The organism is Massilia sp. AB1 (assembly GCF_018119385.1).
Classification (GTDB): domain Bacteria; phylum Pseudomonadota; class Gammaproteobacteria; order Burkholderiales; family Burkholderiaceae_D; genus Telluria.
The window spans coordinates 1-49,622 of record NZ_JAGKSG010000035.1; the positions used below are offsets into that span (position 1 = coordinate 1).

The 49,622-nt window shown below is 68.1% G+C and carries 39 protein-coding genes and 2 pseudogenes; 25 read left to right on the top strand and 16 right to left on the bottom strand.

Annotation, left to right across the window (positions count from 1 at the left end; genetic code table 11):
• Positions 1–674 (top strand): annotated as a pseudogene (locus J8847_RS17940) (protein kinase); the annotation flags it as partial.
• Between the two features lie 16 nt (positions 675–690).
• Here the strand turns inward: J8847_RS17940 and J8847_RS17945 are convergent.
• A complete protein-coding gene (locus J8847_RS17945) occupies positions 691–1,764 on the bottom strand; it encodes a formylglycine-generating enzyme family protein (protein ID WP_373888824.1) in 1,074 nt (357 codons plus the stop codon).
• Between the two features lie 173 nt (positions 1,765–1,937).
• Here J8847_RS17945 and J8847_RS17950 point away from each other — a divergent pair, with 173 nt between their 5' ends.
• The 7 genes from J8847_RS17950 to J8847_RS17980 all read left to right on the top strand — a co-directional run bounded on the left by J8847_RS17950 (position 1,938) and on the right by J8847_RS17980 (position 10,757).
• On the top strand, positions 1,938–2,375 hold the full coding sequence (locus J8847_RS17950; protein ID WP_211526077.1) for a DUF4399 domain-containing protein: 438 nt from the start codon (positions 1,938–1,940) through the stop codon (positions 2,373–2,375).
• A gap of 61 nt (positions 2,376–2,436) precedes the next feature.
• Complete coding sequence (locus J8847_RS17955; RefSeq protein WP_211526078.1) at positions 2,437–2,883, top strand: DUF4399 domain-containing protein; 447 nt, start codon at positions 2,437–2,439, stop codon at positions 2,881–2,883.
• 32 nt (positions 2,884–2,915) lie between these two features.
• Entirely contained in the window at positions 2,916–4,871 is a 1,956-nt protein-coding gene (locus J8847_RS17960) for an HD domain-containing phosphohydrolase (RefSeq protein ID WP_229429879.1), read from the top strand.
• 9 nt (positions 4,872–4,880) lie between these two features.
• On the top strand, positions 4,881–6,299 hold the full coding sequence (locus J8847_RS17965) for an efflux transporter outer membrane subunit (protein WP_211526079.1): 1,419 nt from the start codon (positions 4,881–4,883) through the stop codon (positions 6,297–6,299).
• 27 nt (positions 6,300–6,326) lie between these two features.
• Positions 6,327–7,886: an FHA domain-containing protein gene (locus J8847_RS17970; protein ID WP_211526080.1), complete on the top strand. Its 1,560-nt coding sequence runs from the start codon at positions 6,327–6,329 to the stop codon at positions 7,884–7,886.
• Entirely contained in the window at positions 7,883–9,253 is a 1,371-nt protein-coding gene (locus tag J8847_RS17975) for an HlyD family efflux transporter periplasmic adaptor subunit (RefSeq protein ID WP_211526081.1), read from the top strand. The genes J8847_RS17970 and J8847_RS17975 overlap by 4 nt, the downstream gene beginning before the upstream one ends.
• Before the next feature lie 187 nt (positions 9,254–9,440).
• Positions 9,441–10,757: an MFS transporter gene (locus J8847_RS17980; protein ID WP_211526082.1), complete on the top strand. Its 1,317-nt coding sequence runs from the start codon at positions 9,441–9,443 to the stop codon at positions 10,755–10,757.
• Between the two features lie 3 nt (positions 10,758–10,760).
• On the opposite strand, the gene J8847_RS17985 is transcribed toward J8847_RS17980, so the two are convergent.
• Complete coding sequence (locus J8847_RS17985; RefSeq protein WP_211526083.1) at positions 10,761–12,440, bottom strand: AMP-binding protein; 1,680 nt, start codon at positions 12,438–12,440, stop codon at positions 10,761–10,763.
• Between the two features lie 108 nt (positions 12,441–12,548).
• Between J8847_RS17985 and J8847_RS17990 the strand changes: the two genes are divergently transcribed.
• From J8847_RS17990 to J8847_RS18000, 3 genes are all read left to right on the top strand, one after another.
• The gene (locus tag J8847_RS17990) at positions 12,549–13,001 is read left to right on the top strand and encodes a DoxX family protein (protein WP_211526084.1); all 453 of its coding nucleotides are present in this window, start codon (positions 12,549–12,551) and stop codon (positions 12,999–13,001) included.
• A gap of 86 nt (positions 13,002–13,087) precedes the next feature.
• Positions 13,088–15,649 carry an EAL domain-containing protein gene (locus tag J8847_RS17995; protein ID WP_211526085.1) on the top strand — a complete coding sequence of 854 codons (2,562 nt, stop codon included), beginning with the start codon at positions 13,088–13,090 and terminating at the stop codon, positions 15,647–15,649.
• A 124-nt stretch (positions 15,650–15,773) separates the two neighbouring features.
• The gene (locus J8847_RS18000) at positions 15,774–17,420 is read left to right on the top strand and encodes a sensor domain-containing diguanylate cyclase (protein WP_211526086.1); all 1,647 of its coding nucleotides are present in this window, start codon (positions 15,774–15,776) and stop codon (positions 17,418–17,420) included.
• Here J8847_RS18000 and J8847_RS18005 read toward each other — a convergent pair.
• The 4 genes from J8847_RS18005 to J8847_RS18020 all read right to left on the bottom strand — a co-directional run bounded on the left by J8847_RS18005 (position 17,417) and on the right by J8847_RS18020 (position 21,624).
• Entirely contained in the window at positions 17,417–18,067 is a 651-nt protein-coding gene (locus tag J8847_RS18005) for a trimeric intracellular cation channel family protein (RefSeq protein WP_229429878.1), read from the bottom strand. The genes J8847_RS18000 and J8847_RS18005 overlap by 4 nt on opposite strands.
• 155 nt (positions 18,068–18,222) lie before the next feature.
• On the bottom strand, positions 18,223–18,807 hold the full coding sequence (locus J8847_RS18010) for a cyclopropane-fatty-acyl-phospholipid synthase family protein (RefSeq protein WP_211526087.1): 585 nt from the start codon (positions 18,805–18,807) through the stop codon (positions 18,223–18,225).
• A gap of 21 nt (positions 18,808–18,828) precedes the next feature.
• Entirely contained in the window at positions 18,829–20,175 is a 1,347-nt protein-coding gene (locus tag J8847_RS18015; RefSeq protein ID WP_229512987.1) for an APC family permease, read from the bottom strand.
• Between the two features lie 348 nt (positions 20,176–20,523).
• Positions 20,524–21,624: an alpha/beta fold hydrolase gene (locus J8847_RS18020; RefSeq protein WP_229512989.1), complete on the bottom strand. Its 1,101-nt coding sequence runs from the start codon at positions 21,622–21,624 to the stop codon at positions 20,524–20,526.
• A gap of 164 nt (positions 21,625–21,788) precedes the next feature.
• Here J8847_RS18020 and J8847_RS18025 point away from each other — a divergent pair, with 164 nt between their 5' ends.
• Positions 21,789–22,154, top strand: a complete 366-nt coding sequence (locus J8847_RS18025; protein ID WP_211526089.1) for a DUF2784 domain-containing protein — start codon at positions 21,789–21,791, stop codon at positions 22,152–22,154.
• A gap of 3 nt (positions 22,155–22,157) precedes the next feature.
• Here J8847_RS18025 and J8847_RS18030 read toward each other — a convergent pair whose 3' ends face one another.
• From J8847_RS18030 to J8847_RS18040, 3 genes are read right to left on the bottom strand one after another with little or no spacing between them, the layout of a single operon-like run.
• On the bottom strand, positions 22,158–24,566 hold the full coding sequence (locus tag J8847_RS18030; protein WP_211526090.1) for an ABC transporter permease: 2,409 nt from the start codon (positions 24,564–24,566) through the stop codon (positions 22,158–22,160).
• 10 nt (positions 24,567–24,576) lie between these two features.
• Positions 24,577–25,257, bottom strand: coding sequence for an ABC transporter ATP-binding protein (locus J8847_RS18035; RefSeq protein ID WP_211526091.1), 681 nt, complete (start codon positions 25,255–25,257; stop codon positions 24,577–24,579).
• A gap of 26 nt (positions 25,258–25,283) precedes the next feature.
• Positions 25,284–26,567 (bottom strand): efflux RND transporter periplasmic adaptor subunit, encoded by a 1,284-nt coding sequence (locus J8847_RS18040; RefSeq protein WP_229512991.1) that lies wholly within the window; start codon positions 26,565–26,567, stop codon positions 25,284–25,286.
• A gap of 199 nt (positions 26,568–26,766) precedes the next feature.
• Between J8847_RS18040 and J8847_RS18045 the strand changes: the two genes are divergently transcribed.
• Both J8847_RS18045 and J8847_RS18050 read left to right on the top strand, forming a co-directional pair.
• Complete coding sequence (locus tag J8847_RS18045; protein ID WP_211526092.1) at positions 26,767–28,104, top strand: sigma-54 dependent transcriptional regulator; 1,338 nt, start codon at positions 26,767–26,769, stop codon at positions 28,102–28,104.
• Positions 28,094–29,323, top strand: a complete 1,230-nt coding sequence (locus J8847_RS18050) for a PAS domain-containing sensor histidine kinase (protein ID WP_211526093.1) — start codon at positions 28,094–28,096, stop codon at positions 29,321–29,323. Before J8847_RS18045 ends, J8847_RS18050 begins: the two co-directional genes overlap by 11 nt.
• A 14-nt stretch (positions 29,324–29,337) precedes the next feature.
• On the opposite strand, the gene zwf is transcribed toward J8847_RS18050, so the two are convergent.
• Complete coding sequence (gene zwf / locus J8847_RS18055) at positions 29,338–30,804, bottom strand: glucose-6-phosphate dehydrogenase (RefSeq protein WP_211526094.1); 1,467 nt, start codon at positions 30,802–30,804, stop codon at positions 29,338–29,340.
• A 437-nt stretch (positions 30,805–31,241) separates the two neighbouring features.
• On the opposite strand from zwf, the gene J8847_RS18060 reads away from it, so the two are divergent.
• Entirely contained in the window at positions 31,242–31,862 is a 621-nt protein-coding gene (locus J8847_RS18060; RefSeq protein WP_211526095.1) for a PEP-CTERM sorting domain-containing protein, read from the top strand.
• 313 nt (positions 31,863–32,175) lie between these two features.
• Here J8847_RS18060 and glf read toward each other — a convergent pair whose 3' ends face one another.
• Positions 32,176–33,330 (bottom strand): UDP-galactopyranose mutase, encoded by a 1,155-nt coding sequence (glf, locus tag J8847_RS18065; RefSeq protein ID WP_211526096.1) that lies wholly within the window; start codon positions 33,328–33,330, stop codon positions 32,176–32,178.
• 189 nt (positions 33,331–33,519) lie between these two features.
• Here glf and J8847_RS18070 point away from each other — a divergent pair, with 189 nt between their 5' ends.
• Complete coding sequence (locus tag J8847_RS18070; RefSeq protein WP_211526097.1) at positions 33,520–34,203, top strand: SOS response-associated peptidase; 684 nt, start codon at positions 33,520–33,522, stop codon at positions 34,201–34,203.
• Positions 34,204–34,207: 4 nt separating this feature from the next.
• Here the strand turns inward: J8847_RS18070 and J8847_RS18075 are convergent, their stop codons facing one another.
• Positions 34,208–35,212, bottom strand: a complete 1,005-nt coding sequence (locus J8847_RS18075; RefSeq protein WP_211526098.1) for a DUF4380 domain-containing protein — start codon at positions 35,210–35,212, stop codon at positions 34,208–34,210.
• Positions 35,213–35,368: 156 nt separating this feature from the next.
• Here J8847_RS18075 and J8847_RS18080 point away from each other — a divergent pair, with 156 nt between their 5' ends.
• Together J8847_RS18080 and J8847_RS18085 are read left to right on the top strand one after the other, a co-directional pair.
• Entirely contained in the window at positions 35,369–36,016 is a 648-nt protein-coding gene (locus J8847_RS18080; RefSeq protein ID WP_211526099.1) for a zinc ribbon domain-containing protein, read from the top strand.
• A 42-nt stretch (positions 36,017–36,058) separates the two neighbouring features.
• Entirely contained in the window at positions 36,059–36,496 is a 438-nt protein-coding gene (locus J8847_RS18085; protein WP_229429966.1) for a nuclear transport factor 2 family protein, read from the top strand.
• On the opposite strand, the gene J8847_RS18090 is transcribed toward J8847_RS18085, so the two are convergent.
• A complete protein-coding gene (locus tag J8847_RS18090) occupies positions 36,493–37,191 on the bottom strand; it encodes an MOSC domain-containing protein (RefSeq protein WP_211526101.1) in 699 nt (232 codons plus the stop codon). The two genes, J8847_RS18085 and J8847_RS18090, sit on opposite strands and share 4 nt — an antisense overlap.
• Before the next feature lie 20 nt (positions 37,192–37,211).
• Entirely contained in the window at positions 37,212–38,648 is a 1,437-nt protein-coding gene (locus J8847_RS18095) for a M28 family metallopeptidase (RefSeq protein ID WP_211526102.1), read from the bottom strand.
• A 216-nt stretch (positions 38,649–38,864) separates the two neighbouring features.
• Here J8847_RS18095 and J8847_RS18100 point away from each other — a divergent pair, with 216 nt between their 5' ends.
• Complete coding sequence (locus tag J8847_RS18100; RefSeq protein ID WP_229512993.1) at positions 38,865–39,974, top strand: sensor histidine kinase; 1,110 nt, start codon at positions 38,865–38,867, stop codon at positions 39,972–39,974.
• Complete coding sequence (locus J8847_RS18105; RefSeq protein WP_211526103.1) at positions 39,971–40,762, top strand: LytTR family DNA-binding domain-containing protein; 792 nt, start codon at positions 39,971–39,973, stop codon at positions 40,760–40,762. The genes J8847_RS18100 and J8847_RS18105 overlap by 4 nt, the downstream gene beginning before the upstream one ends.
• 7 nt (positions 40,763–40,769) lie before the next feature.
• Here the strand turns inward: J8847_RS18105 and J8847_RS18110 are convergent, their stop codons facing one another.
• Entirely contained in the window at positions 40,770–42,857 is a 2,088-nt protein-coding gene (locus J8847_RS18110) for a GGDEF and EAL domain-containing protein (protein ID WP_229512995.1), read from the bottom strand.
• 132 nt (positions 42,858–42,989) lie between these two features.
• Complete coding sequence (locus J8847_RS18115; RefSeq protein WP_211526105.1) at positions 42,990–43,709, bottom strand: hypothetical protein; 720 nt, start codon at positions 43,707–43,709, stop codon at positions 42,990–42,992.
• Between the two features lie 250 nt (positions 43,710–43,959).
• On the opposite strand from J8847_RS18115, the gene J8847_RS18120 reads away from it, so the two are divergent.
• The 5 genes and pseudogenes from J8847_RS18120 to J8847_RS18140 form a co-directional block, all read left to right on the top strand.
• Entirely contained in the window at positions 43,960–44,760 is an 801-nt protein-coding gene (locus J8847_RS18120) for a ferritin-like domain-containing protein (protein ID WP_211526106.1), read from the top strand.
• Complete coding sequence (locus J8847_RS18125) at positions 44,760–47,138, top strand: DNA polymerase II (protein WP_211526107.1); 2,379 nt, start codon at positions 44,760–44,762, stop codon at positions 47,136–47,138. The genes J8847_RS18120 and J8847_RS18125 overlap by 1 nt, the downstream gene beginning before the upstream one ends.
• A gap of 191 nt (positions 47,139–47,329) precedes the next feature.
• A complete protein-coding gene (locus tag J8847_RS18130) occupies positions 47,330–48,289 on the top strand; it encodes a chemotaxis protein (RefSeq protein ID WP_211526108.1) in 960 nt (319 codons plus the stop codon).
• A 71-nt stretch (positions 48,290–48,360) separates the two neighbouring features.
• Positions 48,361–49,314, top strand: a complete 954-nt coding sequence (locus tag J8847_RS18135; RefSeq protein ID WP_229512997.1) for a LysR family transcriptional regulator — start codon at positions 48,361–48,363, stop codon at positions 49,312–49,314.
• Between the two features lie 115 nt (positions 49,315–49,429).
• A pseudogene (locus J8847_RS18140) lies at positions 49,430–49,622 on the top strand (hypothetical protein); the annotation flags it as partial.

A 49,622-nucleotide genomic window follows, 5' to 3' on the forward strand; every position in this document is an offset into this window, starting at 1 on the left:
CCCTGGCGGCCGCGCTGGCGCGCATACCCTGCTCGGCGCTGAGCGGCGCCGTCAGCGGCGAAACGGTGGAGGTCCGGGGTTTCCTGTCCAGGTCGGTTGGAGAGCAGGGCGTGAAGAACGCGCTGCTGGCCCTGCCAGGTGTCGCCTCGGTCAAGCTCGACGCGCAACAGGTGGATGCCGACAAGTGCCAGATCGTCTCGACCTTCGCACCCTACTGGGTGGCGCACCGCCAGGCCGGCGGCGGCGCCGCCATGCGCCTTGCCGGCGCCGCGCCGGGTGATAAGGCCGAATTGACCGAGGGCGATTCTCTCATGATCGACGTCACCACGCCCGGCGCCGAGTCCTTCATTACCCTCGATTACTATTCGCTGCTGGCCAACGTCACCCACCTGCTGCCCAACCCGCGGGCGCGCGACAGCCGGGCGCCGGCGAATTACACCGCCACCATCGGCAGCCTGGGCGAGTGGGGCATCGGCGCGCCTTTCGGAACCGAACTGGTGGTGCTGGTGACGACGCCCGTCGCGCTGTTCGACACGCCGCGTCCCGTCTCCGAGCCGAGCGCCGCCTATCTGTCGGACGTGGCGAAGCGGCTGGCGCAGATCCAGGCGCAGAGCGGCCCCGGCAGGATCGGTGTCGAGTTCCTGCAGATCAGCACCAGGGCGCGCCGGCGCTAGCCCCGGCCAGCCAGGCTTATTTCAGGCTGCGCGCCACCCGGAAGCCATTCTGGAACTGGCGCACGCTGGCGTCGTAGCGGAAGCGCGTCGACGCGACCATGTAGGGCGCCCCCTCGCGCCAGGAGCCGCCGCGAATGACGCGCACGCGGCAGTTGGGCTCGTCCCAGCTGCGGCTGTCCGTGGGCGCATCCTTGAAGCTGTTGTGCCAGCAGTCGCTGACCCATTCCCACACGCTGCCGCTGGTGTCGTGCAGGCCGAAGGCATTGGCGGCGGAGCTGCCCGCCCTGGCCGGCCCCTCGTTGGCCCAGGGCTGGCCGCATTCCTTGCAATTGGCCTTGCCGGTCGCCATCTGTTCGCCCCACCAGTAGCGCGTGGACGTGCCGCCCCTGGCCGCGTACTCCCACTCGGCCTCGGTCGGCAGGCGGTAGGGTTTGCCGGTGGTGCTGGCCAGCCATTTCACGTACTGCTGGGCATCGTCCCAGCTGACGTCGCGGATCGGCGCGTCAGGAGGGGTGTTGGCGGCCTGGGTGGTCTTCTGGCAGCCGCCGGCGTTCACGCAGGCGTTCCACTGCTGCACGGTGACTTCGAATTTGCCGATCGCGAACGGTGCAGTGATGGCCACGCGGTGCGCAGGCTTCTCGCTGGGATCGCTGTTGTTGCTGCCCATCGTGAAGCTGCCTGCGGGCAGGGCGATCAGCGGCGGGCAGGCGGGACAATCCTTGATCACCGAACCGGCGGTGGGCCTGGCCGCCGACGCTGCCGGAGCGGCGCTTGCCGGCGCGGGCGCGGGCTGGGCGGGCCGGGAAGGGGGCGGTTTGGCGGCGGTGGCTGGCGCGGTGACAGCCGGTGCGGTCTTTGCCGGCGGCGGCGCCGTTCCCTGGGCCTGGGCCGCGCGCAGGCGGGCGATCCTGGCTTGGGCGAGGGCCGCGAAGCGGCCTTTCGGGTAAGCCTTCAGGTAGGCTTCGTAATCGCTGACGTGTTGGCTGTCCTTGATCGATTCCCAGAACGCCAGCTCGAATTGCTCGGCGCTATTCTTGGGAACGACCCCCGCAAGCTGAAGGTCGGCGCTGCGATGCTGGGCCTTTGCCACAGACGCAAAAAGCGGGCCCGCCAGTACGCAAACTATCAAAAGTGTGTGCCACATGAGCGGCTCCTTTTTCATGCTGCGTTTGAGAGGAATTACCTTGCGATCTGACTGAGAGTGTGCCAGATTTAAGAGTATCGATGCACACCTCAGTCCATCTTCGGCGGGAGGTTTCAATCATGCGCCACATCCGGGTTCTTCCTGTGCTGTTTGCGGCATGCCTGCATTGCGGCGCGGCCATTGGCCAGCCGGCCGGCGCACCCGCGGCTGCCCCCGCCAACGCCCAGGTCTACTTCATCTGGCCCCATGACGGCACGGTCATCAACGGCGGCAAGTTCTGGGTCCGGATGGGGCTGCGCAATATGGGCGTCGCGCCCAAGGGAACCAATATGCCCCACACCGGTCATCATCACCTGCTGATCGATACCGAGCTGCCGTCGATGACGGAACCGATCCCCAACGACCGCAACCACCTGCACTTCGGCGCCGGCGAAACCGAAGCCCGCGTCGAGCTGCCGCCCGGCACCCACACCCTGCAGCTGCTGCTGGGAGACAAGGACCACGTGCCGCACAAGCCGCCGATCCAGTCCAGGAAGATCACCATCACGGTGCGCTAGGCTGCGGCGCGGCCCTTGCCGGCGCGCGCTGTCGGAGACCGCAAAGAACAAGGAGAAGACCATGCGCAAACTGTTCGCCGTCGCTGCCCTGACGGGGAGCCTCGCCGCTGTTGCAACGATTGCCGGCATGGCCGTCATGCCGGTGCATGCGGCCGACGCGCCTGCCAACGCCTATTGCTATATCGGCTGGCCGCGCGACGGCGAGGTGATCGCCTCCGGCAAGCCTTTCCGGGTCTGGTTCGGCCTGCGCCATATGGGCGTGGCGCCCAAGGGCGTGAACTTCAGCAATACCGGTCACCATCATTTGCTGATCGATACCGAACTTCCGCCGGCCGGACAGGTCATTCCATCGGATCGCAACCACCTCCATTTCGGCGCCGGAGAAACGGAAACCATGATCGAGCTGCCACCCGGGAAGCACACGCTGCAGTTGCTGATGGGCGACGCGGACCACGTGCCCCATACGCCGCCCGTGAAGTCTAAAAAGATCACGATCACCGTGAGGTGAGCGGATGTCCGGGCGCGCAGGGGAGTCAACCCATGGAACCGAATGCAACATTCTCCGCCGCCGCCGGACCCGTCAGCGCCTACATCGAATGGCTGGGGACGGAATCGGGCAAGCCGGCCGTGTTTCCGCTGCATGACGAAGCGGTGATCGGCCGCGGCCCGCAGGACGCGCTGGCGAACGACAAGAATATCTGCATTCCGGAGCAAACCATCAGCCGCCGCCATGCCCGCATCCGGCGCCGCGGCGCGAATTATTTCATCGAGGACCTGCACTCGCGCAATGGCACCTTCGTGTCGGGCGAGCGCCTCCCGCCGGGCAACTGGCATGCGCTGCGCGACGGCGAAGAGCTGGCGCTGGCCTCGGCCCAGCTGGTGTTCCATTCGCTGATGCTGCCCGAACGCGGCAGCGCGCCGACCGTCATCACCCGGTCGGTCGACGCCACCCGCTTCGCGCCCGTGGTGGACACCCGCAATGCCGGGCGCAGCGAACTGGAGAACACCGTGCACCGCCTGCACGCGATGGCCCAGGTGAGCATCGCGCTCGGCGCCGTCACCGACCAGGAAACCCTGATCGACAAGATCATGAACCTGATCTTCGACCTGTTCCCGCTGGCCGAGCGCGCCTTCATCATGCTGCGTGGAACAGAGCGCGATCCGCCGCGCCCCGTTGCCGCAAGGCGCCGCGGCGGCACGGTGGAAGACCCCGCCCAGCTGCGGATCTCCCACACCATCGTCGACGAAGTCCTGGTGCGCAAGCGCGCCATCCTGTCGGTCGATACGCTGGCCGACCGCCACTTCGGTTCCCACGAGTCGATCGTGGCCCAGGCGATCCTGAGCGTCATGTGCGTCCCGCTGATCATCGGCGACGAGGTGCTGGGCCTGCTGCAGGTCGACACCTCGTCCGACCCCTACGCTTTCCAGGAGGCCGACCTCGAGATCCTGAGCGGCGTGTGCGCCGAAACGGCCGTGGCGCTGAAGAATTTCCAGTTGTATTCGGACATCAAGGGCTTGCTCGACGGCTTCGTATGCGCGTCGGTGCAGGCGATCGAGGAGCGCGATCCCGTCACCGCAGGCCACTCCTTCCGCGTGGCGGGCTACGCCGAAGCGCTGGCGCTGGCGATGGAGCATGCCGGCGACGCCAGCCTGCGCGCCGCCGCCTTCACGCCGGCCCAGCTGCGCGAGATCCGCTACGCAGCGCTGCTGCACGATTTCGGCAAGGTCGGCGTGCGCGAGCACGTGCTGCGCAAGGAAAAGAAGCTGCACCATGCCGACATGCGCCTGCTGGAGGAACGCTTCCGCTACGCGCGCGCCTGCCTCGAGCGCCATGCCTGGCGCAGCCTGGCGGAACGCCACCTGCATGGCGAGCTCAGCATGACGGAGTTCCGCCGCGAGCGCGAGCGCATCGAGGCCGAGCTGCTGGCCGAGGGCGCGCGCCTGGACGGCTTCCTGGAGCTGATCGTGCGCGCCAACGAGCCCTCGGTCTCGCACACCGAGCCGCCCGCCGAACTCGACGCGATCCGCTGCCACGCCTGCACCGGCGCCGACGATCCAGGGTTCCGGCTGCTGAACGACGAGGAATTCAGCGCCCTCAACATCGGCAAGGGCTGCCTGACGCCGGACGAACGCCGCCAGATCGAGGCCCACGTGGCCGATTCGTATTCTTTCCTGATCCTGATTCCCTGGACCCGCGAGCTGGCCGGGGTACCCGCGATCGCCCACGGCCACCACGAAAAGCTGGACGGCTCCGGCTATCCGATGGGCTTGCGGGACGGGCAGATCAGCCTGCAGACCCGCATCCTCACCATCAGCGACATCTACGACGCGCTGACCGCGCGCGACCGTCCCTACAAGCAGGCGGTGCCGCCCGAACGGGCGCTCGACCTGATCGCCGAGGAGTGCCGCGCCGGCCACCTGGACGAACGGCTGTTCAGGGTGTTCGTCGATTCGAAGGCTTGGGAAAAAGGCGGCGAGCTGCGCGCCAACACATGAGGGGGCTCCATGAGACCGACATCGAGCAGGTTCAAGAGACAGGCCCTGGCCGGCGCCATGCTGGCGCTGCTGTGCGGCTGCGCCGATGTCAGCATGAAGCCTTACCAGCGGCCCGAGACCCCGGCCAAGACGGCCTGGTCGAGCCAGCAGGGCTTGCCGGTCGCGCCCAGCGAGATGATCGCGCCGGACTGGTGGCGGCAATTCCGCGATCCCTACCTGGACCAGCTGGTCGAGCGCGCCCTGGGCGCCAACTTCGACCTCAAGATCCTGGCTGCCCGCATCCGGGTGGCGGGCGCGGAAATCGACGAGGCGCGCGCCGGAGCCTTGCCGACCCTGGATGCCGGCGCGGGCGCCAGCTTCGAGAAGAGCACCGGCCAGAAATTCACCAAGCAGTTCAATCTCGGCACCCAGGTCAACTGGGAAATCGACGTCTGGGGCAAGGTGGCCAAGGGCGTGGAAGCCCAGACCGCCGAATTCAAGGCTACCGAGGCCGACTGGCGCGCCGGTTACCTGAGCCTGGTGTCGGACGTGTCGACCACGTACTTCCAGATCATGCAGTTCGACGAGATGGTCGCCCAGCAGGACAAGACCCTGCAAAAGAACCGGGATATCCTGGCCGCCTACGAGGCAATGATGCAGCAGGGCCTGGTGCCGCAGACCCGGGTGATGCAGCAGCGCGCCGAAATCAACCGCATGAGCAAGGACTTGATCGAACTGCAGCGCTTGCGGGCGCTGGCCGCGAATGCGCTCGCGACCCTGCTCGGCACGCCGGCCGGCGACCTCCAGGTGCCGCCCGGTTCCCTCCAGCAGCGCGTGCAGCTGCCCACGGTGCCGGAAGGGCTGCCCTCCGAGCTCCTCAAGCGCAGGCCGGACGTGGTCGCCGCGGAGTACCGGGTGCTGGTGGCCTACGACCTGGTGGGGCAGTCCAAGCTGGCCCAGCTGCCGTCGATCAGCCTGACGGGACGCGGCGGGACCTCCAGCTTCGCGCTCGGCTCCCTGCTCAAGTCTTTCACCTTCGGCCTGCTCCCGAGTATCAACTTCCCGATCTTCGACCCGAGCGTGAAGGCGCGCATCAAGACCAGCGAAGCGCGCACCGAGGTGGCCGAGCAGCAGTACCGGCGCGTGGTGATGGGCGCGTTCGAGGAAGTCGAGAACGCGCTGGTCAACCTGGACGCCCACCGCCGCCAGCGGGTCGAGCTGCAGGCGCAGTCCGAGCAGCTGGCCACGGTCGCCACCCAGGTGGAGGCCCAGCTCAAGGAGGGCATGGTGTCGCAGCTGGAAGTGTTCGAGGCCCAGCGCAGCCTGCTGTCCGCGCAGCTGGCGCTGCTGGCCAACCACCAGCAGATCCTGTCCGACACCGTGATCTTGTACAAGGCCCTGGGCGGGGGCTGGCCGGCCGTGGAGGTGCGCAATGCCGCGCGCAATTGAGGGCGGAGCCCTGGGGAGCGCCGTATCATGGCTGCCGAAATGATGGCGGCGCCTCCGCGCACCGGGCCGGACAGCGCGGCCGGCACGGCGTCGATGATCGTGCTCGAGCCGGTCTCGCATCCCGAACTGGAACCGATCCGCATCCCCGACAGCCTGTTCGCCATCGGCCGCACCGAAGCGCCTTTCGACAACTATCCCGCCGGGCTCGCCGGCGACCTGTCGCGCCGCCATGCGCGCATCTTCTGCGAGCACGGCGCCGTGTACCTGGCGGACCTGGGCAGCAAGAACGGCACGACGGTCAACGGCGTCGCCGTCAAGCAGGCGATCGCGCCCCTGCACAACGGCGACCTGGTGGGCTTCGGCAAGACGCTCAGCTACCGGGTGCGCCTGGAACAGGCCGCGCGGCCGGCCGGGCTGTCGCGCCCGTCCAGCCTGACGCTGTGGCCGGAGAACGCCGGCGCGGACGTCCAGCCGATCGTCGTCACCGAGTTTCCCTTCCTGATCAGCAAGGCCGACGACAGCTTCGCGCGCTACCGCGACAGCAGCCCGGCCCAGCTCAACTACCTGTCGCGGCGCCATGCGCACGTGTTCCTCAAGGGCGGGGAGCTCTACCTCGAAGACCTGGGCAGCACCAATGGCAGCTTCGTCAACGGCGTGCGGCTGCAGGAGCATGCGGTCGCGCTGCATGACGGCGACGTGCTGGCCTTCGGCGGCCGGCATTTCGTCTACCGGGTGGAGGTGCAAAGGGCCGAGCCCGATCCCACCCTGACCCGCGTTGGCGCGCTGGCCGGAACGCCTGCTGCCGCGGGCGATGCCGACAAGACCACCTTCGTCGCGGCCGCCGATTCCTTCCTGGAGATCTTCTGCGTCGATGCTGGGCCTGGACAGGACGACACACCGCAGGCGTCCGCGCCGCCGGCGCAGGTGGAGGACGAGCCGGGGCCGGGCAGCAAGTTCGCGCTCATGGTGACGGGTCTGTACAAGGCCTTCGGCGGCAAGCGCAAGCTCGACCTGTACCGGGTACGGACCTGGAGCCTGGCTGCGGCCGCGATGATCATGGTGCTGGGCTGGGCGCTGTTCGCGCTCAAGGGGCCGGAGGGCGAGGTCGAGGGCTTGCTGGCCGACGGCGCCTATGCGCAGGCGGCGGCGGTCGCCAGCCAGGCCCTGGCCCGCGACCGCGGCAACGCCCGGCTCGCGGCCCTCGGCACGGAAGCCGTGCTCAAGGCGGGACTGCCGGACTGGATGGCGTCGCTGCGCGCGGGACAGTACCGGCGCGCGGCCGGCCAGGTCGACGCGATGCGGCGCCAGGCCCGCGATAATCCCGAGCTCGCAAGCTTGCTGGCCGAGCTGGACTGGATCGTGCAGCTGAAGTCCTTCGTTGCCGCCAGGGGCGGCGCCCAGGCGCCGGTGCGCGATGCGGGCGACCGCGCCGGGGTCGAGCGGGTGCTCAAGCAATGGGAAGAGCAGAACGAGGCCCACCAGCGGGCCTTCGCGACCATTTCCGCCCACGTGCCCGCCTACCGCGACGCCTACGCCGATGCGCTCAGCGAGCTGCGCAGGCTGGCCCTGGTGAGAGGCCAGTCATGAAAGCGCAAACCCTGACCCCGCTGACCGAGGCGCTCGAGGACCACAGCGCCGAGGGGATCTCCATCCTGACCGCCGATCCCTGGCGCTACAGCCAGGCCCTGGTCTACACCTTGGTCGGGCTGGTGCTGGCGGCGCTGCTGTGGTCCTTCTTCGGCCATGCCGACGTCCTGGTGACGGCGAACGGGACGCTGGTGCCGGCTTCGGAGGTGCGGCGCCTGTATGCGCCCATCGACGGCGAGCTGAGCAACATCTACATCGCCGAGGGCCAGCCGGTGAACAAGGGCGACGTGGTGGCGCGCATCTATGCCCGCGGCGCGATCGAGGCGGCCAGAAATGCGCTCGAGGCGCGCCTGAAGCTCGAGGATGCGGAACGCGAATGGCAGGAGTTCCCCGAGAAGAAGGCGCTGATGGAAAGGCGCGCCGCAGCGCTCAAGGAGGCGGTCGGGGTCGAAGCGCGCCAGCTCGAGCGCCGCACTGGCGAGGGCAGCAGCAGCCTGTCGCAAAGCCAGCAGGCGCAGCTGCAGGAAGCCCGCACCAACTTCGAGGACGCCCGCCGCGCCCGCGACGCGGCAAAGGACGAGGCCGACAAGTACGCGCGCCTGTTCGCCTTGCCCGGCGGGGGCGGCGTGTCGCAACTGCAGGTCGAAAGCAAGAAGAACGCGCAGCTGGCGGCCGAGAACGCCATGCGCGTGGCCCAGGCGCGCATCGCGGAGCTCAGCGCACGCCAGCGCCTGGAATCGAGCCAGGCCAGGTCGGAACTCGAGACCGGCGAGCAGGAGCTGACCCGGCTGCGCCTGCAGTCCGAGGCGGCCGACCGGGAAGTCGCCAACGCCGAGGACAAGCTGCGCCTGCAGGTCCAGACGGCGCGCCTGGTGGCCGAGGCCGCGGCGCGCATCAAGTTCGAGAACATCGACAAGGAAAACTTCCTGCGCATCGTCGCACCGGTCGACGGCGTGATCACCGAAGTGACCTCGACCCAGCCCGGCGACAAGATCCAGGCCAACGCGCCGCTGGGCGGCATCGCGCCCAAGGATGCGAAGCCGGTGCTCAAGATCGAGATCGCCGAGCACGACCGGGCTTTCGTGCGCGAAGGCCAGGCGGTGCAGCTGAAGTTCAATGCCTTTCCCTACCAGCGCTATGGCCTGGTCCAGGGCACGCTGCAGTCCATCTCGCCGGCGACGCGGCCTTCGCCGCAGAGCAAGCAGCCGGTGTACGAAGGGCGCGTGACCCTGTCCCAGGACCACTACAAGGTCGGCGAGACCAGCTATCCGCTGCGCTACGGGATGACGGCGGTGGCGGAGATCGTGGTGCGCGAGCGCAGGCTGATCGACCTGGCGCTCGATCCGTTCAGGAATGTCGGGGGTTGAAGGGCCGGTCGCGGCTGGATCAGATGCCACCGGCTAGCTGTATTGTCCGGTAGGCAACGAAAACACGGTGGGAGGCCAAGCGGTCGAGGTAAACTATTGCGTTTGACGGTGCGTGAATGCACTGTTCCCGTGGGCTTTTTTCTGCAAGCTAGCAGTTAGAAAAAAAGCGAAAACGGAGGTGAACGCGATGTCGACCGCATCCGCCACGGTGGAACAGGGCATACGGCTAGCTGGCGTGGGGCGGTTCCAGTACCGCCTCTTCATGATCTTCGGCCTGGTCTGGATGGCCGACGCCATGCAGGTGCTGTCGATCGGCTTCAGCGCGCCCTCGATCGCCCAGACCTTCGGGATCGCGGTGCCGCAGGCGCTGCAGACCGGCACCTGGTTTTTCGTCGGGATGCTGGCCGGCGCCTTCGGCTTCGGCCGCCTGGCCGACCGCATCGGGCGCCGGCCGGTGCTGATGGCCGCGGTAGTGGTCGATGCCTGCTTCGGCGTCGCCTCGGCCTTCGCGCCGGACTTCGGCTGGCTGCTGGTGCTGCGCTTCCTGACCGGCGTCGGGGTGGGCGGCACGCTCCCGGTCGACTACACGATGATGGCGGAATTCCTTCCCAGCGACCGGCGCGGGCGCTGGCTGGTGCTGCTTGAATCCTTCTGGGCCGTCGGCACGGTGGCGCTGGCGGTGCTGGCCCTGTTCGCGGTGCGTTGGGGGCCGGATGCCTGGCGCGTGATCTTCTTCGTCACCGGCCTGCCGGCCCTGATCGGCGTGGTGCTGCGCCTCTACGTGCCCGAGTCGCCGATGTACCTGCACCGCAGGGGCCAGGCCGAGCAGGCGCGCGCGGTGCTGGAGCGGGTAGCGAACGCCAACGGACGCGAGGTGGCGATTCCCCCGCTGGATGCGGCGGTGGCGCCCAAGCAGCCGCTGTCCGCGCTGTTTTCGAACCAGCTGAGAAGGCGCAGCCTGTCGCTGTTCGTGGCCTGGGCCTTGACATCGATCGCCTATTACGGCGTGTTCGTCTACCTGCCGGTCAAGCTGAGTGCCGAGGGCTTCGGCTTCATGCGCGGCCAGGAATTCCTGATCCTGCTGGCGCTGGTGCAACTGCCCGGCTTTGCCCTGTCGGCCTATGGCGTGGAGCGCTGGGGGAGGAAGCCGACCCTGGTCGGCTTCCTGCTGCTGAGCGCAGCGGGCTGCATGTTCTACAGCCTGGGCGGCACCACTGCGGTGGTGGTCGGCGCGACCCTGTTGATGAGCTTTGCGCTGCTGGGGACCTGGGGCGCCTTGTATGCCTTCACGCCCGAGGTGTATCCGACCGACCTGCGCGCCAGCGGCATGGGCATGGCGGGCGCCGTGGCCCGCTTCGGCGGCCTGTTCGCGCCGGCCATCGTGGCGCCGGTGATGGCGACCCATTTCACCCTCGCGCTGGCCATGCTGGCCGGCTTCCTGGCGCTGGGCGCGCTGGCGATCCTGAATGTCGACGTGGAGTCGCGCCAGCGCGCCCTGGAGTAAGCGTCAGCCGGCCAGGCCCAGGTCCGTGCTCGCCTGTTCGCGCAGCAGGTACTTCTGGATCTTGCCGGTCACCGTCATCGGGAAGCCCTCGACGAAGCGGATATAGCGCGGGATCTTGTAGTGGGCGATCTGCCCCTGGCAGAACTGGCGGATCTCCTCGGCGTCCGCCTGCATGCCGGGACGCAGGACAATGCAGGCGCACAACTCCTCGCCGTACTTCGGGTCGGGCACGCCCACGCACTGCACGTCCAGCACCTTGGGGTGGCGGTACAAAAATTCCTCGACCTCGCGCGGATAGATGTTCTCGCCGCCGCGGATCACCATGTCCTTGGCGCGCCCGACGATGGCCGCGAAGCCCTGTTCGTCGATCACGGCCAGGTCGCCGGTGTGCAGCCATCCGGCGGCGTCGATGGTCTCGCGGGTCTTTTCCTCGTCGTCCCAGTAGCCGAGCATGACGGAATAGCCGCGGGTCAGCAGTTCGCCCTTGACGCCGCGCGGGACGATCCTGCCGTCGGCGTCCACGATCTTGACTTCCAGATGCGGATGCACGCGGCCGATGGTGGACACGCGCAGCGGCGCCGGGTCGTCCACCGAGCTCTGGAAGCTCACCGGCGAGGTTTCGGTCATGCCGTAGGCGATGGTGATCTCGCCCATGTGCATCTTGCCGATCACCCGGCTCATCACCTCGGCCGGGCAGGGCGAGCCGGCCATGATGCCGGTGCGCAAGGTCGACAGGTCGTAGCGGGCGAAATCCGGATGGTCGAGCAGGGCGATGAACATGGTCGGCACGCCGTGCAGGCCGGTGCAGCGTTCGGCCTGCACGGTCGCCAGCACCGCGCCAGGTTCGAAGCTCTCGCCGGGGAAGACCATGGCGGCGCCGTGGGTCACGCAGGCCAGGTTGCCGAGCACCATGCCGAAGCAATGGTAGAGCGGGACCGGGATGCACAGCCGGTCCTGACTGCCGAGCTTCATCGCCTCGCCCACGAAGAAGCCGTTGTTCAGGATGTTGTGGTGGGTCAGGGTGGCGCCCTTGGGCGCGCCGGTGGTGCCCGAGGTGAACTGGATGTTGACGGGCTCGTCGAACTGCAGCCCCGTCTCGATCGCGGCCAGGTGCGCGCGCTGCCCGGCGCTCGGGGGCGCGAGCAGGGTGTCGAAGCCGCGCATGCCCGGGGTCTGGCCGCTGCCCAGGCGGATCACATGGCGCAGCTGGGGCAGGCGGACGGCATGCAGCCGGCCCGGCGCGCTGGCGCGGATCTCGGGCACGACGTCCTGCAGTATCGCGAGATAGTCGCTGGTCTTGAAGGCCGGCGCCAGGATCAGGCAGGCGCACTGGACCTTGCCCAGGACGTATTCGAGTTCGGCGCGGCGGTAGGCGGGGTTGATGTTCACCAGGACCAGGCCGGCGCGCGCGGTGGCAAACTGGACCAGCACCCATTCGGCGCAGTTGGGCGACCAGATGCCGACCCGGTCGCCGGGCTGCAGCCCCAGGGCCAGCAGTCCGGCCGCCAGCGCCGTCACCCGCTCGTCGAACTGGGCATAGGTCCAGCGCACGTCCTGGTGCGGCACCACCAGCGCTTCGTTGTCGGGGTAGCGCGCGGCGATGCGCGCCAGGAAGGGACCGATGGTCTCCCCGATGAGGGGAACATCGTGCGCTCCGTGGACATAGCTCAGGCTTGGGTGCATAGTGTCTCCATGTAATCGCTTGCCGCCAGCATAGCAAAACCATGGCGCAGGCAATCGACGTACACCCCGGACAGTCAGCATCGATGCGTTCAACCAGAGGAGGCCAGCATGGACACCACCAGCCCCGGCGCTGCGGCGAGAACCACCGTGACCACATCTTACGCGACCGACGACTACGGCAAGCTCCTGCTGCGCGCCGTACTCGCGATCCTGATCCTGTTCCACGGCCTGTCGAAACTGAGCGGCGGCGTCGGCCCCATCAGCGGCATGCTGCAGCAGGCCGGCTTGCCGGCCGTGTTCGCCTATGGCGTGTACGTGGGCGAAGTGATCGCGCCGCTGATGATCCTGGTCGGCATCTTCACGCGCCTCGCCGCGCTGGTCGTGGCCGTCAACATGGTGGTCGCGCTCCTGCTGGTGCATACCAAGGAGTTCTTTACCCTGTCGAACACCGGCGGCTGGGCGCTCGAGCTGCAAGGCATGTACCTGGGTGTCGCGCTGGCGGTGGCGCTCCTGGGCGCCGGCCGCTACAGCATCGGGGGGCGAGAAGGGCGCTTCAACTAGGCGCGTGGAAAGGCGATGCTTATATAATCGGCATCATCGGCCGAAGCGCGACCGTTCGGCCACGCCAACTATTCTGAAACGAGCCGATGCCTACGCCAGCCGCCGACGATCCGCATGACGCCCACCGGTCGATCAAGACCGTGCTGGACACGCTTGGCCTCGATGATGACGTCGAAGGCCGCGTCTTTTCCTTCCTGCAGCATCGCATCCGCGACGTCATCTTCATGCTCGAGGTGTGTGCGCCGGAACAATACCGTTTCATCTACGTCAACGCCGCATTCCAGGCGACTACCGGTATCCCGCCCGAGGCCGTGGTGGGCAAACTGGTCGACGAGGTGATCCCGCCCGAATCGATCGAGCTGGTCCGTTCCAAATACCGGCGCGCCGTCGAGACCGGCGAGAGCGTGCACTGGGACGAGGTATCGAACTACCCCACCGGCACCAAGGTCGGGGAAGTGACGGTCACGCCGGTGCCGGCCGCCGCCGACGGCGGCATCGCGACCCTTATCGGCACCGTGCACGACATCACCGAGCGCTACCAGGCCCAGCAGCATCTGGCCGAACTCGAAGAGCGCTCCCGCCTTGCGCTGGAGGCCTCGGGTTCCGGTTCCTTCGACTGGCATGCGCACACCCGGCAAGTGTATTTGTCCGACAAATGCCGCCAGATACTCGGCCTGGTGGCCGAGCGCATCGACCTCAAGACGGTTACGCTGGAGCGCCTGGCGCATCCGGAAGACCGGCCCGCTGCGGCGGCAATGCTGGCCCAGGTGCGGTCGGGAATGCTGCCGACCTTCGCGCTCGAACTGCGCATCCGCCACCTCTACGGGCACTGGGTCTGGGTGCGCTGCCGGGGGCGGGCGCTGCTGGATGGCGAGGGCCGGGTCACGCGGGTGTTCGGCGCCATCTCGGACATCACGCCGAACAAGGAAGCCGAGGAGGCGATGGAGCGCGCGTCGCTGGTATTCGCGCACAGCAGCGACGCGATCGCGATTTCCGACGCCCTGGGGCGCATCGTCATGATCAACCCGGGTTTCACGCGCATGCGCGGCTACCGGGAGGCCGAGATCATCGGCCGCACCGCCGACTTCTACAGCACCGGGATGGAGCGCGAATTCCACGACGAGAGCCTGTGCACCGAAGTCGCCGCGAGCGGCCACTGGAAAGGCGAGTTGTGGAGCCGGCACCGGGACGGGCACCTGATCGCGGAGCAGCGTTCGGTCACCGCCGTCCGGAACCCCAGCGGAGCGGTCAGCCACTACATCGAGATCGCCAGCGACATCACGCGCGCCAAGAAGGACGAGGAACTGCTGTGGCGCCAGGCCAACTACGACAGCCTGACCGGCCTGCCGAACCGCCACCTGTTCATGGACCGCCTGCGCCATGCGATCCGGCACACGCACCGCGGCGAGCATCCGGCCTTCTCGCTGCTGTACATCGACCTGGACCAGTTCAAGGAGGTCAACGACACGCTCGGGCACCCGGTCGGGGACCAGCTGCTGAAGGAAGCGGCGCGGCGCCTGCTGCACTGCACTCGCGACACCGACACCGTGGCGCGCCTGGGCGGCGACGAGTTCACCGTGCTGCTGGTGGACATGCATAACCTCGACAAAGAAGACCCGCACGTGATCGAGCGGGTGGCGCACGATATCGTCGAGGCGATGTCAACCCCTTTCCACGTCGACGGTGAGACCTTGCACCTGTCGGCCAGCATCGGCATCACCCACTTCCCGGACGACGCCGGCGACGCCGACAGCCTGCTGAAGCACGCCGACCAGGCGATGTACGCGGCCAAGCACCTCGGCCGCAACCGCTTCGCCTACTTCTCGCCGGCGATGCAGGAACGGGCGCAGGACCGGCGCAAGATGAGCGACGAACTGCGCCAGGCGATCGAGCGCGGCGAGCTGCAGGTGCACTACCAGCCGATCGTCGAACTGGGCAGCGGCAGGATCGTCAAGGCCGAAGCCCTGCTGCGCTGGCGTCACCCCGAGCGCGGCTGGATCAGCCCCGTCGAATTCATTCCGCTGGCCGAGGAGACCGGCCTGATCTTCGATATCGGCGAGTGGGTGTTCCGGACCGCGGTCAGCGACACCGTGCGCTGGGTGCTGGAGCAGGGGCAGCCGATCCAGGTCAGCGTGAATGTCTCGCCGCTCCAGATCACGAAGGGCGGCATGAGCTTCGCGCGCTGCATGGCCTTCCTCGAGGCCCAGGGCTTGCCGCGCCACTCGATCGTGGTCGAGGTCACCGAGGGATCGCTGCTGCAGCACGACCGGACCGTCGAGGAGAGGCTGCGCGAAGTCGAGGAGCACGGCATGGCGCTGGCCCTGGACGACTTCGGGACAGGATATTCCTCGCTGTCCTATCTCCAGCAATACCAGTTCGAGTTTCTCAAGATTGATCGCGCCTTCGTGGGCAACATGCGCACGGGGAGCCGGCAGCTGGCGCTGTGCAAGACCATCATCGCGATGGCGCATACCCTGGGCATGCGCGTCATTTCGGAGGGGATCGGCGACGAACACGAGGCCGAGCTGCTGCGCGAGGCCGGATGCGACTTCGGGCAGGGTTTCTTCTTCCATTATCCGATGCCGGCCGAACGCTTCGAACATCTGCTGCGGGCGCGTGACGGCTCTTCCGGCGCGCGGGCGGTGTGAGCCGCCAAATCCGAGGACCTGTTGGTCTATATGCACGCCCGTGCACAACTTTCGTTGCAATAAGGTAAAATATATTTCAAGCAACTAAATACCTTATCGCTACGCGTTTCGCTCGCGCCTCTCCTTGGACAACTTACGCACCTTCGCAAGCCTGCGCGGCCGTCTCACATTCATCCTGATCATGCTGGTCCTCTCGGCCTGTGCGCTGGTGGCCGGTATCGCCTTGTCCGTGGTGGAGCAGGAAGGACGCGACAGCATCGGCTCCCAGCAGTTTTCCCTCCTGTCGGCCGCCGCGGAGCACTTGGCGGCGGACATCGACAACAAGCGAATGCTGCTGCGTACCCTCGCCGAGGGCGTTGTTGGCGGCGGCGTGCCCGCCAGGGAAGAGGTGCAGGGCTTGCTCGAAAGGCATGCCGCCTTGCGCTCGCAGTTCGACAGCGTCGTCGTACTCGATCATGGCGGGCGCATCGTGGCGGGCGTCCTGCGCAAGGGCAGACCGGCGCTGGGGGAGCAGCGCTACGACGACCGCCGCTACTTCAGGGCGACGCTGGCGCAGCGCAGAGGCGTCATTTCGGAGCCGGTCATCAGCAAGGTGACGGGCAAGCCGCTCGTAGTGATCACCGAGCCGGTTCTCGACGCGCAAGGCCGGGTCGTCTACATCCTCGGCGGCAGCATCCGTCTCGATCACTCCAGTTTCTTCGCCAAGATCCGGAACCTGAATCCCGGAGAGCGCGGCTACCTGTTCGCGCTGACGGCGGACGGCATGATCCTGCACCACCCGAACACGGCGCGCCTGCTGCGCAACGTGCGGACCGAAGCCGGCACGCCGGTTCCCGCGACGCTCAAGGCGCTGGGCGGCTGGGAAGGCTGGGCCCAGGCCACGGCGAAGAACGGGACTCCCGCCATCCTGACCTACAAGCGCATGCGGGGGACCGGCTGGATCATCGGCTCGGTCTACCCGACGGAAGAAGCCTTCCACGGTATCCACATCGCCCGCGAAACGGCCTGGGTCGACACCGCCGTGGTGGCGCTGCTGGCCGGCCTGGCGGGCTGGTATCTGCTGCGCATGGTGCTCAGTCCGTTGCACCAGCTGCGCCAGGCGGTGGCCGAGGTGGAACTGGGCCAGCGGGGCATCGATGCCTTCGATTTCAAGCGCGACGACGAGATCGGCGCCCTGGCGCGCGCTTTCCACTCGCTCTCGCTCAAGCGCCGCGCGGCGGAGGTCGAACTGGCGCGGATGGCCATGACCGACGCGCTCACCGGCTTGCGCAACCGGCGCAGCCTGGACGAGGCGCTGGGCGCAGCCTACGAGCGGGTCAAGCGTACGCGCAGCACCTTGGCCGTGGCCTTCCTCGACATCGACCATTTCAAGCGCATCAACGACACCTGGGGCCATGAAACCGGGGACCTGGTGCTGCAGGAGTTCGCCCGCCGCCTGACCAGGGCGGTGCGCGTGACCGACGCCGTGTTCCGCCTGGCGGGGGACGAGTTCGTCATCATCTTCGAGTTCGCGGACCCGGCGCAGGGCCTGGACGTGGCGGCGGCCAAGGTGGTGCAGGCGATGCACGCGCCCTTCGTCATCGGCGGGCGCGAACTGTCGGTGACGACCTCGATGGGCGTGGCCGCCGCTCACTGGAACGAGACCGACCCGAAGCGCATCATGGCCGCCGCCGACGAGGCCTTGTACGAGGCCAAGGGCGCGGGACGCGACCGCTATCAGTTGCGCTACCCGCCGGCGAGATCGCTGGCGCCGGGGATCGAGGCCGGCTAGCGCTCCTGGTTGCCGGCGCCGTCGTTCTCGTCCACCTCCGGGGTGCGCGCGGTCGGCAGGTGCCAGCCGTAGCGGATGGCGGCCAGGCGCAGCCCGAAGCACAGCGCGGCGCCTGCAAGCGCGGTGGGAGTGGTGGGCAGCTGCAGCGCGTCGCCGATGACCACCACCGAGGCGCCGGCCAGGGCGGCGACCGCGTAGATGTCGGAGCGGAACACCGCCGGCACGTTCGACAGCAGCACATCGCGGGCGACGCCGCCGCCGATGCCGGTCAACATCCCGAGCAGCGCGGCCATGATGGGCTCGAGGCCGAACACCAGCGCCTTCTGGGCGCCGGCCACGCAGAACAGGGCCAGCCCGGCGGCGTCGAACCACAGGACCGCATTGTGCATGCGCTGGATGACCGGGTACCAGAAGAAGATCGCCACCCCGGCCAGCATCGACACCGCGAGGTAGCGCCAGTCGCTGATCGCGGCGGGCGGCGTGGCGCCGATCAGGACGTCGCGAACGATGCCGCCCGAGTTGGCGGCGACGAAGGACAGCACCAGCACGCCGAAGATGTCGAGCCGGCGGCGCGCGCCGGCGGTGGCGCCGCTGAGGGCGAACACGAAGGTGCCAATGAGGTCGAGGGTGAGCACGAGGGTCTTCATTGCCGCCCCCATGTCGAGAGAAAGTACTGCGAACACGTCTGCCTGCCTTTGGATGTGAAGGGAAGACCGGCGGCAAGCGCGCGCCGCCGCCAGGTCAATCCGACATGGTAACGCGGCGGCCGGGGAAACGTGCAAGTCGAAGCGTGCAGGGAGGATCAGGCGGCCACTTCGCGCTTGTTGGCCTCGCGGATCGTCCAGTAGAAGATCTTGCGTCCTTCCACCTCGGCCGTCCTTTCGGGCGGCCATTCCGGCCCCATGTCGAAGGCGTGCGACACCACGCGGGTGCCGACCTTGAGCTGCTTCCAAAGTTGCGGACGCAGCTTGGCGTTCACCGTCGGCAGCAGGTAGAGGGTGACCACGGTCGCTTCCGAGAAATCGGTCTCGAACAGGTCGCCGACCCGGAAATTCGCCCTGTCCGCGACACCGGCCCGTTTCGCGTTCTCCTTCGCCTCGGCGATCCGGGCCGGGTCCAGGTCGATGCCGGTCCCGCGCGCCCCGCGTTCCTTGGCCGCGGTGACCACGATGCGGCCGTCGCCGCAGCCGAGGTCGTACAGGACGTCCTTCTTGCCCACCTGGGCCAGGTCCAGCATCTTGTCGACCACGCTTTGCGGCGTGGGGACGTAGGGAACATCGAGATGCCGCGCGGGTGCGGCGGTGGTCTGGGCAAAGGCCCTTCCGGCCGGCAGCAGCAGGCTGGCCGCGTAGAGGAGCAGGGTACGGCGTCGTGCTTGCGGGTTCATGGGAACATCTCCTGGTGACGGTTAGGACAACGGGGGAGTGTGGTTCTCGCTGCGCCGGTGCAGCACCAGCAGCAGGACCAGGCCGAAGGCGAGCACCGCGACGCCGATCCAGGCCGCGTTCAGCCCGCCCAGCGTCTGGCTGCTCACGTACGAGAGGCTGGACCACAGCATGTAGGCGCAGGTGGCGCAGAACAGCAGCGGCACCAAGGGGTAGAGCGGCACCCGGTAAGGCCTGGCGGTGCGCGGCTCGCGCCGGCGCAGTACGAACAGGGACAGGCCGGTCAGCAGGAAGAACAGCCAGAACACCGGGGCCGTGAATTCGACCATCGCCTTGAAGCCGCTGCCCAGGGCCGCGCCGACGCCGACCAGGACCAGCGCCGCCGCGCACTGCAGGGCCATCGCCACGTGCGGGGTGCCGCGGTCGCCGTCCCAGCAACCCAGCCGGCCCAGGGTCCGCCAGTCGCAGCCCATGGCGTAGCCGGTGCGCGCGCCGACGATCATGGTGGCGTTGATCGAGGTGAGGGCGGACACGGCGACCAGCAGCGAGATCAGCTTTTCGCCCGCCGGCCCGAAGGCGCGCAGCATCACGTCCGCGGCCACCGCGTCGGACGCGGCCATGCCTTCCATGCCGAGCACCGCCCAGTAGGCCCAGCTGACCAGGAGGTAGAGGCTGGTGATGACGATGATGGACAGGACCAGCGCCTTGACCATCCGGCCCGGACCGCCGCGGATCTCGGCGCTGATGTAGGCGGCCTCGTTCCAGCCGCCGTAGGTCAGCAGGACGAAAACCATGGCCAGTCCGATGGACGGCGCCTGGGCAGTGGCGGATGCGCTCTGCACGGGCGGCGCGGGATCGGCCAGGAAGGCCGCGGCGGCGGCGATCAGGAGCAGGCCGCCGATCTCGGCCAGGGTCAGCAGGCTCTGGGCGCCCGCCCCGCTGCGGATCCCGCGCAGGTTGAGCGCCGACAGCACGACAATGACCGCGCAGGCGTAGGCGGTGGCGCCCCAGCCTGCCGGGAGGAAGCTCAGCGGCACGGCTTGCTGCATGTAATCGCCGAACACGAAGCCGAGCAGCGCGATCGAGCCGGTCGTGATCACGGCGAAGCGCGCCCAGCCGAACAGGAAGGCCAGGGAGCGGCCGAAAGCCCGCCGCAGGAAGTGGTAGTCGCCGCCGGCGTGCGGATAGGCGGTGGCCAGTTCGGCATAGCAGAGCGCCCCGACCAGGGAGACCAGGCCGCCCAGGACCCAGAGCACGAGCATCGTCCCGGGACTGCCGCTGAGGCTGGCGACGATGGAAGGCGACTTGAAGATGCCGGCGCCGATGACGACCCCGACGATCACGGCCATGGCTTCACGCAGGCCGATCATCGGCCGCGGATGGGCTCCGTGAGGACCGGGCGCAGGGCGTTCCGCTTCCAGGGCATCCATGGTGGGCGCTAGGTGGTTCGCCGGCGCCAGGCACGCGACGCCGCGCAGTTGATCAGTAGGAAGACAGTCTTCGACCCCGCTTCCCGTCTCAGTGCGATTCGGATCTTAGCGGGCGCTGCCCGCGGGTGGCGCGCGGTTGCTGCAATGCAGCGAAACCCGTCGAGCCAGGCCGCAGCGGCCGTCCCACGCCGATCGCATGGCTCGCGGTGATCCCTGCAAAGAATATTTGCATCCAAAGCTCCCTGTGCAAAGATTCTTTGCCGCCGCCGCCGGATCGGTACCGAACGTTCAGGCCTCGCGGATCGTCCCGAGCCACTGGAACAGCGCCGGCCAGATCCGCGCGTGCGCACTGGCGCCCACCAGCACCCCCACATGCTGGAGATTGACCCCCACGTCCCCCTCGTAGCGCAGCAGCAGCTTGCCTTCGCTCGCGGCGGCCTCCATGAAGGGCGCCATGGCCTGCAGGGGAATCAGCTTGCTGCGGGGATCGACCACGCAGGCCAGCGGCGCACGCAGGTCGGCGGGGCCGATGCGCCGCCCGCCGACGTCGAGCTTGCCCTGCATGAAGGCGTCGTGGCGGTAGATGTCCTCGACGATTTCCGTGAACAGCCGCCCCGGCAGGGGAAACTCGTCGTGGGTCCAGCGCTCGACCCGCATATGGTTGGCCAGCGCCGCCGGATTGGCCATCGACAGCCAGCGGTCCATGATGCGCTCGACCTGGAAAGCCTGGGGCTCGGCCATGGCGCTCATCATGTTCAGGAACACACCGGGCACCTGGCGGAAGGTGTCGGCGATCTGGCGCGCGTGCGGGGTGGCCTTGACCAGGGGGGTGAAGCAGCAGGATTTCGCTTCGATATGCAGCGGCGACTCCAGCAGGATGGTCGCGCTCACGTGCTCGGGATGCAGGCAGCTGTACATCGCGGCCAGGATGCCGCCCAGCGAATGGCCGACGACCGCCAGGCGCTGCTCCCCGCTGTCGGCGGCGGCCACCTTGCGGCACACGTCCAGCATGTGGTCGCCATAATCGTCCAGGCCGAAATGATCGTTTTCTTCCGGCACCGGCAGCCACTGGGCCAGGTAGACGCGGTAGCCATGCTCCAGCCAGCGCCGCACCACGCTGACCTGGGGCGCCAGGTCCCAGATGTAGGAGCGCTTGATCGGCGCCGGGACCAGCAGCACCGCCGGGCCTTCGCCGGCGTCGCCGTAGCGCCGCACGTTCAGCCCGGTTTCGGTATGGAGGACAACGGAAGGGGTTTCCACAGGGCCGTAGCCGGCGCGTTCCAGCATCTTGCCGCGCGCCTGGCGGCTGCGGTCCATGTGCTTCAGGGCTTGCGCCCCGAAGGTATTCAGGGTGTTCCAGTTGCCTGCAGTCCACTCGTTCGTCGTCATGAGGAGCCTCGTCTGGTTCTGAGCCATAAGACTCTACGCCAAGTCGCCGCAGCTTCCAACCGTGTTCCAATCGAACGCGGCGGAGGCTTGCGCTGCGCCAAAGCGCCGCAGGCCGCGGCTGATGCGCGTAGCATGAAGGTCCAGACTATCGGAGTCCGGCAGCCATGCTTTACCGCATCCTGGCCGACGCAGTCCTGCTGCTGCACCTCGGCTTCATCCTCTTCGTCGTGTTCGGAGCCTTGCTGGTCGCGCGCCACCGTGGATGGATGCCTGCCCACCTGCTGGCGGCCGTGTGGGGATTCGGCATCGAGGCGAGCGGGGCCATCTGCCCGCTCACCTACGTGGAAAATGCGCTGCGGCATTCCGCCGGCGAATCCGGCTATAGCGGCGGATTCATCGAGCATTACCTCTTGCCGCTGATCTATCCGGTCGGACTGGGCCGCCCTACGCAGGCGGTGCTGGCGGCGGCCGTGCTCCTGATTAATATTGCTCTCTACGCGTGGATCGCCCGGCGCCGCCGGGCGACCTAGCGATTACTCCCGCAGGGCCAGCGCCGGCCGGATGCGCATCGCCGCCAGCGCGTGGCGCGCCGTCGAGCCGAGCGCCACCAGGCAGGCGACCAGCAAGGCCGTGGCAATGGTCCACACCCCGATCGGCGCACGCTCCGTGAACCCGGCGAGGTAGCGCTCGATCGCCAGCCAGGCCGCCGGCAGGCCGATCAGCGCGCCCACCGCCAGCAGGGCGGCGAATTCCTTCCCGACCAGGCGGCCGACGGCCCCGTTGCCTGCGCCGTAGAGCTTGCGCAGCACGATCTCGCGCGCCTTGCGCTGCACGCTGTAGGCGGCCAGCACGTAGATGCCGAACGCGGCGATGGCGGTCGCGATCACGCTCGACGCGCCCAGCAGCTTGGCCAGGCGCAGGTCGTCCGCATAGTTCAGGGCGAACATGCCGGCGGCGCGCTGGATGTCGAGCACGTCGTTGGGGAAGTAGCGCGGCCACAGTTCCTCGATGGCGCGCTTGACTGCTTCCTGGCTGCCGCTGGTGCGCACGGTGAACACCGGCGTGCGGCTCTCCAGGAAGTAGACCGTGGGCTGCATCGCTTCGCGCGCGGAACGGTGCCGGATGTCGGGCGCGACCCCGATCACCTGCATCGCCGTGCCGGAGCCGTCCGGATTGCGCACGTACTTGCCGACCGCATCCTGGGAGCTGGCGAAGCCGAAGCGGCGCGCGCCGGCCTCGTTGACCACGATCTTGTCCTCGTCCTCGACCTTGTCGCGGGTCGGGTCGTACAGCCGCCCGGCGACCTGCTTGAGCCCATAGACGCCGAAGAATTCCGGGCTCACGTACAGGGTGCTGATCTCGACCGCCTCGCCGCCGTCCCGGCGCAGCGCCGTGCTGTTGCGGTTGACCGTGACCGGGGCGTCGCTCTCGGCCACGCCGCTCACGCCCTGCACGCGCAGCAGGGCGTCGCGGAAGGCGCGCACGTTCGCGTTGCGCATGTCGTCCGACGCGGTCAAGACCAGCAGCGGCTCGGGGTCGAAGCCCGGATCGAGGCTGCTGGCATGGCGGGTCTGCCACGCCACCGCGAGCGTCATGCCGGTCAAGCCCATCGCGGTGGCGAACTGCAGCACGGTGAGCACACGGCGCAGGCGCAGGCCGCCGGCGGTCTCGCTGTTGCCGCGCCCCTGCAGGGCGGCGGTCGGCAGCACCTTGAGCGCCGAGAAGGTCGGGTAGGCCCCGGACAGCAGCCCAAGCAGCACGCCCACCAGCAGGCTCAGGCCCACCGACAGCGGGGTGAACACGCGGTCCATCTCGCGCTGCACCAGGCTTGAAAACACCGGCAGCAGCAGCCAGGCCAGCAGCAGCCCGATCAGGGTGGCGATCAGGCAGACCAGCACCGACTCCGCCAGGAACTGGCGGCTCACGGCGCCGGCGCCCGCGCCCAGCACCTTGCGCACCGCGATCTCGCGCTGGCGGCGCAGGGTGCGCACGGTGGCCAGGTTGACGTAGTTGGTGGCCGCCAGCACCAGGATCAGCGCCGCCACCGCGGCCAGGCCGAAGATGGTCTTGCGGTCGCCGTGCAGCTTGCCGCCGCCTTCCACGCTCGGGTCGAGGTAGGCTTCGGGCAGCGGTCCAAGCCGGAAGCTGATCATGTCCTGGCCGTTGAGGGCCGCGATCTGGTCGGGCGCCTGGCGCTGGTAGAAGCTGGACGCCAGCATCGCGCGCCGCACCGCGTCGAGCACCGGCTGGGCGTCGGCGCTCGAGGACAGCTTGACGTAGACGGGGCCATGCGAGGAACCCCAGTTGGTGGTGACCAGGCGGCGGTATTCCTCGTTCCACACCGAGGTGCGGATGCCCGCCAGGATGGCGTAGGGCAGGGTGGTCGCGGCCGGCTGGTTTTCCAGGACGGCGGCGATGCGGTAGGGCTGGCCGGCCACCTGCACCGTCTTGCCCACCGCGTCCGCGCTGCCGAACAGCTTGATGGCGGTCTCGCGGGTGAGGGCGAAGGCGTCGGGGCTGGACAGCGCATCGGCCAGCTTGCCCGCCACCACCGGCGGGCGGAAGATCTGCTCGAAGGCCGGGTCGACCACGGTCAGGCTGACGGTCTGCACCCGGTTCCCGACGCGCACGTCGATCGTGCGGTCGATGAAGGTGCTGGCAAGGAGCGGCACGCCGCTCTGCGTTACCGCGTCGCGCGCCGGCAGGCTGCTCTGCGGGCTCCAGTGGCCGCTGGAGGCGGTCGGGTGGTTCCAGTGCTGCATCAGCCGGTAGATCTTCTGGCGCTCGGGGACATGGCGGTCGTAGGACAGCGAATGGCCCACGTAGCCGAGCAGCAGGAAGCATGCGGCGAAGCCCACGGCCAGGCCGAGGATCACCACGCTGGAATAGGCCGGCTCCTTGACCAGGAGGCGCCAGCCGATGCGGAAGTCGCGCAGGTTCATGCGGTGCTCCTCACGCGGCCTGCAGCGCGTCGACCACCACGCGGCCGTCGAGCAGGTGCAGGGTGCGCGAGGCCTGGGCCGCGTGCGCCGGGGAGTGGGTGACCATGACGACGGTCGTGCCCTCGGCGTTGATGGCGCGCAGCAGGCGCATCACTTCGTCGCCGTGGGCGGTGTCCAGGTTGCCGGTCGGTTCGTCGGCCAGCAGCATGGCCGGCCGCGCCACCAGCGCACGCGCGATCGCCACGCGCTGCTGCTGGCCGCCCGACAGCTGGGAAGGACGGTGTTTGGCGCGGTGGGCCACGCCCAGGCGCTCCAGGATCTCGGTCACGCGGCGGCGGCGCTCGGCGGCCGGCGTCCCCGTGTACTCGAGGGCCAGTTCGACGTTCTCGTGGACGCTGAGTTCCTCGATCAGGTTGAAGCTCTGGAAGATGAAGCCCACGCGCCCGCGGCGAAGTTCGTTCAATCTGGTCTCGCTCCAGCCGGCGACGTTCTGGCCCTCGAACCAGTATTCGCCCTCGGTCGGCACGTCGAGCAGCCCGAGCACGCTCAGGAGAGTGGACTTGCCGCAGCCCGAAGGGCCGGTGATGGCGACGTATTCGCCGGCGGCGATGTCGAGGTCGATGCGGTCCAGGGCGGTGGTCTGGACCTCGCCCGCGACGTGGACTTTGCTGACGCCTGTCAGTTTGAGCATGGTGGCTTCCTTGTGATGGAGGGTGTTCATGGATTCAGTTGCAGCAGTTCGGCCTTGCCGAAAGGCGCGTAGCCGGAGGTGACGACCTGGTCGCCGGCCTTCAGGCCGGACAGCACCTCGACCTGGCTGTTGTTGCGGCGGCCCAGCTGCAGCGGCTGGCGGCGCGCCTCGCCGCCGCCGGGCGACAGGACGAAGGCCCAGGCGCCGCCGCTGTCGCCCAGCCAGGGGCCGGTCGGCAGCATCAGGGCCTGCGCCGGCCGGCCCAGGGTCAGGCGCGCGTCCAGGCTCTGGCCGGGGCTGATGACTTCCGGCTGGCGGTCCGCGAACACCAGCTCCGCGGTGAAGCGGCCCTCGCGGATCTGCGGGAAGACGGTGCGCACCTTGACCGGATAGTGCTGCTCGCCCTGGGCCACGCTGCCGGTGACCCCGGCCGCCACGCGGCTCAGGTAGAACTCGTCGATCAGCACGGTCAGCTTGAAGCGCTTCGGATCGTCGATGCGGCCGATGTGCTGGTCGGGACGCACGGTCTCGCCCACTTGCAGGCGGAAGTCGGTCAGCACGCCGTCGGCGGGCGCGCGCACCGCCAGCGCATCCACGGTCGCATCCACCAGCTGCAGGCCGGACTGCAGGCCGCGGATCGCGGTTTCCATCTGCTGCAAGCCTTGCCGGCGCACACGCTCTTCGGTGGCGATGCTGTCGCGCTCGACCTGCAACGCACGCTTTTGCTGGGCCAGTTTGTCGCTGGATTCTTCTAGCGCGACCGAGGAGATAAAACCCTGGGCGGCCAGGCGGCTGTTGCGGGCGTACTGTTTTTGCGCCTGCTCGAGCGCGAATTCGAGGTCGGCGATGCGGCGCTGGTGATCGGTGCGGCCGGCTTCGTGGGCGACGCGCAGGGTCGCCAGGTTGGAGATCTGCTGCGCGTGCTCGGCCTGGCGCTCCAGCAGCTCCAGGTTGCGCTGTGGATTGGACAGGCGGAACAGCAGCTGGCCCTTCCGGACCGCGTAGCCGTCCTGGACGAAGACTTCCTCGACACGGCCGGATTCGACCGAATCGAGGATGATGGAATTGAGCGGCTCGGCGGTGGCGCGCACGACGATATCGTCGCGGTAGACGCCGGAGACGGCGCGCGCGATGCGCAGGTCTTGCCGGTCCACCTGCAGGCCGTGCGGCATCAGCTGCCAGGCGCCCCAGGCCAGGACGAGCAGGACGGCCGCCGCCGCGACGATGCGCAGGGCCAGCTTGCCGCGCCGCTTGGGCAGCACCGTGTCCATGGCGGCGCCGGTGACGGCATGGGGAGGAAGTCGGTCCATGATCGGTCTCGAAACAAAATGCCTTCCTCTCTGCAAGCTCCGTGCCAGTGCCTTTTTGGCCATGTTTCGGGCGGTTTGGACAGCCAACTGTCCGTATCCGGACACTTCCGGGTGTGCGCTTCCGGACAGGCGGCCTCTGCCTGTCCCCACGGGCATGGCGCGCTGCTAGAATGGCAATCCCACTTCCCCGACCCAGCCAATGGCCGACTCCACCGCACACATCCTGATCCTCGACGACGACCTCGATGTCGCCTGCGCGGCGCAGATGCTGCTGCGCCGCCGCCACGGCATGGTCGAGACATTGGACGACCCAGGCCGGCTGGCCGCGCTGCTGGCGGCGCGCACCCCGGACGTGGTGCTGCTCGACCTGAACTTCACGCCGGGCCGCATCGACGGTTCCGAAGGCCTGGGCGTGCTGGACCGCCTGCGCGCCTTGCCGCGTCCGCCCGCCGTGATCGCCCTGACCGCGTATGCGGACGTTCCGCTGGCGGTGGAAGCGCTCAAGCGCGGCGCCAGCGACTTCATTACCAAGCCCTGGGACAATGCGCGCCTGATCGCCGCCGTGGAAGGTGCGCTGGCGCGCCGCGCGGCCAGCGGCGCGGCCGGCGCGTCAAACCTGATGGGCGAATCCGCCGGCATGCGCGAGGTGAAGGCGATGATCGCCAGCGTCGCGCCGACCGAGGCGAACGTGATGGTGCTGGGCGAGAACGGCGTCGGCAAGGAGCTGGTCGCGCGCGCCATCCACCAGGCCTCGCGCCGCGCCGGCGCCACCTTCCTGGCGGTGGACATGGGCGCGCTGCCGGAATCGACCTTCGAGAGCGAATTGTTCGGCCACCGGCGCGGCTCCTTCACCGACGCCAAGGCCGACCGCGCGGGCCGCTTCCAGGCCGCACGCTGCGGCACCCTGTTCCTCGACGAGATCGGCAATATGCCGCTCCCGGCCCAAACCAAGCTCCTGACCGCGCTGGAACGGCGCGAGGTGACCCCGATCGGCGCCGACCGCCCCGAAGCGATCGACGTGCGCATCGTCAGCGCGACCAACCTGGACGAGGCGCGCCTGTTCGACCCCGCGGTCTTCCGGCCCGACCTGCTGTTCCGGCTGAACACCATCGTGATCCGGGTGCCACCGCTGCGCGAACGGCGCGACGATATTCCGGGCCTGCTGCACCATTACCTGTCGCTGTACGAAGCCCAGTACCAGCGGCCGGTGCGCGAGCTCGCTCCCAGCGCCATGGAGCGCCTGTGCGCCTGGTCCTGGCCGGGCAACGTGCGCGCCCTGCGCCACGCCTGCGAGCGCGCCGTGATTTTGGCCAGCCAGCCGGAGTACCGCTTCGAGGACTTCGGCCTGGCCGCGCCCGCGATCCAGACTGCGCCCGCGGCGCCGCCAGAGGACAGCGCCTTCAAATTGGGCGACCTGGAGCGCGAGACCATCGCGGCGGCCCTCGACAAGGCCAACGGCAACATCAGCATGGCGGCGCGCCTGCTGGGCCTGAGCCGCGCGGCGCTGTACCGCAAGCTGGGCAAGCATGGCATCTAGGCGGGTCCAGGCGGCCGGCGTCGTGCTTGCCGTCGCCGGCGTGGGCGCGCTGTCCTGGGGCGCAGGCGCCTTGCACGCGTCCCCGCGCCTGGCCGTCCTTTGCCTGCTGGGTATCCTGCCTTGCCTGTTCGTGCTGTGGCGCTGCGTGCGGGGCCTGGCTTCCTGGCGGCCCGATCCCGCCGCCGCGACGGCAGTCCTCAACATCGAGCAGCAAAGCCTGGTCGACAACGCGTTGGCCCTGGAAGCGCGCCTGGAGTTCGCACCGATCGCGCTGTTCCGCATCGACGGCGCTTCCGGCCCGGGAACGGTGGCGCCGCTGAATGCCAACGCGCGCAAGCTGACCGCGCCCGGACGCGCGACCGATCCCGCCGAGCTCTATGCCCAGCTGGCGGCCCAGCCGGCCGAGCGTCGTGCAACGATGCAGTTCGAGACCGAACGCGGCGCCGAGCGCGCGCTGGTGGCGGTGGCCTCGATCAGCCTGCATGGCAAGCCCCAGCGCCTCGCGGCCCTGATGCCGGTCGAAACCGAGCTGGAAGCCGAGGCCCTGAACGCCTGGCGCCAGCTGGTGCACGTGCTGACCCACGAGATCATGAATTCGCTGACGCCCGTGGCCTCGCTCTCGCATACCGCCTACGACCTGGTGCGCGAAGCCGAGGGCCTGGACCCCGACCTGGGCGCCGACCTGGGCACCGCGCTGGACGCGATCCGCCGCCGCGCCGACAGCCTGGTCGCCTTCGTGGCGAGCTACCGCAGCCTGTCGAACGTGCCGGAAGCCCATCCGGAACGCATCCGCCTGGCCGAGATGTTCGAGCGCATCGGCGCCCTGGTGAACCCGCTGTGGCGGGCGCGCGGCGGCATGGTGGAGTTTTCGGTGGAGCCGGGATCGCTTGAGCTGGTGGCCGACCCGGGCCAGCTGGAACAGGCCCTGATCAACCTGCTGAAGAACGCCTTCGAGGCCACGGCGGGCGTCGAGAAGGCGCAGGCGAAGGTGAGCGCACGCCTGGTGCGCGGCGCGCGCCTGCGCATCGAGGTGGCCGACGACGGCCCGGGCGTGCCCGAGGACGTCGCCGCCCATATCTTCACGCCCTTCTTCACTACCAAGAAGCAGGGCGGCGGCATCGGCCTGGCGATGGTCCGCCACCTGGTGCACGCCAACGGCGGCACCGTGCGCTACGCCCGGCCGGTCGGGAAGGGCGCGCGCTTCATTATCAGCTTCTGATGCGAGCTTTTAAATCACTCGACCCAGGCGAAGCCGTCGCGCGCCAGCAGCGCGAAGGATTCCGCCGGGCCCCAGGAGCCGGCCGCGTAGGCGTGCGGCTTCTCTCCCAGCGTGCCCCAGCCCTCGATGATCGGATCGGCCCAGGCCCAGGCGGCTTCCAGTTCGTCGCGGCGCATGAAGTGGGTCAGGCGCCCGCGCACCACGTCGATCAGGAGGCGCTCGTAGGCTTCGGCGCGGCGCTGCTGGAAGGCCGATTGCAGGTCGAGGTTGAGCGTGACCTGCTGCATCTGCATCCCGGTGCCCGGCTGCTTGGCCATGATCTGCAGCTTGATCGCTTCTTCCGGCTGCAACTCGATGACCAGGCGGTTGGCCACGCCGCCCGGCGCGTCCGGGAACAGCGGGAAAGGCGGATTGGCGAATTCGACCACGATCTTGGACGAGCGGCGCTGCATGCGCTTGCCGGTGCGCAGGTAGAACGGCACCTTGGACCAGCGCCAGGTGTCGACATGGGCGCGCAGGGCGACGAAGGTCTCGGTCTTGCTGTCCGCCGGGACGTTCTTTTCCTCGAGGTAGCCCGGCACTTCCTGGTTGCCGCTCACGCCGTGGGTGTATTGCCCGCGAATGGTGTCGCGCGCGATGTCGGCCAGGGTGAAGCGGCGCAGCGAGCGCAGGACCTTGAGCTTTTCGTCGCGGACGGCGTCGGCGTTGAGCGAGGTGGGCGGCTCCATGGCCACGATGCATAGCAGCTGCAGCAGGTGGTTCTGCAGCATGTCGCGCATGGCGCCGGTGCTGTCGTAGAAGCCGGCGCGGCTGCCCACGCCGATTTCTTCCGCCACCGTGATCTGCACGCTCGAGATGTTCGGCGCGCGCCACAGCGGTTCCAGGATGGAATTACCGAAGCGCAGCACCATCAGGTTCTGCACGGTCTCCTTGCCCAGGTAATGGTCGATGCGGTAGATCTGCGATTCGGCGAAGTGCTTGCCGACCGCTTCGTTGATCTCGATGGCCGAGGGCAGGTCGTGGCCGAGCGGCTTTTCCAGCACCACGCGCGAATGCGCATCGACCAGGCCGGCGGCGGCCAGCTTGTCGCAGATGGTGGTGAACAGCGTGGGCGCGGTCGACAGGTAGAACACGCGCTGGGCGCCGGCGCGCGAGGCCTGGGCCAGGGCGCCGAAGCTAGGTGCGGCCTGCACGTCCAGGCGCACGTACTCGAGCAGCTTGAGGAACCCGTCCCAGGTCTTCTCGTTGAAGTTGGCGGCGCTGATGAAGGAACGCGAATGCTCCCCGACGTGGGCGAGATAGGCGTCGCGGTCGAAGTCCTGGCGGCCGGTGGACAGGATGCGGGTCGTGGCGGGCAGGTTGCCGTGCAGGTAGGCCATGTAGAGCGCAGGCATCAGCTTGCGCATCGCCAGGTCGCCCATGCCGCCGAAGATCACCATGTCGAGGGGAAGGCCGTTGTCAATCTCAGTCGAGGGAATCATGTCGCTCTATGCAGTAAAAGTTAATTGGTCGCTCCGGCGCGCGCGCCGCCAAAAGCGGGCTGCCGGGCCGGCTGGGCCGGATCAAGGCCGCCGCGCCGCCCTGCATAGGGCGCTGTCGGCGGCGGCGTATGCACGCGGCCGGGATGCGGCTTGTGGCCGGCCCGGGGTGCGAAGAGGGTAGCAGGTCGGTATGCTTGAATGTCGTCATGTCAGCCAGTCGGCTTACCACCCGGTCAATCATTAATGAATGATAACCGCTGTTGTCCTTCCATGTGCGGAGAGGCGGCGTTTTGCTTCCTCAGCGGCATGATTCTTGTCGAAAATCTTTACATCGGGAAGAGTCTCTTTTCCTAAGTTATTGATATCGCGCGATATTGCATGCATGGCACGTTAATTGCTAAACATGCCACAGTATTTCCAACCTGAATGAGACAATAATGAAAACCACGCTTCTCTCCCTGATCCTCGCTACCGCTTTCACCAGCGCCGCCGTCGCTGCTCCGGTCACCGGCAAGGGCGATCCGGTCCTGACCGGTACCGTCACGGTCGTCAATTTCGACGCAATGGGCAACAGCTGGGTCCCGAGCCTCACTGCCGGCAACCTCAGCATCAGCGGCATCGACGGGTCGATCAGCACCTCGACCACTTATGCCGGCTCGTATAACACCCGCGGCGCGGCCTACGTCGACAATGCACAGGGCAACACGAACGGCTTACGCTTCGACTTCGCCAACTCGGTCAGCGCCTTCGCCTTCAACTGGGGCGCTTCGGACGTCAACTGGACTCTGACCGCCTACGACAGCACCGGCGTCGCGCTCGAATCGACCAGCGTGAACGCAGTGTGGGGTTCGAATGACGGCGACTACTTCGGCCTGGCGCACGCGGGCATCGCCTATGCAGAACTGATCAGCGGCGGCTGGGGCGACTACGTGATGGTCGACAATTTCAGCTTCGTCGAAGAAGCGGTCGCCGCAGTGCCGGAACCCGGCACGCTGGCGCTGTTCGGCGTTGCCCTGGCCGGCCTGGCGCTGGGCCGCAAGCGCAAGCAGGCGCACTGATCGCTCGATAGGCGCCATTCGGCGCCCGCGGCCCTTGATGGCCGGCGAGTGCCGGCCATTCGCATTCAAGCAGGCGTATACCGGGATGCGCCGCATGCGGTCGCTTCCGCCCCAGCCTTTCCAATTCTTCCGGGGGCAGGCCGCGAACCAAATATCGAGGCTGCATGCACAACACGGCCACCATGCAATCCAGGGCTTCGGCGTCGCGATCGGCGGCGCTTCGGCCATCCTGATCCAGCGTCTGACCCGCCGCAGCGCGAAGCCCTGCTAGCGGGTCGCGCCCGCGCCATACCGGGCGCGGGCGGATGGTGTTTCAAGCCAGCGGGTCGATCGTGAACGCCGGCATGGCGGCCTTGTCGCGCGCGCAGGCCAGGAACTGGTCTGCGGTATTCAGGGCCTCGTTGATCGTCACGTCCATGTCCAGGTAGCGGTAGGTGCCCAGGCGGCCGACGAAGGTCACGTTGGTTTCCTGGCGCGCCAGGTTCACGTACAGCTCCAGCTGCTGCTTGTCGCGCGCCAAGCGGATCGGATAGTAGGGAATGTCCTTCTCCTCGCACTGGCGGCTGTATTCCTTGTAGCACACCGTGCCCTCGTGGCTTTCCCAGGGCGAGAAGTGCTTGTGCTCGGTGATCCGGGTATAGCGCTCGGCGTCGTCGCAATAGTTGACGACGGCGTTGCCCTGGTAGTCGCCCTTGTCGCGGAACATCTCGAAGTCCAGGGTGCGGTAGGGCAGACGGCCCTCCGCATGCTTGAACCAGGCGTCGATCGGGCCGCTGTAGAACACGTGGGCGTAGTCGCCCTTGGCATCCGGATTGAAGCGGGTGTTGAGGTGCACGGTGACGCCAGGCACGTCCAGGATGCGCTCGACCAGGGCGGTGTAGCCCTCGGCCGGCATGCCCTGGTACTTGTGGGCGAAATAGTTGTCGTCGTAGTTGAAGCGCACCGGCAGGCGCTTGAGGATGCTGGCCGGCAGCTGGTTCGGGTGCAGGCCCCACTGCTTCATGGTGTAGGTCTTGAAGAAGGCCTCGTACAGCTCGCGGCCGACGAAGCGCAGCGCCTGGTCTTCGAAGGTGGTCGGATTCTCGATGGTCTTGTCGCCCAGTTCGCGCAGGAATTCCTCGGCCTCGGCCGGACGCAGGGTCTTGCCGAAGAACTGGTTGATGGTCAGCAGGTTGATCGGCAGCGTATAGACCTTGCCGCCCGTGATGGCCTTGACGCGGTTCACGTAAGGCTTGAATTCGCTGAAGCGGTTGACGTATTCCCAGACCCGTTCGTTATCCGTGTGGAAGATGTGCGGGCCGTAAATGTGCACCATGACGCCGGTTTCGCTATCGCGTTCCGAATGGCAGTTGCCTGCGATGTGGCTGCGCGATTCAAAGACGTCCACGGTGTAGCCCGCGTGCGCGAGCTGATTCGCGATGACAGCCCCGGAGAAACCAGCGCCGACGATGGCGATGTGCTTGTTCATGTGTCGTTCCTATGGTGAATTTTCCGCTCTGTTTGATCGGCGGTGTTATTTGGAATGCATTGCAGGGGCAGTAAAAATGCTGCTAAAAATATATCATTGAAGGGGCAGTTCATATCGCACAATTGGCGCGTTCGTGGACGCTTGCAGGCGCTGCTATCATTCATGTTCTCTTAGGAATGCGAACCGACCATGTGTGTGAACTACCGCGCGCCGACGCCGGAGCAATTCGGCAGCATCGGCGCCTTCAGCGAACTGCCGGCCGACTGGCGCTGGCCCGATGAAATCTGGAAGGACTACCAGGCGCCGATCCTGCGCCTCGGCGCGCAAGGCCGTCCCGCGCCCGCGCTGGCCAGCTACGGCATGGTGCCGCGCCGGCATATCCCACCGGGCGTCAAGGTGTTCGATACGATGAACGCCCGCGCCGAGTCGCTGGGCGAAAAACGCTCCTTCGCGCCCGCGTGGCGGCGCCTGCAGTTCTGCGCGGTGCCGATGACCTGCTTCTATGAACCGTGCTACGAGAGCGGCCGCGCCGAGCGCTACGGCATCGGCATGGAGGACGACGCGCTGTTCCACGTGGCCGGATTGTGGCGCGAGTGGAGCGAGGCGGATGGCCGCATCGAGGCCTCGTTCACCCAGATCACCATCAACGCCGACGAGCATCCGCTGATGCGGCGCATGCACAAGCCGGACGACGAGAAGCGTTCGCTGGTGATCCTGCGGCCGGACGAAGTCGAAGACTGGATCGGGTGCCGCGACCTGGACACGGCGCGCAGCTTCCTGCGCCACTTCCCGGCCGAGCGCATGAAAGCCTGGTCCGCGCCGCGCACCGTGCGCAAGGTCGAAGAACCGTCCCCCAACGGTTCGCTGTTCTGAGGCCTCACAGTCCGGCGAGGCCGAGCGCCTTCGCGTGCAGGCGCAGGAAAGCGAGGTGGGCTTCGCGCGTGGCCGGGCCTTCGTAGGGCAGCAAGGTCCAGCGCTCGGAGGCGCGCATGGATTTGCCGGGCGCCAGCTTCACGAAGGGCGCATGCAGCGCCATCTCCAGCACACCCTGGACTTCCCGGGCCAGCTCCACCTGCCCGTGGTCGGGATGGATGGCGGTGCTGGAGTAGTGGCGAAACTGGATGATGAAAGCCTGGCCGCCGTGAAAAGCCGCCATCCAGCCGCTCGAGGGCTGGATCAGCAGCTTGCCCTTGCGCGCCGTGCCGGCGGGCGGTTCGAGCGCCATGAGGCCGTCGGCCAGTGTGAAAACCAGGCCATCGCCCGCTTCCTGCGTCGCGACGCGCACGTCGTCTTCGCTTGCCAGCGGCACGTAGACCCGGGTGTCGGGGCGCACGCGCGTGTTGAACCAGATGTCGCGCGCCACCGGCTTGTCGCGGCGGTTGGTGGCGCGCACGTCCAGCTGCAGGCTGTTCGGCTGGCCTTTCACCAGGGCGTAGCGCTTGCGCAGCTGGATCCCGGTCACCAGGCTGGGCGGGCTGTCCACCACCAGCTCGGCCGGCGTGCGCTGGACCAGGGCATAGGGTGCGAGGCTCAGGTAGGGATCGGGCGGCCATTGCGCGCGCGACCGTGCGCGCTCGGGATTGAGCGCCTGGTCGGTCCACCATTCCTTCTGCGGCCCGACCCAGACCTCGTGGCCGAGGTAGGGCACGTCGTTGCTGTAGGCACTGACGCTGACCGCGTCCGGATTGCCCGCGTGTTCGTCGGCCAGCAGGAAGTTCGGCTGGCCCGCCAGCGCAAAGGACAGCAGGCGTCCGCCGGCGACTTCGCAGGCCAGCACCGTGACGGCGCCGTTGTCCAGGCGGTGGGCGCGCAGCTGCGCGCCTGCGGGGTGGGCGAGGGCGAAGCAGCAGGCAAGCGCGAACGCGGCGCGGGGGAGGGACATGGAAATCCTTGGCGTGGTGTTTCGAGCATAGCAAACAAACAAGCCTGTGGCGTGGCTTGGGCGGATTTGCGACAGCTTTGTGACTTTCCCGGCTCTAGCTTGTGACAGCTGGTTATAATTCCGTCATCAAAACAGGGATCAGCGAGGAGACATGCCATGTCGGAAATGCAGTTCTCTAACAACTACCAGGACCTGAGCAATTCCTCCGGCGTCGACGCCGGATTCCAGTTCGAGTTCTACTGCGAGCGCTGCAGCGACCGCTGGCGCACCATGTTCCAGCCCTACCGCAGCGGCCAGGCCTCGGGCTGGTTGCAGAAGGGCGCCAGCATGTTCGGCGGACTGCTCGGCAACGCCAGTTCCGTACTGCACGGGATGGCGGAGGCGGGCTGGCACAGCGCCCGCGACCAGGCCTTCAAGGACGCGGTGGCCGCCGGCAAGGCCCACTTCAAGCGCTGCGGCAACTGCCACGACTACGTGTGCAGCCCCTGTTTCGACGGCGCCAGCGGCCTGTGCTTCGACTGCGCACCCAACGTCCAGGTGAAGATCACCCAGGCGCGCGCCCAGGGCGAAGTGCAAAGCGCGGCGGAACTGGCCTATGATGAGGGCAAGACGCGCGGCGGGCGCCACGATGTGCGGCAGGAGATGCAGCTGGTCTGTCCCCAGTGCCGCGCGGAGACCCACGGCGCCAAGTTCTGCCCCGAGTGCGGATGTAAAATGGGCCAGCAGGCGGCCTGCATCAGTTGCTCGGCCATGCTGCAGCCGGGGACGAAATTCTGTACGGAGTGCGGCGCGCGCCAGGGCTGAAGTGTCCGGCGTCCGCGCCGGTTTGGAGGACATGCGGTGAAGATGAAGTTTGGCCTGGTGCTGGCGGCGGCGCTCGCAAGTTCAGGCGCAGCGGCGAACGAAGGCAGTGTGCGCGCCGCCCTGGCGCACCTGGAACGCGTGCGGGCGACCGCCATCGAGGAAGGCGACGCCGAGACCTTGCTCCACCTGATGGACCGCAGCTACCTGCACGTGGACAGCCGCGGAAGGGTGCGCAGCAAGACCGAGCTCCTGACCCGGCTGGAACGCCAGCAGATGGACTTCCGCAGCTACGACCTCGATACGCCGGAGGTCAAGGTGCTGGAAGGCGGGGATGCCGCCGTCGTCACCGGCGCCTTCCGCTCGGCCATGCAGACGCCGGACGGACCGAAGCCCTTCCGGGGACGCTATGTGCGGGTGTGGGTGCGCCAGGCCGACGGCTGGAAGAACACCTTCCACCAGGTGACCGAGATCCGTCCTTAATCTTTGTCAGCGAGCCGGCCTTCGTCGTCGAACAGGCCGGCGCCATCCCAGCGCGGGAGCCCCGGCGGCGCGGATGCAGGCACCGCCTTGCCCGCATAGGCGGGACCGAAACCGGCGATCGCGCGCGGAAAGGCGCGGCAATAGCTGGCGGCGATGCCGGCCAGGTGGGCCAGCTGCCGGTAGGCGATCACATGGCCGGGCGGCAGCGCGTCGAGCACGCGGCGCACGCGTTCGCGCCAGTCCTCCGGCCAGGCCGGCAGTTGCGACCCGAGGGAAATCACACGATCGCCTGCCAGGATAGGTCCGCTCGTGAGAACGCGGGCCAGCACGCCACGCCGCGCGCCGACCAGGCGCGACAAGCCGGGACGGTGGCGGTCGAGACTGCCGCAGGCTTCGCACTGGAACATCAGGCGCAGCAGGACCTCGTCGCCGATGCGCAGCACCGTGCCCGAGGCCAGGCTCGAGGTATCGGCTTCCAGCAGCAGGTTCTCGCGCAGGGCCAGCGGCGGCAGGGCAAGATCGTTGTAGACCGGCGCGCCGGCCAGCAGCAGCTGGCGCGGCGAGACCGGGTCGGCATGCAGGTCGTGCTCCAGCCCGCGCCCGCCGAGGGCCAGGGCTTGCGGCACTGGCTCAGGCGCCGTGGCGGGCGTGCGCCGGACGGCAATCGCGATGAGCTGTCCCAGGTCTTCCAGCATCGGAGGGACCTGGGCGCGAATCACTTGGCGCTGTGCAGCTTGCGCGACGCGTCCAGGTACCTGGCGGCGTTGGGGACATTGGTCCACGCCGGCTTGACCGGATCGTTGGCGATGCCCAGGACGGCGTGCGCGACCATGCGGTTGATGCGCGCCATGTTGTCGTAGTCGATCTTGTCCCAGGTGTCGTCCTTGCCGTGGTAGTCCGGGAAGCCGAAGGCCACGGCCAGGGTGTGGGCCGGCACGCCGAGGTCGGCCAGCGACTGGTTGTCGCTGAAGGCGAAGTAGCGGTCGCTGTTGACCGGGTGCTTCCACAGGCGGATGCCGGTCTTGTCGCCGGCCTTGCGCAGCGCCTCGCTCACGGTCGAGTAGTCGAAGCCGGTGAGGGTGGCCGAGTTGACCTGCGGGCCTTCGCTGTCGTCGGTGCGTCCCAGCTGCTCCAGGTTGATGTTGGCGACCGTGTCCTTGACCGGGAATACCGGGTGGCGGCCGTAGTAGCGCGAACCCAGCATGCCCAGCTCCTCGCCGAACAGCGCGATGAAGGCGATGCTGCGCTTCGGGCGTTCCTTCTGGGCTGCGAGCGCCGAGGCGATCTCGATCACCGACACGGTGCCGCTGCCGTCGTCGTTGGCGCCGTTGTAGATCTCGCCGTTGCGGATACCGACGTGGTCGTAGTGGGCGGTCAGCAGGACATAGGTGTTCTTCAGCTGCGGATCGGAACCGCGCAGCAAGCCCACCACGTTGCGCAGCTTGACCGGACGCACTTCCGGCGCGCCGACCTTGGCCGCGACGGTGGCGCCGCCTTTTTCCAGCAGCGCGGCCGCCTCAGGCGCGTGCAGCACCACCACCGGCGCCGCGCCCTTGGCGGCCGGCTTTTCCGGATCGATCAGCCAGCCGCCCGGCGCGCCGTGGCGGCGCTCGCGGTCGACCATCACCACCAGGGCCGGTTTGCTCTTGAGCTTGCTCTGCAGGATGCCTGCCGCGCCGGGGACGGGCGCCGCCGGCACCACCAGCACCTTGCCGTTGGCCGCGCCCGTATCTTCCAGCGCCGCCTTCCATTCCATGAAGACGGCCGGGGTCGCCGCCAGGGCGAGCGGATCGAGGAAACCGGCGGTGGCGCCGCCGGCCGGCACGCTGATCGCGTTGCCGCCCGCGTTCACGGTAAAGGCGAAGTCCGTATCCTTGCGCTGGGCGTATTGCCAGTTCGCGGTCTGGAAGTAGCCGTCGTCGCCGGCCGGCTCCAGGCCGGCGCGGCGGAACTGGGCGGCGATGTACTCGCTGGCCAGGTCGAGGCCGCGCGAGGGTGTGCCGCGGCCTTCCAGCAGGTCCGAGGACAGGTAGGACAGGTGGCCGCGCAGGGAATCGGGCGAGATGCGGCTCGAGACGGCGTCGAGCGGAGCCTGGGCCAGCGCTGCGGTGGACAGCAAGGCAAGGCTGAGGGCGGTGGCAAGGTGGCGCATGCGGTCGTGCTCTCTGAATAGTAAGAATGGCAATATCGCACGGGAGTATTCTCCCGGTCAACACAGTGAATCCGTCCAGTATGTACGTCTCGACGCGCATTTCGGTCGATCGCGAATCCGGTTGGCGGCATCCGCAACCCGCTTCGTCGCACCCGGCTTGGCCCGGCGGCGGCGCTTGGGCACGATGCCTGCACTTGTTGCTATCCGGATAAAATGATGAACATGTCCACCGCCATCGCCTCCATCTCCGCACCGACCCCGCGCCCGCGCCTGATGCGCCTGCTCGAAGACATGCGCCTCGCCCTGGTCATGAGCGTGCTCGCCGCCGTCGTCATCACGCTGGTGGTCGGCAAGCCGGAAATCCTGTACGAGCAGCTGGTGTTCTCCGTGTGCATCGGCATGCTGGCCTTCGGCATCGTCGACGGCGCGCGCCTGCTGTGGTGGGACCTGCCCGAGTGGAGCGCACGCCAGTGGCTGCCCTTCCTCGGCGTGATGGTGCTGGCCGCGCCGGTGGCCCATTACACCGGCATGCGGGTCGGCTTCGCGATCATGGGCTACAAGATGCCCATCCTGGCCGACTATCCGACGGCCGGCCGGGTGAGCATGATCGTCCTGACCTTCGGCGTGATCAGCGCGATGGTGCTGCTGGTGCGCCATCGCGACCGCCTGCGCCGCATCCGCCAGGAGCATGCCGACGCCCGCCTGCGGACCGAGGTCATCGAGCGCCAGGCGCTCCAGGCCCAGCTGCGCCTGCTGCAGGCCCAGATCGAGCCGCACATGCTGTTCAACACCCTCGCCAACCTGCAGGGCCTGATCGCCCTCGATCCGGACCGCGCCGGCCGCATGCTCGACCAGCTGATCCAGTACCTGCGCGCCACCCTGAGCGCCACCCGCAGCGAGAGCACCACCCTGGCCCAGGAATTCGCGGCCATGGAGGCCTACCTGGGCCTGATGGGGGTGCGCATGGGCGAACGCCTGGCAAGCCGCCTGAGCCTGCCCGAGGAGCTGCGCGGCGTGCGCCTGCCGCCGATGCTGCTGCAGCCGCTGGTGGAAAACGCCATCATCCACGGCCTGGAGCCGAAGATCGAGGGCGGCGAAGTGGCGATCGCCGCCGAAGCGCGCGACGGGCTGCTGGAGATCACGGTGCGCGACACCGGCCTCGGGCTGCAGGACAAGCCGGAGAGCCGCGGCGGGGGGGTGGGCGTAGCCACCACCCGCGAGCGCCTGCAGGCGATCTACGGCGAGCGCGCCGCCATCGTGCTCGCGCGAAATCAGCCGCAGGGCGCCATCGTACGACTGACCTTACCACTGGAGACCACAGCATGACCCGTGCACTGATTGCCGAAGACGAACCGATCCTCGCCGCCGTCCTGGCCAAGACCCTGCAGCGCCTCTGGCCGGAGCTGGAGATCGTCGCCACCGCCCCGAACGGGGTGGCGGCCGTCGAGCAGGCGCTGGCGCTGCGTCCCGAGGTGCTCTTCCTCGACATCAAGATGCCGGGCCAGACCGGCCTGGAAGCGGCCGAGGAACTGGCCGAGCGCTGGGAAGGCCCGGCGCCTTTCCCGCAGGTGGTGTTCGTGACCGCCTACGACGAATTCGCCGTGCAGGCCTTCGAGCGGGCCGCCGCCGACTATGTGCTCAAGCCGGTGAGCGAAGAGCGCCTGGCCCGCACCGTGGAGCGCCTGCGCGGGCGGCTGGAGGCGCCCGTGGAAGCGCAGCACGAGGATACCGCCCTGGCCCAGCTGGTAGGGCAGCTCCAGGCCCTGCTGCCGCAGGTGGCTGTCCCCGAGCGCCTGACCATGATCCGCGCCGCCGTCGGCAGCATGGTGCGCATGATCCCGGTGTCCGAGGTGGTGCTGTTCCAGGCGGTCGACAAGTACGTGAACGTGGCCACGGCCGACAGTGAAGCCCTGATCCGCCTGCCGCTCAAGGACTTATTGCCCCAGCTCGACCCGCAGGAGTTCCAGCAGATCAACCGCGGCACGGTGGTCAATATGCGCTGCGTGGCCAGCGCCGGGCGCGACACCATGGGCAAGGTGGTGCTCAACCTGCGTAACCGGCCGGAAAAGCCGCGCGTCAGCCCGGTGTTCGCGCACCTGTTCCGCCAGATGTGAGTGCAGTCTAGGCTACGCCCGCCGGATGGCCGTAGCGCCGTTCGAACTGGGCTGCCGGCATCGGCTGGCCCAGCAGATATCCCTGCAGCGCGTCGCACCCGCAGGTGTTGAGGAAACGCCGCTGCGCGTCTAGTTCCACGCCCTCGGCCACGATGTCCAGGTCCAGCTTGCGCGCCAGGGTGACGATCGCCTCGACGATGGCGGCCGCGCTGCGGTCGGTGTGGGCGTCGTGCACGAAGGAGCGGTCGATCTTGAGCGCGGTCAGGGGAAAGCGGCGCAGGTAGGCCAGCGATGAATAGCCGGTGCCGAAATCGTCGAGCGCGAACTGCACGCCCAGCCGGCGCAGGCGGTACATGCGCTCGATCAGCTCGGGCAGGTTTTCGGCGAACACGCTTTCGGTGATCTCGAGCGTCAGGCAATGGGGCGGCGCACCGGTGTGGGCCAGCACCTCGGCCACGGTATCGGGGAAAGTCGGATCGCGCATCTGGTGCACGCTCACGTTGACGGCCAGCTTGAGTCCCTTGAGGGCCGGGTTGTGGCGCCAGCGCGCCAGCAGCCGGCAGCTCTGTTCCAGCACGTGGCGTCCGAGCGGCGCGATCAGGCCCGAAGCCTCGGCCAGGCCAATGAACTCGCCGGGCGGGACCATGCCCAGCGCGCCCCGGTCCCAGCGCAGCAGCGCCTCGGCGCCGTTCAGCAGGCCGTCGCGCCCGAACTGCGGCTGGCAGTACAGCACGAATTCCTGCTCGGCCAGTCCGGTGCGCAGGCTGCTTTCCAGGGCTGCCTGGCGGTCGGCGGCGAACTGCATGCTGGCCTCGAAGAAGCAGGCGGTGTTGCGGCCTTCCGCCTTGGCGCGGTACATGGCGAGGTCGGCCTGCTTGAGCAAGGTGTCGATGTCGGTGGGCGCGCCGTCGAACAGGGTGATGCCGATGCTGGGCGAGGTCGAGGCCGTATGCGGGCCCAGCTCGAAGGGCTGGCCCAAGGCGTGCAGGATCTTGGTCGCGACGCCCTTGGTCTCGGCGGCCGCTTCGTCCGGACAGAGCCCCAGGTCTTCCAGCACCACCACGAATTCGTCTCCGCCCAGCCGCGACAGGTGGTCGCTGGCGCGCAGGGTGGTGCGCAGGCGGGCGGCGACCTGCTTGAGCAGCTCGTCGCCGACATCGTGGCCCAGGGTGTCGTTGAGCAGCTTGAAGTTGTCGAGGTCGATGAACAGCAGGGCGGCGTATTCGTCGAGGCGGCGCGCGCGCGCCAGGCTGGCGCCGAGCTGCTCCATCAGGTAGCGGCGATTGGACAGGCCGGTGAGCGGGTCGAAGTAGGCCAGCTCGTAGATGCGCTGCTCGTTCTCCTTGCGCTCGGTCAGGTCGGTATTGGTGCCGGACATGCGCAGCGGCCTGCCGTCGGGGTCGCGCGAGACGTAGCCGCGCGACAGGACGGGCAGGTAGTGGCCATCCTGGTGGCGCATGCGGAACTCGATGCTGTAGCTGTCGCGCGGCTCGGCCAGCAGCTGGCGGACAAAGGCGCGGACCCGTGGCTCGTCGTCGGGATGGATCAGGCGCATGGCCGTTTCCGGCTCGGTCGGCATGGCGCCAGGCGCGTAGCCGAGCACATCCCACCAGCGCTCGGAGTAATAGACTTCTCCCGTGCGCAGGTTCCAGTCCCAGGACGCGTCGGTGGAGCCGCGCAGGACCAGCTCCAGCCTTTCCTCGGATTTCTGCGCCTTGCGCTGGGCGCGCTTGAGGGCGGTGCAGTCGGTAAAGCAGACGACCACCCGCTCGAGTGTGCCGTGCGGGTCGCGTTCCGGGTAGGCATTGCAGATCATCCAGCGGATGATTCCCCGTCCCTCGCGGCGCAAGCCCACCACATAATGCGACAGGGGCTTGCCGGTTCTCAACACCTGGTTGACGGGATAGTCGGATTCGGGCATCGGCGAACCGTCGTCCTGCACGAAGCTCCAGTGACTGGGGTCGGATTCGGTGCCGATCAGCGCGGCCACGCTGCGGTCGAGCAGGCGGCTGGCCAGGCGGTTGGCGGACAGGATGCGGCCGTCCTTGTCGTGGACGACCACGCCGGCGGGCAAGTGTTCGAGCAGTTCGTCCAAGCGTTGCTGGACGTCAGGAGGCAAACGGGACAGCATGGTGTTCCGCCAGTCATCTAGTCGCACGGAGTTTCATACTAACAGTGACGGGTCAGCCGCGGCGCAACCTTGGCGCGGCGCACTCTTTCGGGACGCTCAGGCCGCCATCGGCAGGCTCGGGGCTTCCGAGCGGGCGCGGTACCAGCAGTCGAACATGTCCTCGAACACGTCGAACAATTCATTGACCAGCCCGACCGCGGTCTCGAACTCGCCGATGCGCAGCAGGTAGCCGCTGCCTTCCACGCCGTCCTGTTCCACGCCTTCCTGGTCCTTGGCGTGGTTCGCCTCCGCATGCTGGTGCACCTTGCCGAAGTAGTCGAGCCGGTCGGAAAGGCCGAGTTCCCCGACCAGGCGGTACATGGGCTCGTTGAAGCAGGCGAAGGTCGCTTCCAGCGCCTCGATGATGGCCATGCGCAGGAAGGGCGTGCGGTGGGTCTTGGCCAGGAAGATGCCGTGATAGACCACCTCGCGGGTGGCGCGGTGCTCCGGCCCCCAGACTTCGGTGAAGGCCTGGGCCGGCGGCACGCCCAGCAGGCGGCGGCCGTGGTCGATGCGCGCCAGGTCTTCCAGGTACCACTGCCAGTGGAAGGAGTCCTCGTCGCAATGCTGGTGCACGCTTTGCTGCAGCGGGGAATTGTCGTGCTCGTCGCGCAGGGCGGCCAGAATGTCCTTGAAGCCCATGGTGAAGAACATCATCGCGGGGACGAAGGAGAGGCGCTGGTAAGGAGCGACGGCGGCGTCGCCGATGTAGGTGCACAGGGCCGACTGGCGCAGCTGCGCCTGGCGCGCTTCGATGACGGAGTTGAGGATGTCCATGGTGTCCTGGTGATGTGGTTGCACGAGTGTTCGGTGCGGCCTGCCCGGCGCCGGATTGCTGTGTGCACTGGCGTCGGCAGGCTGGCAGGGCGTAGTCTAGTCAGGCCGGGCACGGATTTCTTCCCCCACGGACGGGGGGAATGGGACTCCTGCAGCGCGGCCCCGCATGCATATTCGACCGGCGCGGCGGCGATGGGAATGGGGGCGGGGATTTGGTAAACTCCATGGTTTTCCCGATACAGGTTTTCCCATGGAGCGCTCCGTCGAGCTCCGCGCGTGTGCGCTGCAATGTCTGCTTGAAACCGATCCCGCCGCCAAGGCCGCGGGCGTGGCCGCGCTGGCGCAGGCGCACGCGGAGGGCCGGCTGCAGGTCGACCCGCAAGCCGTCCTGGATGCGCAGGGCCCGATCCCGGGCCGGCCGGTGCGGCCCGAACTGGTGCCGCCGCGCCTGGTGGGCCGGCGTTCGATGGCCACCGTCGAAGGGCGGGCCATGCTGGTGCATGCGCTGGCCCACATCGAATTCAACGCCATCAACCTGGCCCTGGACGCCATCTGGCGCTTTGCCGGCATGCCGCCGGCCTACTACACCGACTGGCTGCGCGTGGCCCACGAGGAATCCCTGCATTTCATGATGCTCGGCAGCCACCTGTCCACGCTCGGCTACCAGTACGGCGATTTCACGGGCCACGACAGCCTGTGGGAGATGGTCGCCAAGACCAGCGGCGACCTGCTGGCGCGCATGGCGCTGGTGCCGCGCACGATGGAGGCGCGCGGCCTGGACGCGATTCCGCCGCTGCGCGCCAAGCTGGCCCAGGCCGGCGACCCGGCGGCGGCGGCGATCCTGGACCGCCTGCTGGCGGACGAAGTCGGCCACGTGGAGATCGGCAACCGCTGGTACTTCCACCTGTGCGCGCAGCGCGGCCTGGATCCGTTGCCGACCTACGACGAGCTGACCGCGCGCTACAAGGCGCCGGTCCTGAAGGGCCCCTTCAACGTGGAGGCGCGCCGCCAGGCGGGCTTCACCGACGCGGAACTGCAGCGCTACCTGTGATGGACGCGTTCGACGAGACCACGAGCGGGCAGGGCTTCCTGCTGACCCGCCACTGGCGCGACCTGGAGTCGGGCTGCGAAGTCGAGTTCTGGCTCGCCACCGACGACGGGCCGCGCCGGGTGCGCCTGCCGGCGCAGACGCCGGTGGCCTTCGTGCCCGCGGAGCTGGGCGACAGCGTGCGCCAGCTGCTGGAGCGCGAGAGAGGCTGGGAGCTGCGCCCGCTGGCGCTGACGGATTTTCATCACCGCCCAGTGCTGGGCTTGTACTGCCGCCAGTACCGCCAGCTGCTGCGCCTGGAAAAGCGGCTGCGCGAGCACGGCATCGGCATGTACGAGGCCGACGTGCGGCCGCCGGAGCGCTACCTGATGGAGCGTTTCATCACGGCGCCGGTGGCTTTCGTCGGGCATGCCGGCGAAGGGCCGCTGGTGCTGGACGGCCAGCTCAAGCCGGCGCCCGGCTATCGTCCCGCGCTGCGCACCGTTTCGCTCGACATCGAGACCACCTTCCAGGGCGACCTGTACTCGATCGCGCTGGAAGGCTGCGGCCAGCGCCAGGTCTACATGCTCGGTCCCGAGAACGGCGACGCATCCGGGATCGACTTCGCGCTCGAATACTGCGCCACCCGCCCGGAACTGCTGGAGCGCCTGGAAGCCTGGTTCGCGCGCCACGATCCGGACGCGGTGATCGGCTGGAACGTGGTCCAGTTCGACTTGCGCGTGCTGCAGAAGCACGCCGACCGCTACAATCGTCCGCTCAGGCTCGGTCGCGGCGGCGCCGCCCTCGAATGGCGCGAAGACCGCGGCGGCCAGGAACACTGGTTCGTCGGCATCGCCGGACGCCTGGTGATCGACGGCATCGAGGCGCTGCGCTCGGCCACCTGGAGCTTCCCGTCCTTCAGCCTGGAAAGCGTGGCCCAGTCGCTGCTGGGCGAGGGCAAGGCCATCGACAATCCCTTCGACCGGATGGCGGAGATCGACCGCATGTTCGCCGAGGACAAGCCGCAGCTGGCGCGCTACAACCTGAAGGACTGCGAGCTGGTGACCCGCATCTTCGACAAGACCGGGGTCATGGCCTTCCTGCTGGAGCGCGCCAGCGTGACCGGTCTGGCGGCCGACCGCAGCGGCGGCTCGGTGGCGGCCTTCGAGCACCTGTACATGCCGGTGATGCACCGCCAGGGACATGTGGCGCCGAATATCGGCGACGTGCCGGGCGCCGACAGCCCGGGCGGCTTCGTGATGGATTCGCGCTCCGGCCTGTACGACTCGGTGCTGGTGCTCGACTACAAAAGCCTGTATCCATCGATCATCCGCACCTTCCTGATCGATCCCGTCGGGCTGGTCGAGGGCCTGCGCGAGCCGGAAGAGGCCACCGTGCCGGGCTTTCGCGGCGGGCGCTTCTCGCGCACCAGGCACTGCCTGCCGGGCATCGTGACCCAGATCTGGGCCGGGCGCGAAGCGGCCAAGCGCGAGCGCAACGCGCCGCTGTCGCAGGCCCTGAAGATCATCATGAACGCCTTCTACGGCGTGCTGGGAACCACCGGCTGCCGCTTCTTCGATCCGCGCCTGGCCTCGTCGATCACGATGCGCGGGCACGCGATCATGCACCGCACGCGGGCGCTGATCGAGGAGCAGGGCTACCAGGTGATCTACGGCGATACCGATTCCACCTTCGTGTGGCTCGGGCGGGCGCAGGCCGATGCCGAGGCCGAGCGCATCGGGCGCGCCCTGGTGGACCATGTCAACGGCTGGTGGCGCAAGCACCTGCGCGAGGAGCTGGGCCTGGAAAGCGCGCTGGAGCTGGAATACGACGTGCACTTCCGGCGCTTCCTGATGCCGACCGTGCGCGGCTCGGACGAGGGCAGCAAGAAGCGCTACGCCGGCCTGGTGACGGGTGCGGACGGCGGCGACGAGATGGTCTACCGCGGCCTGGAGACGGTGCGTACGGACTGGACGCCGCTGGCCCAGCAGTTCCAGCAGGGCCTGTACGAACGCATCTTCAAGAACCAGCCCTTCGAGGACTATGTGCGCGGCTACGTGGCGGCCACCCTGCGCGGCGAGCACGACGCGTTGCTGGTCTACCGCAAGCGCCTGCGCCGTCCGCTCGAGGAATACCAGCGCAACGTGCCGCCGCACGTGCGCGCCGCGCGCATGGCCGACGAACACCATCTGCGCAACGGCCGGCCGGCGATCTACCGCCGGGGCGGCTGGATCCGCTACGTGATGACCACCGCTGGGCCCGAGCCGCTGGAAACCCTGCATTCGCCGATCGACTACGAGCACTACCTCACGCGCCAGCTGGAACCGGTGGCCGACGCCATCCTGCCTTTCCTGGGCGAGCGCTTCGATCGCCTGACCAGCCGCCAGGGCGCCTTGTTCTAAAACATGTTGATCCGACATCTGGCTCTGTGGCTGCTGTGACAATTCGTGGTTTTTTGGGAACGTTTGCTGCCGAGTTTATGCGGGATTTGATGCCGTATTGACCCAAGCAAACGCTTCACGTCTAGAATGCTTTCCGTACGGCATCACGGCATCCCGTTTCTTACCACGGCATTACTTCATCGGAAAACGCAATGAAATCGGTTCAACAAGAAGTCGACGAGCGCAGCAACCTCACCGGGACCAACAAGTTCGAGCTGCTGCTGTTCCGCCTCGGCGGCGACGAGAACGGCAATCACAGCGAGCTGTTCGGCATCAACGTCTTCAAGATCCGCGAGATCGTCGCCATGCCTTCGATCACCTCGGTGGCCGGTTCGCCCCCGCACGTGCTGGGCGTGGTCAACCTGCGCGGCCAGATCATCCAGGTGCTGGACCTGCCGGCAATCGCGGGCGTCACGCCGAAGACCGGCCTGAACATCATGCTGGTGACCGAATTCGCCCGCACCACCCAGGCCTTCGCGGTCGAGAGCGTGGAAGAGATCGTGCGCCTGGACTGGAACCAGGTGATGTCGGCCGAGCACAGCGCCGGCAGCGGCATGGTGACCAGCATCGCACGCCTCGATACGGTGGGCGGCGAGCCTGGGCGCCTGGCCCAGGTGCTCGACGTCGAGACCATCCTGCGCAAGCTGAACCCGGACCAGGAGCCGGAAAACATCCAGCAGGCGGTCGGCGACAAGATCCAGATCAAGCCGGGCTGCGTGATCCTGGCGGCGGACGACTCGGTGGTCGCACGCGCCCTGATCGAGCAGGGCCTGGACGCGATGGGCCTGCCTTTCGTGATGACCAAGAGCGGCAAGGAAGCCTGGGACCATCTGAACGCCATCGCCAGCGCGGCCGAGGCCGAGGGACGCACGGTGTACGACCGCGTGGCCATGGTGCTGACCGACCTCGAGATGCCCGAGATGGACGGCTTCACCCTGTGCCGCAACATCAAGTCGACCAACCGCTTCAGCAACATGCCGGTGGTGATCCACTCCTCGCTGTCCGGCACCACCAACGAAGAACACGTGAAGAACGTGCGCGCCGACGCCTACGTGGCCAAGTTCTCGGCCGAAGACCTGTCGCGCACCCTGCGCAAGGTGCTGCACGGCTGATGCATGCCCGGGTGGCGGCAGTGCTATGATGCCGCCACCCGCCTTTCCAGCGCGGGTTTGCTGGAGTACCTTTGAAGGAAACCCATCCACCGGCGCCCGCCAGGCGCGAGGGCGGCGCGCTGCCCGACCTGCCCCAGCTCGAGATCCTCGAGAGCCTGCTGCGCGAGCGCAGCCTGACCCGTACCGCCGAGCTGCTCGGCATGACCCAGCCGACCATCAGCCGGGTGCTGGCGCGCCTGCGCCTGCACTTCGCCGACCCCCTGTTCGTGCGCTCCGGCCAGAGCATGCAGCCGACCGCGCGCGCGCTCGAACTGGCCGAGCCGGTGAGCGCGCTGCTGGCCGCCGCGCGCCGCCTGCAGGAGGGCTCGGCGGCCTTCGACCCGCTCACCGCGCGCCGTTCCTTCGGCCTGTACATGGTGGACGGCGCCATCGTGCACGTGCTGCCGCGCTTGCTGGAGGCGCTGCGCCACCAGGCCCCCGGCATCCTGCTGCGCACCCTCCACGGCGACCCGCTGGCGCTCGACGCGCGCATCGAGCGCGGCGAGATCGACCTGCTGATCGGGCGCTTTCCCCACCTGGTCAGCAATATGCGCCAGCGCCTGCTGTGGGGCGACGACCATGCCGTGCTTATGCGGCCCGACCACCCCTGCGCCGGCGGCCTGGACCGCGAGACCTACCTCGCCCAGCGCCACGTATTGATCAGCATCTTCCACACCAGCCACCACGACGTCGAGGTGACCCGCACCCTGGAGACGCTGCTGCCGCCGGATAAGGTGCTGTGCCACGTGCCGGGCTTCACCGCCGCCGCCCACCTGGTGCTGCACACCGATGCGCTGGCGACCATCCCGCGCCGCCTGGCCAATGACCTGGCGCAGGACCTCGGCCTGGTCCTGGCCGAGGTGCCGATCGCGCTGGCGCCGCTGCAGCTGGCAATGTATTGGCACGAGCTCCAGCACCGCGATCCGGGCAACCGCTGGCTGCGCGAATTCGTGCGCACGACGCTGCTGGGGCCGGACGCTCCCTGAGTCCCGGACCCGGAGGTCATGCACTTCGCGCATGACCTGCATGCGGCCGCCGGCATGGCCTTCGTGAGCTCGGGCAACTATGCTTCGGGAAACGAACGGTTTCACGGAGGCCAGCATGTCCGACCATCTTTTCACTTCCTCCGCGCCGGCGCGCGCCGCCGCCGCGATGCTTCCGCTGCTGCTGGCGGGCTGCATGTCCTTCGGGCCGCAGGGCGAACGCGCCCAGCTGCGCGATGCGGCCGGCGTGCCTTCCGGGCGCGCCATCGCGGCCCTGGCGGCGCCCGAGGCGGCATGGCCGGCCCAGGACT

Coding starts and splice junctions, on each gene's coding strand:
- J8847_RS17960 (WP_229429879.1), top strand. CDS start 2,916: ATGGAACCGAATGCAACATTCTCCGCCGCCGCCGGACCCGTCAGCGCC.
- J8847_RS18040 (WP_229512991.1), bottom strand. CDS start 26,567: ATGGACCGACTTCCTCCCCATGCCGTCACCGGCGCCGCCATGGACACG.
- J8847_RS18020 (WP_229512989.1), bottom strand. CDS start 21,624: ATGACGACGAACGAGTGGACTGCAGGCAACTGGAACACCCTGAATACC.
- J8847_RS17975 (WP_211526081.1), top strand. CDS start 7,883: ATGAAAGCGCAAACCCTGACCCCGCTGACCGAGGCGCTCGAGGACCAC.
- J8847_RS17990 (WP_211526084.1), top strand. CDS start 12,549: ATGGACACCACCAGCCCCGGCGCTGCGGCGAGAACCACCGTGACCACA.
- J8847_RS18120 (WP_211526106.1), top strand. CDS start 43,960: ATGGAGCGCTCCGTCGAGCTCCGCGCGTGTGCGCTGCAATGTCTGCTT.
- J8847_RS17970 (WP_211526080.1), top strand. CDS start 6,327: ATGGCTGCCGAAATGATGGCGGCGCCTCCGCGCACCGGGCCGGACAGC.
- J8847_RS18025 (WP_211526089.1), top strand. CDS start 21,789: ATGCTTTACCGCATCCTGGCCGACGCAGTCCTGCTGCTGCACCTCGGC.
- J8847_RS18130 (WP_211526108.1), top strand. CDS start 47,330: ATGAAATCGGTTCAACAAGAAGTCGACGAGCGCAGCAACCTCACCGGG.
- J8847_RS18090 (WP_211526101.1), bottom strand. CDS start 37,191: ATGCTGGAAGACCTGGGACAGCTCATCGCGATTGCCGTCCGGCGCACG.
- J8847_RS18125 (WP_211526107.1), top strand. CDS start 44,760: ATGGACGCGTTCGACGAGACCACGAGCGGGCAGGGCTTCCTGCTGACC.
- J8847_RS17985 (WP_211526083.1), bottom strand. CDS start 12,440: ATGCACCCAAGCCTGAGCTATGTCCACGGAGCGCACGATGTTCCCCTC.
- J8847_RS18005 (WP_229429878.1), bottom strand. CDS start 18,067: ATGAAGACCCTCGTGCTCACCCTCGACCTCATTGGCACCTTCGTGTTC.
- zwf (WP_211526094.1), bottom strand. CDS start 30,804: ATGATTCCCTCGACTGAGATTGACAACGGCCTTCCCCTCGACATGGTG.
- J8847_RS18095 (WP_211526102.1), bottom strand. CDS start 38,648: ATGCGCCACCTTGCCACCGCCCTCAGCCTTGCCTTGCTGTCCACCGCA.
- J8847_RS18015 (WP_229512987.1), bottom strand. CDS start 20,175: ATGATCGGCCTGCGTGAAGCCATGGCCGTGATCGTCGGGGTCGTCATC.
- J8847_RS18050 (WP_211526093.1), top strand. CDS start 28,094: ATGGCATCTAGGCGGGTCCAGGCGGCCGGCGTCGTGCTTGCCGTCGCC.
- J8847_RS17955 (WP_211526078.1), top strand. CDS start 2,437: ATGCGCAAACTGTTCGCCGTCGCTGCCCTGACGGGGAGCCTCGCCGCT.
- J8847_RS18010 (WP_211526087.1), bottom strand. CDS start 18,807: ATGAACCCGCAAGCACGACGCCGTACCCTGCTCCTCTACGCGGCCAGC.
- J8847_RS18060 (WP_211526095.1), top strand. CDS start 31,242: ATGAAAACCACGCTTCTCTCCCTGATCCTCGCTACCGCTTTCACCAGC.
- J8847_RS17980 (WP_211526082.1), top strand. CDS start 9,441: ATGTCGACCGCATCCGCCACGGTGGAACAGGGCATACGGCTAGCTGGC.
- J8847_RS17965 (WP_211526079.1), top strand. CDS start 4,881: ATGAGACCGACATCGAGCAGGTTCAAGAGACAGGCCCTGGCCGGCGCC.
- J8847_RS18045 (WP_211526092.1), top strand. CDS start 26,767: ATGGCCGACTCCACCGCACACATCCTGATCCTCGACGACGACCTCGAT.
- J8847_RS18030 (WP_211526090.1), bottom strand. CDS start 24,566: ATGAACCTGCGCGACTTCCGCATCGGCTGGCGCCTCCTGGTCAAGGAG.
- J8847_RS18070 (WP_211526097.1), top strand. CDS start 33,520: ATGTGTGTGAACTACCGCGCGCCGACGCCGGAGCAATTCGGCAGCATC.
- J8847_RS18035 (WP_211526091.1), bottom strand. CDS start 25,257: ATGCTCAAACTGACAGGCGTCAGCAAAGTCCACGTCGCGGGCGAGGTC.
- J8847_RS17950 (WP_211526077.1), top strand. CDS start 1,938: ATGCGCCACATCCGGGTTCTTCCTGTGCTGTTTGCGGCATGCCTGCAT.
- J8847_RS18085 (WP_229429966.1), top strand. CDS start 36,059: ATGAAGTTTGGCCTGGTGCTGGCGGCGGCGCTCGCAAGTTCAGGCGCA.
- J8847_RS18075 (WP_211526098.1), bottom strand. CDS start 35,212: ATGTCCCTCCCCCGCGCCGCGTTCGCGCTTGCCTGCTGCTTCGCCCTC.
- J8847_RS18080 (WP_211526099.1), top strand. CDS start 35,369: ATGTCGGAAATGCAGTTCTCTAACAACTACCAGGACCTGAGCAATTCC.
- J8847_RS18115 (WP_211526105.1), bottom strand. CDS start 43,709: ATGGACATCCTCAACTCCGTCATCGAAGCGCGCCAGGCGCAGCTGCGC.
- glf (WP_211526096.1), bottom strand. CDS start 33,330: ATGAACAAGCACATCGCCATCGTCGGCGCTGGTTTCTCCGGGGCTGTC.
- J8847_RS18105 (WP_211526103.1), top strand. CDS start 39,971: ATGACCCGTGCACTGATTGCCGAAGACGAACCGATCCTCGCCGCCGTC.
- J8847_RS17995 (WP_211526085.1), top strand. CDS start 13,088: ATGCCTACGCCAGCCGCCGACGATCCGCATGACGCCCACCGGTCGATC.
- J8847_RS18100 (WP_229512993.1), top strand. CDS start 38,865: ATGAACATGTCCACCGCCATCGCCTCCATCTCCGCACCGACCCCGCGC.